This window comes from Streptomyces sp. NPDC101490, assembly GCF_044767145.1.
GTDB lineage: Bacteria > Actinomycetota > Actinomycetes > Streptomycetales > Streptomycetaceae > Streptomyces.
This window is the reverse complement of record NZ_JBIWNI010000008.1, coordinates 1-57,671: the sequence shown is the minus strand read 5'-3', so window position 1 is coordinate 57,671 and position 57,671 is coordinate 1. Positions and strand designations below refer to the sequence as shown.

General features: G+C 71.9%; 26 protein-coding genes. 10 read left to right on the top strand and 16 right to left on the bottom strand.

Translation table 11 applies throughout. From position 1 onward, the window contains the following. Positions 1-373 precede the first annotated feature (373 nt). The 14 genes from ACIRQY_RS17870 to ACIRQY_RS17805 all read right to left on the bottom strand — a co-directional run bounded on the left by ACIRQY_RS17870 (position 374) and on the right by ACIRQY_RS17805 (position 34,576). Positions 374-1,690: a S8 family serine peptidase gene (locus tag ACIRQY_RS17870; RefSeq protein ID WP_403926571.1), complete on the bottom strand. Its 1,317-nt coding sequence runs from the start codon at positions 1,688-1,690 to the stop codon at positions 374-376. After that, a complete protein-coding gene (locus ACIRQY_RS17865; RefSeq protein ID WP_403926568.1) occupies positions 1,687-5,115 on the bottom strand; it encodes a right-handed parallel beta-helix repeat-containing protein in 3,429 nt (1,142 codons plus the stop codon). Before ACIRQY_RS17865 ends, ACIRQY_RS17870 begins: the two co-directional genes overlap by 4 nt. 87 nt (positions 5,116-5,202) lie before the next feature. Beyond that, positions 5,203-6,753 (bottom strand): hypothetical protein, encoded by a 1,551-nt coding sequence (locus ACIRQY_RS17860; protein ID WP_403926565.1) that lies wholly within the window; start codon positions 6,751-6,753, stop codon positions 5,203-5,205. 81 nt (positions 6,754-6,834) lie between these two features. Next, entirely contained in the window at positions 6,835-7,269 is a 435-nt protein-coding gene (locus ACIRQY_RS17855) for a hypothetical protein (RefSeq protein ID WP_351793527.1), read from the bottom strand. 184 nt (positions 7,270-7,453) lie between these two features. Further along, the gene (locus tag ACIRQY_RS17850) at positions 7,454-26,221 is read right to left on the bottom strand and encodes a hypothetical protein (RefSeq protein ID WP_403926562.1); all 18,768 of its coding nucleotides are present in this window, start codon (positions 26,219-26,221) and stop codon (positions 7,454-7,456) included. Between the two features lie 346 nt (positions 26,222-26,567). Further along, positions 26,568-26,876: a hypothetical protein gene (locus ACIRQY_RS17845; RefSeq protein ID WP_351793521.1), complete on the bottom strand. Its 309-nt coding sequence runs from the start codon at positions 26,874-26,876 to the stop codon at positions 26,568-26,570. Beyond that, a complete protein-coding gene (locus ACIRQY_RS17840) occupies positions 26,869-27,432 on the bottom strand; it encodes a YbaB/EbfC family nucleoid-associated protein (RefSeq protein ID WP_351793518.1) in 564 nt (187 codons plus the stop codon). The genes ACIRQY_RS17845 and ACIRQY_RS17840 overlap by 8 nt, the downstream gene beginning before the upstream one ends. Before the next feature lie 47 nt (positions 27,433-27,479). Continuing rightward, on the bottom strand, positions 27,480-29,780 hold the full coding sequence (locus ACIRQY_RS17835) for a hypothetical protein (RefSeq protein ID WP_403926558.1): 2,301 nt from the start codon (positions 29,778-29,780) through the stop codon (positions 27,480-27,482). Positions 29,781-29,817: 37 nt separating this feature from the next. Next, the gene (locus ACIRQY_RS17830) at positions 29,818-30,267 is read right to left on the bottom strand and encodes a hypothetical protein (RefSeq protein ID WP_403926555.1); all 450 of its coding nucleotides are present in this window, start codon (positions 30,265-30,267) and stop codon (positions 29,818-29,820) included. Between the two features lie 142 nt (positions 30,268-30,409). Next, a complete protein-coding gene (locus ACIRQY_RS17825; RefSeq protein ID WP_403926553.1) occupies positions 30,410-30,706 on the bottom strand; it encodes a WXG100 family type VII secretion target in 297 nt (98 codons plus the stop codon). Between the two features lie 55 nt (positions 30,707-30,761). Continuing rightward, complete coding sequence (locus ACIRQY_RS17820; protein ID WP_384864145.1) at positions 30,762-31,100, bottom strand: hypothetical protein; 339 nt, start codon at positions 31,098-31,100, stop codon at positions 30,762-30,764. A gap of 55 nt (positions 31,101-31,155) precedes the next feature. Next, positions 31,156-32,676, bottom strand: a complete 1,521-nt coding sequence (gene eccB, locus ACIRQY_RS17815) for a type VII secretion protein EccB (protein ID WP_403926550.1) — start codon at positions 32,674-32,676, stop codon at positions 31,156-31,158. Between the two features lie 57 nt (positions 32,677-32,733). Further along, positions 32,734-34,113 (bottom strand): type VII secretion integral membrane protein EccD, encoded by a 1,380-nt coding sequence (gene eccD / locus ACIRQY_RS17810; RefSeq protein ID WP_403926547.1) that lies wholly within the window; start codon positions 34,111-34,113, stop codon positions 32,734-32,736. Positions 34,114-34,195: 82 nt separating this feature from the next. Further along, the gene (locus ACIRQY_RS17805; RefSeq protein ID WP_403926544.1) at positions 34,196-34,576 is read right to left on the bottom strand and encodes a hypothetical protein; all 381 of its coding nucleotides are present in this window, start codon (positions 34,574-34,576) and stop codon (positions 34,196-34,198) included. A 358-nt stretch (positions 34,577-34,934) separates the two neighbouring features. On the opposite strand from ACIRQY_RS17805, the gene eccCa reads away from it, so the two are divergent. From eccCa to ACIRQY_RS17760, 9 genes are all read left to right on the top strand, one after another. Continuing rightward, the gene (gene eccCa, locus ACIRQY_RS17800; RefSeq protein WP_403926936.1) at positions 34,935-38,990 is read left to right on the top strand and encodes a type VII secretion protein EccCa; all 4,056 of its coding nucleotides are present in this window, start codon (positions 34,935-34,937) and stop codon (positions 38,988-38,990) included. Continuing rightward, positions 38,987-41,749 (top strand): hypothetical protein, encoded by a 2,763-nt coding sequence (locus ACIRQY_RS17795; protein WP_403926541.1) that lies wholly within the window; start codon positions 38,987-38,989, stop codon positions 41,747-41,749. The genes eccCa and ACIRQY_RS17795 overlap by 4 nt, the downstream gene beginning before the upstream one ends. A 721-nt stretch (positions 41,750-42,470) precedes the next feature. After that, positions 42,471-42,698: a hypothetical protein gene (locus ACIRQY_RS17790; RefSeq protein WP_351793495.1), complete on the top strand. Its 228-nt coding sequence runs from the start codon at positions 42,471-42,473 to the stop codon at positions 42,696-42,698. Then, positions 42,695-43,594: a sigma-70 family RNA polymerase sigma factor gene (locus ACIRQY_RS17785; protein ID WP_351793492.1), complete on the top strand. Its 900-nt coding sequence runs from the start codon at positions 42,695-42,697 to the stop codon at positions 43,592-43,594. The genes ACIRQY_RS17790 and ACIRQY_RS17785 overlap by 4 nt, the downstream gene beginning before the upstream one ends. Then, a complete protein-coding gene (locus ACIRQY_RS17780) occupies positions 43,591-44,385 on the top strand; it encodes a hypothetical protein (protein WP_403926537.1) in 795 nt (264 codons plus the stop codon). Before ACIRQY_RS17785 ends, ACIRQY_RS17780 begins: the two co-directional genes overlap by 4 nt. Before the next feature lie 545 nt (positions 44,386-44,930). After that, positions 44,931-46,211: an FG-GAP-like repeat-containing protein gene (locus ACIRQY_RS17775; RefSeq protein ID WP_403926534.1), complete on the top strand. Its 1,281-nt coding sequence runs from the start codon at positions 44,931-44,933 to the stop codon at positions 46,209-46,211. 329 nt (positions 46,212-46,540) lie between these two features. Beyond that, the gene (locus ACIRQY_RS17770) at positions 46,541-47,386 is read left to right on the top strand and encodes a serine protease (protein ID WP_403926531.1); all 846 of its coding nucleotides are present in this window, start codon (positions 46,541-46,543) and stop codon (positions 47,384-47,386) included. 184 nt (positions 47,387-47,570) lie between these two features. Further along, a complete protein-coding gene (locus tag ACIRQY_RS17765; RefSeq protein ID WP_351793482.1) occupies positions 47,571-48,110 on the top strand; it encodes a carboxymuconolactone decarboxylase family protein in 540 nt (179 codons plus the stop codon). 16 nt (positions 48,111-48,126) lie between these two features. Next, a complete protein-coding gene (locus tag ACIRQY_RS17760) occupies positions 48,127-49,425 on the top strand; it encodes an MFS transporter (RefSeq protein ID WP_403926528.1) in 1,299 nt (432 codons plus the stop codon). 147 nt (positions 49,426-49,572) lie between these two features. Here the strand turns inward: ACIRQY_RS17760 and ACIRQY_RS17755 are convergent, their stop codons facing one another. Beyond that, a complete protein-coding gene (locus ACIRQY_RS17755; RefSeq protein ID WP_403926525.1) occupies positions 49,573-49,893 on the bottom strand; it encodes a hypothetical protein in 321 nt (106 codons plus the stop codon). A 206-nt stretch (positions 49,894-50,099) separates the two neighbouring features. Next, a complete protein-coding gene (locus tag ACIRQY_RS17750) occupies positions 50,100-56,264 on the bottom strand; it encodes a DNRLRE domain-containing protein (protein ID WP_403926522.1) in 6,165 nt (2,054 codons plus the stop codon). A gap of 691 nt (positions 56,265-56,955) precedes the next feature. Between ACIRQY_RS17750 and ACIRQY_RS17745 the strand changes: the two genes are divergently transcribed. Then, positions 56,956-57,671, top strand: a 716-nt coding sequence (locus ACIRQY_RS17745) for an MFS transporter (RefSeq protein WP_403926933.1), incomplete at its 3' end; no start/stop codon positions are given.

Below are 57,671 nucleotides of genomic sequence, written 5' to 3'. Positions count from 1 at the left end.
CGACGGCCCGAGGCACATCGGAGTGTTCGAGGACGACTGTGGCAACCTTGCCTAATGTTTTGCTAATGCCTGAGCGTGATCGAGGCCCGTCCGGTAACGAGTGGCTAAAAGTCGTTGCGGAAAGCTCGACGCGGGGCATTTCGCCTGTATGGGTGGAGTGTTGCGGACCGGGGGAGTGTGGGCGGAGAAGTCCACGGGTTCGAGCGGGAGCCGTTCTCCACCACGCGGCCTCCGCCAGCCCGTCTCCACCGCGCAGCCTCCACCACGCCCGTCTCCGCCAGGCCGTCACCCTCGTGCGCGCACCCCGCCGCCCGGTGACGGGAACGGCGGGCCGTCGGCCACACGGTCCCGTCCGGGGGCGTCCGCCCTCACGTCAGACCAGGTCCGGGTCCCTCCTCCTCGGCGCCGCCGGGGCACGGTAGTGGTCCGGCCGCCACTGGCGCCGACGGCCTCGCGGCACCACGGCGGCGGCCCCCGCCACCCCCGCCAGCATCGCGAGGGACCCGGCGGCCACCCACCACGCGGACCCGGCGGCCGACGCCCCCGACGCGGGCGGCATCGCCACCCCCGGCGCCACCGCCCGCCCGCCCGGGGCCCCTGCGCCGCGCCGCTCCTCGGGAAGCACCGCCGTGACGGCGGCGATCGGATCGACGGAGCCGTACCCCCGCACCGGGTCCGGCACCGGTCCGCCCGGGCCCGACGTGGTCGAACGGAGCCGGTGGACCACCGCCCGGGGGCTCAGCCCGGGACGGCGGTCCAGGACGAGGGCCGCCGTCCCGGCCACCAGCGCCGTCGCGTAACTCGGCCCGGAGGCCGTGAAACTGCCCCGGCCGCCAGGCCCGGGACCCGTCACCGCCTCTCCCGGAGCCGTCAGGTCCACCCGGCCCTCGGGAGTCTGCCCGGCAAGCCCCCCGGCCGGGCCGGTCGCCGCCACCGACACCACCTGCGGGTGGGCCGCCGGATACGCCACGTCCTTCGACCCGTCCGGCGCGACCGGGGCGATCACGACCGCGCCCCCGGCGAACGCCTCCCGCACGGCACTCCTCAGCGCCGGGCTGTCCGAACCCGTCACCGCCACCACGGCGATCACCCGGGCGCCCCCGCCGACCGCCGCCCGGATGCCCTTGGCGAGGAGGTCGGGAGTGGTGTTGCCCCGCCGGTCGGTGACCGGGACGTCGAGGATCCGCGCCCGGGGCGCGATGCCCGCGAAACCCGCCTCAGGGGTACGGGCCGCCGCGATCAGACCGGCCGTGAAGGTGCCGTGACCGGCGCAGTCCCTCGCCGGACCGGCCTCGAACAGACGCGGTGTCCGCTTCAGCCGGTCGCCCAGCAGCCCCGAGGTGTCGTCCACCCCCGAACCCACCACGGCCACCGTCACCCCGGCCCCCTCGGACAGCGGCCAGACCGTCTCGGGGCGCAGCAGGGCCTGGGGCCACGGCAGTCCGGTGACCTTGCGGTCCGACGCCTTGCGGCAGGCGTCGGACGAGAGCCGCTGCGTGACGGCGGGCAGCGAGGCGGGATCCGTGCCCGCCGCCCCGGTCGCCGCCCCGGCGCGGATCGCGGTCGCGGGGGAGCCGGTACCGCCGTCCGGGCCGGGCACGGCCGCCGCGCTCCCCGGCAGCAGCGTCAGAGTCCCGCACAGCAGTCCCGTCACGAGGACCGCCGACCCGCCCCGCGTACCCCGGCTCACGCGACACCGTCCGGCACCCGGTCCCAGGGCACGTCCTGCGGCAGCAGCAGGCTCAGCTCGGCCATGTCCTCGACGTCGTCGAGCTTGCTGAGGCGGCCGGCCTGCCGGGTGATCATCGTCTCCAGGACCTGGCGGGCGAAGCGGCCGTTGCCGAAGTTCCGGTCGCGCGGCACCGCCGCGAACAGCTCGGCCAGCGCCGACAGGGTCTCCGGCGGGCACACGTAACCGGCCTTGTCGGACAACGCCCGCACGATCCGCACCAGTTCCTCGTCGGTGTAGTGCTCGAAGACGACGGAGCGGGAGAAGCGCGAGGCCAGGCCCGGGTTGGAGTCCAGGAAGCCCCGCATTTCGTCGGCGTACCCGGCGACGATGACCACGACCTCGTCACGGTGGTCCTCCATCAGCTTCATGAGGGTGTCCACCGCCTCCTGCCCGAAGTCGTTGCCCGTGCCGCCGCGCGGTGTCAGCGTGTACGCCTCGTCGATGAACAGCACACCGCCGCGCGCCCGGTCGAAGGCGTCCTTCGTCAACTGCGCGGTGTGGCCCACGAACCGGCCGACCAGATCGGCCCGCGCGGTCTCCACCAGCTGGCCGCCCGGCAGCACACCCAGCTCGGCGAGCAGCTGCCCGTACAGCCGGGCCACCGTCGTCTTGCCGGTGCCGGGCGGGCCGGAGAACACCACGTGGTGGCTGATCGTGGCCGTCGGGAGCCCGGCCTCCTTGCGCCGGTTGACCTGCTTGATCAGATTGACCAGGTCCTCGACCTGCTCCTTGGCGGCGGGCAGGCCGATCATCGCCCGCAGTTCCTCGAGGAGTTCCGTCCTGCGCTCCACCGGCTGCCCGGACGCCGCGGCGGCCACCGCGGCCGCGGCCGTCGCCCCCACGTCCTCCGGCTTGAGCAGCGCCAGATCGGTGTTGCCGATCTCCGGCAGCGCGGCGAGCCGGGACGCCTGCCGGTCCACCATCTCCTCGAAGACCTTGCGCGCGGCCCGGCCGTTGCCGAAGTCGGTGCCCTTCGCCATGGTCTCGAAGTGCAGCGTCAGCGCCTCGCGGGTGCCTTCGGCGAGCTGGTAGCCGTGCGAGGCGGCGGACATCGTCACGATGGTGGTCAGCTCGTCGTCCGCGTAGTTCTCGAACTCCACCGTGCGGCTGAACCGGGACGCCAGACCCGGGTTGGAGTCCAGGAAGCCCCGCATCTCCTCCGAGTACCCCGCCACGATGACCACGACCTCGTCACGGTGGTCCTCCATCAGCTTCACCAGCGTGTCGATGGCCTCCCGGCCGAAGTCGGGCCCGCTGCCCCCGGTCCCCTGCGACAGCGTGTACGCCTCGTCGATGAAGAGCACACCGCCCAGCGCCTGCTGGAACACCTCCGTCGTCTTGATCGCCGTCCCGCCGATGATCGACGCCACCAGATCCGCCCGCGCCACCTCCACGAGGTGACCCGACGGCAGCACGTCCAGCTCCGCGAGGATCGAGCCGTACAGCCGTGCCACCGTCGTCTTGCCGGTGCCGGGCGGCCCCGCGAAGATCAGATGACGGCTCATCGGCAGCGCGGGCATCCCCGCCAGCTCCCGGCGCCTGGCCAGCTTGTTCAGATTGACCAGGGTGGCCACCTGCTCCTTCACCCCGTCCAGGCCGACCAGCGCGTTCAGCGACTCCAGCGGCCCGTCCGGCCTGCGCGACGCGGCGGACGCGCCCGCCTCCGAGCCCCCGCCGGAGGAACCGTCCGCAGGACCCTCCCGGTCCTCCTCCCCGCGCGGCCCGTCCGCCGCCGCCCCCGGTCCGCCGGACGCCGCCGTCATCTCCCCGTACGAGTCCGGCAGGTCGTTCTCCGCGCTCGTCAGGTTCTCCACCGCGAGCCGCGCCGACGGCTTCAGCTGGCGCAGCCCCGAGCCCCCGTTCCCGGAGACCGCGCAGTCGTGCACCCGTACCGCCTCCGCCGAGTCGACGCGGATGCCGTCGCCGGTGTTGTCGACCGCCTCGCACCGGTTCAGCGTGGCCCGCCCGCCCTCGGCGACCCGGAAGCCGTACCGTCGGCAGGACCGCGCCCGGGTGCGGGCCGCGGTCAGCTCCCCGCCGTCCTCGACGAGCACCCCCTCCTGCGGCGAGCCGGAGACCTCGCAGTCCCGCAGCGTGGCCACCCCGCCCCCGCCGACCGACACTCCGGCCGCGCCCGTCTCCCGGACCGTGGTGGTGCCGACGTACACGTCGCCGCCGTCGGCGATCCGCACCCCCGCCTGCCCGGTGGCGGAGATCTCCGAACCCTCCACGCGGCCCCGGCCGCCCCGGGTCACCTCCACCCCGGCCCCGGCCACGTCCGACACGCTCAGCCGCCGCAGCATCGGGTTCGCGCCCTCCAGCACCCGCACTCCCGCCGCCGCGCCGCCGCGCACCTCCAGCCGGTCGAAGTCCGGCGCGCTGTCCCCGGTCAGCTGGACCCCGGCCTCCCGCGCGTCCCGCACCGAGCACCGTTTGAACGAGGGACCCGAGGACTCCTCCACCCAGATGCCGGTGCCCTCGGCGGCGGTGACCTCGCACTCCTCGAAGGCGCCGCGCGAACGCCCCGTCACATGGATGCCGTTGCCCTTCGTCCGGGAGACCCGGCAGCGGCTCAGCAGCGGGTCGGTGCCCTCGGCGAGCGCGATGCCGTGGACCTTCGTCGCCGACACCGAGCAGTCCTCCAGGACCACCCGCTCCTTGGAACTGATGTACACGCCCAGCAGACAGTCCCGCACCGAGGTCCGCACCAGCCGGGTGGCGCTGTTCTGCTCCAGGGCGATGGCGGGCTTGTCGGTGGCCGAGATCTCGCAGTCCTCGACGAGCCCCCGGGCCTCGCCGTTGGCGCACACCCCGTTGCCCCGGGCGTCACGGAACACGCAGTTGCGGAAGGTCGGGTTGGCCCGCTCGCCGATGACCACCGCCGAGGTGCCCAGATGCTCCACCACACAGCCGTCGATCACACTGGTGCCGGTGGACGTCTCCACGATCCCCGCACCACCGGGGTTGGTCACCCGGCAGCCCCGCATCGCCAGCGAACCCTGCTGCCGGGTGAGCACGGCCGTCCAGGCGTTGCCCACCACCTCGCAGTCCTGGAGCGCCGCCTGCCCGCGCGGCACGTCCACGGCGGGCAGCTCGTCGTCCTGCCCCTGGAGAACCAGACCCGTCAGCTGCACCGCCTCGGCCACCACCTGCACCACCGTCCCCCGGGGCGGCACGATCCGCACGGTCCCGTGCGGGTCCTCGGCGGTGATCGTCACCATCTTGGTGATGACCAGGTTCTCCTCGTACCGGCCCGGACGCACCGAGATCACCGCACCGCTGCGCGCGGCCTCCAGGGCCGCCCCGATCGTGCGGTAGGGGCCGCCCGAGGGCGGGCGGTCGCTCTGCGCCTCGGCGCTCACGGTCAGCACATGGCGCGACATGCGTGGATGTTCCCTTCGTGGTGGCCCCCGGAGAGGGGCCTCAGGTGCGGGGGCCTCAGGAGCGGGCCGGTGCGGCCGGCCGCCCCGTCAGGCAGAGGTGCACTGGACGCGGGCGGCGTCGCCCGCGTGATGGGCGTAGGTCTTCTGCGACCCGGACCAGTCGATGCCCCGGTCGTGGAGCTTCACCGTCAGTACGCCGCCGGTGAGACGGACGCTGCCCGCGCTCACCCACTGGCCCCGCAGGGACTGCTGGTTGACATGGAAGGACCGCAGGATCGGATCGCTCCCCGTGGCACCCGCGTGCACCGTGTAGTACGACGGCTTGCCGCCGACCGCCTTGGAGTCGCTGTTGTTGGGGATGTGCACCGAGACCTGGCAGGTCCCGGAGGTGAAGGAACCGGTGCGGAAGGTCCAACGCAGCGCGTTCCCGGCGTCCGAGCCCGCCTTCCCGGACATCGGCAGCGAGAGGAAGCCGCCGTTGCAGCCGCCGCCCGCGTAGCCGCCGGAGCCGTACCTCTGCCAGCCCTCCTTGCCGTCCGTGTACCAGCCGCTGTACGTGAAACTCGCGCCCGTACTCGCACAGTTCGGCCCCGCCACGGCCGAGTACTGCTTCTTCGCCGGAGGGGGCGGCGGTGCCTGGGTGGCGGGCTTCTGCGGGGTGCCCGCGGTCTCCCGGGGCTTGGCGGGGGCCTTGGTGGGCGTGGTGCCGCCCTTGGCGGGGGAGGTCGGGGCCGGAGTCTTCCCGGGGCCGCCGCCGGGGGTCCGGTCGGCGCCGGGGGCCTGGGAGGAGGTGGGTGCCGGACCGGCGGGGGCACCCGCGCCCAGCCCGGCGCCGATGCCGGTGACGCCCGTGGACAGGGGGCCCTTTCCGGCGACCGTGGAGCCGTTGCCCGAGCGGGGCGTGGCCCCCGGCGCGGCGGCGCCTGGCAGCGAGGAACCCTTCTCCGGCGCGTCGGCCCTGGGCACGAAGCCGCCGGGACCGCCGTCCGCCTGGTTGTAACCGGTGGGGCGCGGCGGGAGGGGACCCGGCCCGGAACCGCCCCCGCCGAGCTGCGAGAGCAGCAGCGGCACGCCCATGAGGACCACGCCCGAGGTGGCCGCCGCCGCGATCATCGGCTTCGAGAGCCGCCGTCCGGGCCGGGACTCGGCCCGGACCCCGGGCGCCGCGGCCGCCTCCGCCGCGAGACCGTCCGCGTCGGAGGCCGCCTGGGTACCGCCCCCGGGAGCACCTTCGGGTGCGTCCTCGCCGTCGGACCCGGCGTCGGACCCGGCGTGGGCCCCCGCGTCGCGCCCGGCTTCGGCACCCGCTTCGGCCCCGGTGTCGATCCCGGCCCCGGCGCCGGTCCCGCCGTCGGCGGAGGGCACGGCCGGAGCGGCGCCGGAAGGTACGACCGAGGGCGCGGCCGGGGACTCCGGCCCGGCGGCGGTCTCCGCGACCGGCTCCGGCGCCACGGCCCCTCCGACCGGCTCGCCCGCGGACTCCCCTCGGGGCTTCCCCTCAGGAGCGCTCTCCGGCTTCCCGTCCGGGTTCCCCTCCGGCTCCTCGCCGGCCTGCTGCCAGGCGACCGCGGGCAGGCTGATGGCAGCCGCCTGCCCGGTCGCGCTCCCGGCCCGCACCTCGTTGTCGTCCACCGTCATTCCCCTCGGTCCCCTCGCTCGTCGCGAACCCTCCGCGCACGTACGAACGGACCGGCGGCGCCCCGTGGTTCACCGGCCCGGTCAGCCCAGCGGATGGATCTCCGTGCCCTCCGGCGCCGGGGTCAGGACGAAGGCGGCGGCCCGCTCGACGACGTCCTGCCCGAGGGGGCCGGGGGCCGGGTACGAGGGATCGCTCAGGTGCGCCAGCAGCTCGGGATCCGGGGCGAGCGCGTAGTGCTCCAGGTAGTACGTGACCGTGTCCGTCCACACCCACCGCCCGTCCGTACGGAAGGTGAGCGGCACCTCGGCGACCCGGGAGGGGTCCAGCACGTCGTCCATCAGCACCGGCGTCGCGAGCACGGGCGTTCCGGCGGCCAGCCGCTTCAGGAGCAGGGTGTGCAGCTCGGGGTTCTCGACCACCGGGTGGTCCGCGGCGAAGCCCGGTCCCGTCACCGGGTCCGCGTGGTCGAAGACGGAGGCGAGCCGGAACTCCGGCTGGGGCTCGGGGTCGGTCATGACGGGTTCCTGTCCTGGATTCGGGGCGGGCCGGGGCGGCCCGGCGGCCGTACGCTCCCGGGAGAACGTACGGAACGCCGGACACGGTTCACTCCCGTCGCGGATCCCCCGGGGCGTGTTCCGAAAGGCCCGCCTGCCGGGCGGCCCGCCCTCCGGTCAGACGGTGCTCCTTCCGCATCACGTTCTAGAACACCGACCAGTCCGAGGCCGACAGCTCGACGGGAGCGGTCGGCTCGGCCAGACGCACCTGCCAGTCGTCCTCCGGGGACCCGTACTCGTCACCGACGGTGTCCCTGAAGGCCCGTACGGCCTCCGCCTCGGCCCACGCCAGGGCGGCGGGTCCCGCTCCTTCCTCTCGCGTCCGGTGCAGATCGGCCAGGGCACGCGCCAGCACCGTGCGGGGATCCGTCCGCCCAGGATCCGCCCGCTCCAGTGTCTCCGCGAGCGCATGCAGCTCCGGCCCGTAGTGGTCGAGGTTCGCGTCCACGGCGCGCCGCATGTCGGCGTCCCGCAGCTCGGGCCGGACGTCACCCTGGAGCGTGACGTGGCGGCTCCCGGCATCACCCGCGAGCACCAGGGGAACCGTCCCGGGGTCCCCGCCCCGCACGGTGACCCGGTGCAGGGTGTGCTCCACACCGTCCAGAGTGAAGCGGACGGACGACTCCGGATCCACCTCCAGCCGCGTCCCGGCGGCGGGGAGCAGCCGGGTCCGCGCCGCCGCGACGGCGTCCGCCGTGGCGTAGAACTCCCGGGCCCCGCCCGGCTGGTCCGGCACCGCGAACCGGCGGTCGTCGGACAACTGGAGCGCGGGCTGTGCCTCGGCCGTCCCCACCGGCCGCACGGGCCGGTACGCGGGGAAGGAACCGGCGTCCTTCGGCGCGCCGGTGAGGGCGAGCGCGATCGGATCGGCGCCCTCCGCGAACAGCTCCACCCGCGCCTCCCCGGTCCGGCGGGCCCCCGGCGCCGTCCCCACCGTCTCGTACGCGGTGATCCGCAGGCCGGGGGCGGGCCCTCCGTCGCCGCCGAAGGACGTGACATCGTCCCCGCCCGCCTCGTTCCACAGGCCGCCGAGCATGTCGTCGTCCGTGTCCGTCGACTGCTCGCCGCCGTCTCCGTCCTCCTCCCCCCACAGGCCACCGAACACGTCGTCGTCCGCGTCCGTGCTCGTCGACGGTCCGCCGCCGTTCCCGGGCGGCGACGCCGGGGTCACCACCTGCGCGTTGGCCGTGTCGCCGAGCGACCGGGCCTGGGTGCGCATCCGTTCTCCGCCGATGCGCTCGAAGGAGGTCACGACGCTGTCGTGGTCCTTGAAGAGGGCCGCGAGGACGTCGTACTTCGCCTGGTAGTCCCGGTGATCGGTGAAGGCGAACCGCAGCGAGGGCCTGCCTCCCACGGAGGGAGTCGAGACCACCTCGGGGCCGGTGCCGTACGGGTTCCCCGATGCCGAGGCCCCCTCGTCGCCGACGGGGAGGAAGTACTGGTCGAACGTCTTCCTGCCGTTCTTCCTCTCGGGGGCGGAGCCGGGTACGACCCCGGACACGTTCGGGTCCTCCCCGCTCAGGATCGCCCGGCGCCTGCGCTCCGGGTCCCCGTAGTCGTGGTAGCTGCTGTGGACCGTGTAGGAGGAGAAGTCCGCCTGGTAGTACTGGTGGAACTCGTGGAACAGCCGCCGGATGCCGTCGGTGTCGGCGGTGTCCAGTACGGCCAGTGCGCGCGTGGTGCCGTCGGACGTCATCAGGCGCCTGCCCCGGAGGTCCAGGTACATCGAGACGACCCAGTGGAACGTCGCGTCGAGGTTCTTGGCCTTGTCGTCGGAGTGGCCGTCCCGGTAGTAGAACCCGAAGGGGTCGGAGTCGACCATCCGGACGGCCGCCGCGTACGCGCCCGCGTGCTCCTCGTTCCCGTCCACGTCGCCCCACAGGTACCGGTACCGGCTCATGACGTCGACGGCCCCGATGTGCTCGGACTCGTGATCGTGCTGCTCGGGCTTCTTCGCGACCTTCTTCTGTTCCGGCTCCTGGTCCTGCTCCTCGTCCGGATCCTTCTTGCCCCCGTACATCTCCTTCGAGTTCGCCTTCTCGATGTCGTGGAAGAGGATCGCCTTGACGATCGAGTCCACGAGCACCACGCGCCGGGGGTCGTCCCGGTCGGGGTGGGCGAGCTTGAGGTACTGGCCCAGGACCATCTGCGCGTGATGGAAGAAGGTGTACTTCTCGGTCGGTGCGCAGATCTCCGCGTACAGGTAGGAGAGTTCGGGGTAGTCCCGGATCAGGCGGTTCAGCAGCTGGTACGTCGGCTCGCCCGCCTTCCACATCCGGGTGAGGTCCTCGCCCACCTGGATCTGGAGCCGGACGTCCTCCTTGTGCCGCAGCCGCATCTCGTCGAAGTCGTGCGCCAGCGGCGCGTCGGTGAGGTTCCGGTCGGCCTTCACCTCCTTGTGCTGGAGCGCGAGCAGATAGCCGATCTCGGCGTGGGAGGCCCAGTTCAGGACGGTCTTCCGCATGAAGTCGTCGAGGTCCTCCTTGGCCTTCCGCTCGTCGGGGGGCATGTCGTCGGAGTCGGGCCGGTCGAGGAGGGCCTCAGCGGCGACCAGTCGGTTGACCGTTTCGGGCAGGACACGCTCGTGTTCCTTGAGGAACTTCTCAAGGTTCTTGAGACGGACCTGGTACGGCATCACGGCCGTGTCGTGGTCCAGGAGCAGGCTCGGCATCCGGTCGGCCCGCCGCTGGCGGGAGTGCTGCCACGTCGTGTGGTGCTGCCGCAGAGCGGTGGAGATCGACCGCAGCTTCTCGGGGCTGTTGACGTGCTTCCGGTTCTGGACCCACGGGTTGTACGAGGAGTTCAACGCCGGGTCCCCGACGCCGGGAATGCCCAGACGCCCGCGCAACTCGTCGACGTGGACCGCGTCGCCGTTCTTGCGGTACGTCGGCTCCGGAGACTCTGGGGACTGCGACGGGTCCGGGGACTCCGGACTGAGGTGGGACTCGTCCTCGTAGTACGTGACCAGGGAGCCGGGCACGATGCTCGCGCGCAGCAGCTCGAGGTGCTCGCCCCGGATGCCGAACTGGTTGCGTTCGCCGGGCTGGTCCGTGTTGACGGTCCGGTCCGACAGCGGCTCGGGTCCGGGGATCGGCGCGGGGGCGGAACCCTTCTCCTGGGCCTCCCACCTCCTCCGATAGGCGTCCTCCCCTTCGTTCATGTTCTCGGGGGAGACCAACGGGTCGACGGGATCGCGCAGTTTCCGGGGGTCGAGCGAGTCGCTGCCCCGGTAGGGGTCGCCGAGCGCGTGGGCGTCGCCCTCCGGCACGGAGGTCGTGGTGATCCGCTGGTAGACGCTCAGCGGAACCAGGTACGAGCGGATGAGCGGTCTGTGCTGTTCGGGCACGTCCTTCTCCGCCTTGTACTTCATGGACCAGGCGATGGCCCGCGCGGGGGTGCCGATGCCCGTCCACATCGTGCCCTCCATGGTCGGACCGGTGGCCAGGAGGACCTTGCCGGTGACCGGGTCCTGCTGGATGTCCTTGAACTGGTCCGACGAGACCGTCCCCGCGGCCCGGTCGATCCTCAGGTCCGTCTGGTTGGTGACCACCGTGTAGAAGCGGACGTGCGGCCCCTCCCGCGTCATCTCCACCTCCACCTCTCCTCGGTGGATGTAGAGCGGCCTGCGGAACTTGTAGTGGCCCGTGTTCTGGACCGCCTGCTCACCCTCGCCCTGCTTGTCGCCCGCCTCCTCGCTCTCGTCCTTCCTGCCCTTGCCCTTGTTCTTCGCAGGGGAGTTGTCCTTCTCTCCCTTGTCGTGGGTCAGCGTGGAGTCGAAGGGACGGTTGGGCCCCGGGTAGCTGACGTCGGGGATGCCGATGACCGGCTCCCGAGGCCTCTCGTGCGGCCCCTGCGTGTCGTGGGGGCCCACCTCGCGCAGGGACACCAGGTAGCGGCCGGAGTCCATCCGGTCGAACGAGACCACGCGGACCTGCGTGCCGAGCGGGAAGCTCACCAGGTTCTCGTGCAGCGGCCGCTGGGTGCCCGTGTCGTGCTCCGGAGACTCCACGCGGAAGACCAGGTTGTGGTCCTCCGGCATGTCCGGTGTGTCCTTCCGGTAGATCCGCGAACCGGTCAGATCGTCGAGGGACAGCGGAGCGCGGTAGGTGTTCCCGGGGTCCGCCAGGCGCCGGAACAGGTCCACCACGGCGGAGTGCGTGCGCAGGGACCGTATGACGGGCTGCGCGTCGGGCGTGCCGGGGTTCTGGATCGACGAGGAGACCGTGGCCCGGCGGCGCAGGTCCGACTTGTGCGTGTCGTGCGCCGTGTCCAGTCCCGAGGTGTCACGGCCGCGTGAGACGGGGGTGAACAGCGCCATGGCGTTCGCGTCCGGCAGCCCCAGGCCGAACGCCAGCTTCCTGATCTCGGTCGCCAGCGCGCCCGACACGGCCAGGGCACGCTCCTCCCCGACCGCCTTCGCGGCTCCGGGCAGCAGGTTGTTGCCGCCCGCGCTGACATGGATCCGCAGCTCGCCCAGCGAAGGGTCGTCGGCACGACGTGCCAGTTCGGGGAAGAGCTCCATCGCGAGGTCCTGGAGCGCCCTTCGGCCCTCCTCGGTGAGGGTCTTCTCCCCCTTGCGGAACTCGACGGTCCGTTGCGCGGGGACCGTCAGACCGTCCACCGTCATGCTGATCGAGGCCGCTTCGTCACCGCTGTCCTCGTCGCCGAACCGGACCGCGTCCTCGTACGCGGGGTCGTCGCCGCGCGTGGTCCGCACGGCGTCGGCGGGCGCCCCGTCGTCCCCGACGGGGACGCTCTCGGCGGTGTGGTCGGGCGCCCCGGTGTCGCTGTAGCGGTGCCAGTCGGCGCCGTCGCCGAAGACGGTGACCTTTCCGTCGGCGGTCACACCCACCCGTCGGGCCGTGAACAGCCCGTCGCCCCCGGGCACGTGCCAGACGGGGGCGTCGGCGGCGAGCGCGGTGAGGGGACCCGTGTCCGTGCCGGTCTCGGCACGGTGCTTCCACAGGCCGCTCATGACGGTCCTGACGGTGTTCTCGTGGAGCGGGGTGGCCAGGTCGCAGCCGGTGAAGCGGATCTCGGTGATCCCGGTGAGCCTGCCCTGGTCATGGGCGTCGGTGAGGGCCTTGAGGAGGACGCTGGGGTCGTGCGGGGTGTCCGGGTCGGTGTGCGTGCCGACGACGAAGACGCCGGGGCTCGGCGGCAGGGAACCGAGCACCCTGGACTGGGCCGCGCTCATGGGGCCGACGGCGATGCCGGTGGGGGTCTGCCGCACCGGGTGGAGCCGGGTGAAGTCGCCGATGGCCGCCTCCAGCTTCCGTACCAGCGAAGGGGCGTCGTTCGGCCAGAAGTCCGGGGAACCGACGTCCGTACCCCACAGCGCGGGCGGATAGCCCTGGTCCACCAGGAGCCGCTGGGCCACCACCCCGAGGGCGGCGGAGACGTCCGCGCCCTCCGCCGGAAGGTTCCCGCCCTCCCGGAGCTTCAGGAGCAGACCGGCCAGGGCTGTCAGGCGGGTGCCGTCACCCGGGTCACCGGCCAGGGCGGTGTAGTAGGCGTCGAAGGAGGAGTTCAGGTTCTGCCGCAGGGGGTCGGGCTCCGGGATGTCCGGGTCCATGCCGTACCAGCGCTCCATGATGGAGTCGAGTTCGTCCCACACGCCCCTCTGCGGTTCGCCGGGTGCGTCGTCCGGCCGGGTGGCGCGCTCGTGCAGGTCCAGGAAGGAGTCGGCGTCGAACCGCCGCCAGTCGCGGCTGGTGTGCGAGCCGTCGCCGAGCGCCTCCCGCAGCAGCCCGGCCGTACGGAGGGTCAGACCGGGTGTCCCGTCCAGGAGCGCCTTCAGCTCGGGGTCGGGGAGGGCACGGAGGTTGCGCCGGTCCGATGACAGGGAGGAAAGGGCGTGGGGTGTCCGCTCGTCCGCTTCGAGCCCCAGGGCGACCTCGTCGGGGAATCTGCCGCCGGGCATGGCCTGCCGCAGCGCGTCCTCGGTCAGCGGTGCGAGCGAGCGGAACCTGCCCCAGTCGTCGGTGTACGACAGGACGTCGGCGTACGGCGGAGTGCCTGCGGACTGCGGCTGCCTGGCGGCCAGCACGTTCTGTTCGAACGCCTCGGACGCCGTCATGACCTCGTGGAAGGTGTGGTGGCCGATCGGGAGCATGTCCGCCATCAGCGCGAGCCGCACCAGCTGGTAGTCGACGGGGACCTTCCACTTCTGGGCCATGGCGTGGACGACCGTCAGCGCGAAGTACGTCGTGTTGGACGTGCCCGCGCTCATCAGACCACCGGTCGCCTCGGCCGTCACCTGACTCTTGGTGCGCAGCGCGATCTGCCGGTGCCGTTCGCCCGGCTCCCACGTCAGCCGTCCGTCCTCCAAGGCGTGTGCCCGCTCGCGCGCACTGAGCGGCGGAACGGCGTCCTCGGGACGCAGCTCGGTGCGCCTGTGGCGTTCCGCCGCGCGCACCAGCGCCTCCAGGCCGGGGTTGGCCGCCTCGTCCTTCCGCAACCGTTCCTGTTCCCGCCTGATGTCCCGGACGACGTCGGTGTCCTGCTGGATCCGCTGGTCCTCGGGCGTGCCCTGTGCGCTCCGCTCGCGCGTGAGGATCTCCGGTTCGGGCTTCTTCAGCCCCAGCCGCTTCATGAGGGGACCGTGGACTCCGCTGACGAGCAGGTGCATCTGCTCGCGGATGTTCCCGTCGTTGACGACCGCCTTCAGTGTCGTGAGGTCGTTGCCGACGGATCCGCTGCCGGAGTTCCTCTTGGAGCCGAGCTCAAGCCGTTCGACGTCCGACAGGTTGTCCCAGGCGGCCTTCACGAGTGCCCGTACTTGGTTCTGGACGTCTGCTCGTTGGGTGAGGTGTTCGCCGAGGGCCCGTTCGGCGTCGCGTGATGCCTCCGCGTAGGCCACGCGGACGGCGGTCCGGACGGTGGTGTGGTGCTCGTCGTGGTCGGGGTTGACGTGGAGGGCCTGTCCGACGCGGCTGAGTACGGCGAGCGGGAGGGGCTGTTCCGAACTGCCCGGGGGCCGTAGTCCCTGTTCCAGGGCTTGGATGGAGTTGATCGCATCGGCCGGTCCGGTGAGCGTCGCCGTTGCCATCCGGTCCTTGCCGACCAGGATGCGTCCGTCACCGGTGTCGGTGCCGTGCCCGGCGGGGACCCGTACGGCCAGCCAGTGTCCGGTGTCGGACGGAAGGTCCTTGGTGAGAGTGGTGTACGGCCGGTCGTCCGTGCGAAGGAGCCGGTCCGCCCGGCCCACCAGCCCGACCGGGGACTCCGGGAGCACCAGATAAGCCGTGCTCTCCTCCTTCGTACGGGTACCGAGGGCGTTCAGCTCCTCCCGCCAGTCCCTCGGCTCGGGAGCACCGTCCCCGGCGGGCGCGGCCCCGTCCTGGTGCGCGGGGGCGCCCGGGGCGGCCGACGCGTCGGGGGTGTCGCCACCGGCCGTCGGATCGCCCGACGACGTGACGTCGGGTGTGCTGACGTCAGCGGGGGCGGAGGTGAGCGGGCGGGACCAGGAGGGGTGGGCGTTCATGATGCTGTCGGCGACGGAGGTCGCGAAGTTCAGGACGCGGGTGTTCCGCATCCGGGGCATCTTGGGCGTCTGCCAGGCGGCCTTGGCGTGGAGCTTGTCGGGCAGGGGCACGGGTGTGATGCCGAGGTCCAGGAGCATCCGGGGGACCAGGAACCGGGAGTGGGCGGTGAGCGCGTTCTCCGGTGACCCCGGGACGCCGGCGGTCGCGTGCAGCGACAGGACGGCCTCGGCGACGGCCTTCAGCTGATCGACACGGGTAGTGGCCTTCTCCAGGCTCGCCCTGTACGTGTTGAGGACCTGGTCGAGGGTGTCCCGCACCTCCTTGCCGGGCTCGTCGGGCGGGCCGCCCTCGACCCGGGTGCGCAGGGCGAGGTACGTCGTGGCGTCCAGGGTGTGCCAGGAACTCTCCGGGCGGTGCGCGCCGTCCAGCAGCTCCCGGAGCAGAGTCTTTTGGCCGCCGTCCGGGTCCTGGAGCAGCTCCGACAGGGACTGGTCGGACACCGGCGTCGCCACCGGAGCGACGGAGATCTCCCCGGTGAGGGAGGCGCTTCCGCCCTCTGTGGCGTCGGCGATGCCGAGGGTCAGCTCGGCCGCGAGGAATCCGGGCTCGTTCTTCGTCCAGAACGTGGTGGTGCGGGCGGCGTCGGGCAGTCGGGCGGGGGGGAAGCCCTGGTCCTGGAGCAGGCGTTGCAGCAGGATCTGGGCGTCTGGTGTCAGCGGCCCGTCGTCGGCGTCGGCGTGGAGGTCCCGTACCAGGCTCACGACGGCTTCCAGGCGGGTGGCGGCGTCGTCGGCGGGGTCGGGCGAGTAGGACGAGAAGGCTTCCTCGACGGTGTCGGCCGAGGGGCCGTCGGTCTCCACCCCGAGCTTCTTCCGCAGTTCCCCGTATGTCGTCGCGTCCATGGTGTGCCAGGGGTCGCCGGGGGAGCGCCGGGTCGCCGTCACCTCTGTGAGCAGTTCCCCCGTTGTCGCGGGGTCGGACAGCAGGGCCGCCCATCGCTCGCGCGGTACGTGCCGGGTCAGTGGTTCCGGGAGGCCGTTGTCGGGGCCGAACTTGACCGCGTCGGGGTGTTCCGCGTCGATCGCGGGTGTACGGAAGAGGAAGCGGACCGCGTCGTCGGGAAGGGCGTCGGCGTCGGGGGTCGTACGGACGGGTGTGTGGTCGGAGCCGCCGGTGTCTCCGTAGACGTGCCAGGTGCCTTGGCCGACGACGGCGATCTTGCCGTCGGGGGTGAGTCCGATGTGCTGGGCGGTGAGGAGGTGGCCGTCCGCAGGGTTGCCACTGGTGGTGGGTATGTACCAGACGGGGGCGTCGGCGGCGCGGGCGGTGAGCGGGTCGGGGGTGGTCGAGATGCCCGAATCCGAGCGGTGTTTCCACAGGCCGCTCATGACGGTCTTGACGGTGTTCTCGTGGACGGGTGAGGCGAGGCCGCAGGCGGTGAACTGTATCTCGGTGATGCCGTCGAGTCGGCCGTCGTCGTGGGCTTCGGTGAGGGCCTTGAGGACGGCGTCCGGGTCGTGCGGAGTGTTCGGGTCGGTGTGCATACCGACGACGAACACACCCGGGCTCGGCGGGAACGCCCGGAGCGCGGAGGTCTGCGCGGGGGAGAGGACGCCGACGGCGATCCCGGCCGGGATGTCCCGTACGGGAACGGACTCCGGTGCGCTCCACGTACCGGGACCGAGGTTGTCGTGGAGGACGGGGCCGGACTCCGTGACGTCTTCGACGGCCTCCAGATAGCGCCGGGGCAGGGTGCCGTCGGGCAGCGTGGCCGTCGCCATGACCCCGGACGCGTCGGCCCGGTCGGGAGTGTGCCGGAACAGTGTCTCGGCGTCGTGGTAGCGGTCGGGAAGGCCCGCGTAGTGCAGCACCTCGTGCAGCAGCATGGCGTCGTCGCGGCCCCTGACGCCCGGATCCGTGTCGTCGGAGTGCAGCCGGAAGTGCAGTTGGTCGGACCTGTTCCCGGGGCCGGCGTCCCGGCTCACGGTGATCCAGTCCTCGCCCGGGGTGCCGTCCAGGGGCACGGGCCGGGGATCGAGCACCACCTCCATATGGAGCTGGTCACCGCCACGGGGCAGCCGGAAGCCCAGGTTCACACGGCTGTCGAGGAGCCCCTGGAGTCGTTCTCCCAGCGCGGTGACGTCGGCCGCCGACCAGGAACCGTCGACCGCCACCGGAAGGGTGACGCGCACCAGACGCACGGTGCCGCCCGGTGCGCCGTCCCCGCCCGGAGGCACGACGAAACGCTGGACGTCCGCGCTGATGCGGGTGCGGTGGCCCGCGAGCGTCCCGTCCTCGTTCCGCCGGTCCGCCGTGCCCGGGAACGGGCCCGTGACGTCCGGGTCGGCCGCCGGGTCGAAGCGTTCGGTACGGATCCGGGCGGGCGGCGGCACGTCCTGGCGGCCCGGCGTCCACTGCCACGCCGACCACCGGTCCGCCGTGACCGGCAGGTCCGCCGGGGAGACCTCCTCGGGCCGCAACTGTCCCGGCAAGGAGTGGGGGGAGTCCTCGGGGACGTGGGGAGAGCTGTCGTCGCGCCGGGACGTGCCCTTCCCGAGGACGTCACCGCCGTGGGAGGTTCCTTCGTCGTCGCTGTCGTCGCTGTCGTCCTCCGTGCCGTCGCTGTCCGTTTCGTAACTCTCGTCGCTGGCGGTGTCCGTCTCGTAGCTCACGTCGCTGCCGCTGTCGCTGTCCGTGTCCTCGGTGGCCTGCGGGTCCGGCCCGCGCCGTTCCTCCAGTTCCCGCCGGAGGTTCTCGGCGTGCTCGTGGGGGAAGAGGCCGTCGCGCGCAACCTCTCTGCGCAGATGGTCCGGGGACAGCGGCGGAAGGACGCTGTAGCGGTCCCACGCAGGAGTGGGATCACCGACCGGCTGGAGGAGGGCCTGGACGTCCGGCCGTGGGGGCTGGCCCTCCTGCCGGGGAACGGCCGCCAGGTACTCCTCGGCGAACAGGGAGGAAGCCGCCAGCACCTCGGGCAGGGTGTGGTGCCCCTCGCTGACGAAGGCGGCGATGACCGCGAGCCGTAGATCCCTGTGGTCGATCCGGATGTTCAGCCGTCCCGCCAGCATCTCGGCGTAACGGTGGAAATAGAAGCCCGAGCCCGAGGTGCCCGACCTGACCAGTCGGCCCGCCTGTTCGGCGGCCTGCTGGTACATCTGATCCATCCGGATCCGCAGGCTGGCTCCGCCGGGGTTCCAGATCATCCGGCCCCGGCTGTTCACGGCCCTGCGCTCCTCGGTCGCGCTCAGGGGCGGGTGGACCTCGACGGCCCGGAAGGGCCGCAGGACGGAGTCCAGGGCGCGCCACCTCTCGTTGGCCCGCGCGTGTTCGGGGGAGTTCCACCGGGTGGGACCCAGCTGCTGGCGGAACGCGTCCAGGGTTTTGTACTCCTCGGAGTCGGGGTTGTTCTCCCGTTGCAGACGCTCTTGGTGCAGGGAGCGCGGGTAGTCGGCGGGGAATCCGACGAGGGTGGGGAGGGCCGTGGACGCGATGGCCTGGAAGAACAGCGTCATGCGCTCCCGCGCGTTGCCGGACGCCGCGACCCGCTCCCACTCGCTGGACCTGGTTCCCACGGCGCCGGGTACGGATCTGCTGGGCTGGCTCAGATGCTCGTAGAACGGTGTGCCGCGGAAGGTGCCCACGACCGCACGGGCCAGGAAGGCCGCCATCTCCTGGACCGGCGCCAGGTCGAACAGGTGGTCGGCGAGACGCCTTTCGAACGCCTCCGACTCCTGCATGTACCGGATCCGGACCAGGTCCTCGATGCGGGCGTCCCGGGCCGTGGCGAGCGGACTGTCGCCGGGAGCGGTCTGGACCGGAGTCTGCTCCGGCGTCTGGTGCGGGTGGGGGACCGCGCCGGTGTTGGATCCCTCGGCGTTGTCGGGCGGCGACTGCTCCGGCGCCTGGTGGGGCTGGGAACGCGCACTGCTGCTGGACCCCTCGCCGTTGTCGGGCGGTGATTGTCCGAACCGGCCGAACTTGACGGCGTCGGGGTGTTCCGCGTCGTTCTCGGGCGTGCGGGAGGGGAAGCGGACCGTGTTCTCGGGGAGGGTGTCGGCGTCGGGGGTGGTGCGGACGGGGGTGTGGTCGGGGTTGCCGCTGTCTCCGTAGACGTGCCAGGTGCCTTGGCCGACGACGGCGATCTTTCCGTCGGGGGTGAGTCCGATGTGCTGGGCGGTGAGCAGGCGGCCGTCCGCCGGGTTGCCACTGGTGGTGGGTACGTACCAGACGGGGGCGTCGGCGGCGCGGGCGGTGAGCGGGTCGGGAGTGGTGGTGCCCGTCGTGGCGCGGTGCTTCCACAGCCCGCTCATGACGGTCTTCACCGTCGCGTCGTGGAGGGGTGTGGCGAGGTCGCAGCCGGTGAAGCGGATCTCGGTGATCCCGGTGAGCCTGCCCTGGTCGTGGGCGTCGGTGAGGGCCTTGAGGAGGACGTCCGGGTCGTGCGGGGCGCCCGGGTCGGTGTGCGTGCCCACGGTGAAGACGCCGGGGCTCGGCGGCAGGGAGTTGAGCGCCCTGGACTGGGCGGGGTTCATGGGACCGACGGCGATGCCCGAAGGGGTCTGCCGCACCCGCTGGGCGCGGGTGAAGTCGCCGATGGCCGTCTCCAGCTTCTGTACCAGCCCGGGCGTGTCGCCCGGCCAGAAGTCCGGGGAACCGATGTCCGTACCCCACAGCGCGGGCGGATAGCCCTGGTCCACGAGGAGCCGCTGGGTCACCACCCCGAGGGCGGCGGAGACATCGGGGTCCGACGCCTGGAGGCTCTCGGTCTTCCGGATATCCACGAGGAGGTCGGCCAGGGCCGTCAGACGGCTCCGGTCACCCGGGTCACCTGCCAGGGCGGTGTAGTAGGCGTCGAAGGCGGAGTCGAGGGGGTCGGGTTCCGGGGCGACCGGGACATCTGGGGGCTGCGAGGGGTCCGCGTACCAGCGTTCCATGAGGGAGTCGAGCTCGTCCCACACGCCCGTCTGCGGGTCCTGGACGGCGTCGTCCGGCCGGGTGAACCGTTGACGCAGGTCCAGGAAGGAGTCCGCGTCGAACCGCCGCCAGTCGCGGCTGGTGTTCGAGCCGTCGCCGAGCGCCTCCCGCAGCAGTCCGGCCGTACGGTCGGTGAGACCGGGCGTCCTGTCCAGGAGCGCCTTCAGGTCGTCGCCGGGCAGCGCGCGGAGAGTGCGCCGCATCCGCGAGGGAGAGCCGGTCGCGTCCGGTGAGGGAGGGGAAGGCGTGTTCGTGGTCCGTTCGTGGGCTTCGAGTCCGAGGGCGGTCTCGTCGGGGAACCGGCCGCCGGGCATGGCTTCGCGCAGGGTGTTCTCGGTGAGCGGTGCGAGGGAGCGGAAGCGTCCCCAGTCGTCGGTGTACGACAGGACGTCGGTGTACGGCGGGGCACCGGCGGGCTGTTTCTGCCTGGCCAGTACGTCCTTCTCGAACGCCTCGGAGGCCGTCATGACCTCGTGGAAGGTGTGGTGCCCGATCGGGAGCATGTCCGCCATGAGGGCGAGCCGTACGAGCTGGAAGTCGACGGGGATCTTCCACTTCTGGGCCATGGCGTGGACGACGGTGAGGGTGAAGTACGTCGTGTTGGAGGTGCCCGCGCTCATCAGACCGCCGGTCGCCTCGGCCGTCACCTGGCTCTCGGTGCGCAGCGCGATCTGCCGGTGCCGCTCGCCCGGCTCCCACGTCAGGCGTCCGTCCTCCAGGACGTGTGCCCGCTCGCGCTCACTGAGCGGCGGAACGGTGTCCTCGGGACGCAGCTCGGTGCGCCTGTGGCGTTCCGCCGCGCGCACCAGCGCCTCCAGGTCGGGGTTGGCCGCCTCGTCCTTCCGCAACCGTTCCTGTTCCCGCCTGATGTCCCGGACGACGTCGGTTGCCTGCTGGATCGTCTGGTGCTCCGGTGTGCCCTGTGCGCTCCGCTCACGCGTGAGGATCCGAGGCTCGGGCTTTCTCGGCATCAACTGCTTCCCGAGCGGACCGTGGACCCCGGTCACGAGCAGGTGCATCTGCTCGCGGATGTTCCCGTTCTCGACCACGTCCCGCAGTGTTCCGAGGTCGTTGCCGACGGACCCGCTGCCACCGTTCTCCGCGCTGCCGAGCTTGCGGCGTTCTTCGTCCGACAGCCTGTCCCAGGCTGCCGTGACCAGCGCCTGGACCTGCTTCTGGACATCCTCCCGGCGGGTGAGGTACTCGCCGAGGGCCCGCTCGGCGTCGCGTGACGCCTCCGCGTACGCCGTACGGACGGCGGTCCGTACAGCGGTGTGGTGCTCGTCGTCGCCGGGGTTGACGTGCAGCGCCTGCCCGACACGGCTCAGTACGGAGAGCGGAAGGGCGTCTTCGGGACTGTTCGGCGGTCGTAGCCCCTTTTCGAGAGCCCGGACGGAGCCGATCGCCTCGTCCGGGCCGGTGAGCGTCACGGTCGCCGTCCGGTCCTTGCCGACCAGGATGCGTCCGTCTCCGGTGTCGATGCCGTGCCCGGCGGGGACCCGTACGGTCAGCCAGTGTTCCGCACCGGTGGGGAGGTCCTTGGTGAGGGTGGTGTACGGACGGTCGTCGGTGCGCAGGAGCCGGTCCGCCCGGCCCACCAGCCCGAGCGGCGGCTCCGGGAGCACCAGATACGCGGCGGTCTCCTCCTTCGTACGGGTGCCGAGGGCGTCCAGCTCCTCCCGCCAGTCCTTCGGCTCGGGAGCCTCGTTCCCGTCGGGAGCGGAGCCGTCCTGTGGAGTGGGGGCGGCGGGCGCGTCGGAGGCAGAGGGGAGGCCGGTGTCGGTCGTCCGGCCGTCCGACGGTGGGATGCCGGGTGTGGTGCCGACCTCAGGGGTCGAGGTGAGGGGGCGGGACCAGGAGGGGTGGGCGTCCATGACGGAGCCGGCGACCGAGGTCGCGAAGGTCATGATCCGAGCGGCCCTCATCGGAGGCCTCTTGGGTGGCTGCCACGAGGTCTCGGCGTGGAGCTTGTCCGGCAGAGGGGCGGGTGTGATGCCGAGGTCCAGGAGCATCCGGGGTACCAGGAACCGGGAGTGGGCGGTCAGCGCGGCCTCCGGCGTCCCGGCGAGGCCGGCGGTCGCGTGCAGCTTCAGGACCGTGTCGGCCACGGCCCTCAGCTGATCCACGCGGGTGGTGGCCGCGCGCACGGCCTCCCCGTACTCGCGCAGGACGCGGTCGAGGCTCTGCCGCACCTCCGGGCTGGGATCCTCGGGTGAGCCTCCCTCGACCCGGGACCGCAGGGCGAGGTACGTTCCGGCGTCCAGGGTGTGCCAGGGACTCTCTGGGTGGTGTGCGCCGTCCAGCAGCTCCCGGAGCAGGGCCTTCTGGTTCCCGTCCGGGTCCTGGAGCAGTCCTGACAGGGCGTCGTCGGACGGCGTCGGCGCCGGGGAGACCGTCAGTTCGCCGGTGAGCAGGGTGTTCCCGGTGTTCGTGGCGTCGGCCATGCCGAGGGTCAGCTCGGCCGTCAGGAAGCCCGGCTTGTTCTTCGTCCAGAACGTGGTGGTGCGGGCGGCGTCGGGCAGTCGGGCAGGGGGGAAGCCCTGGTCCTGGAGCAGGCGTTGCAGCAGGATCTGGACGTCCGGTGTCAGCGGCCCCTCGTCGGCGTCGGCGTGGAGGTCCCGTACCAGGGTCACGACGGCTTCCAGGCGGGTGGCGGCGTCGTCGGCGGGGTCGGGCGAGTAGGACGAGAAGGCTTCCTCGACGGCGTCGGCCGAGGGGCCGTCCCCCTCCTTCACACCGAGCCGCTTTCGCAGCTCCTGGTACGCCTCCGCGTCCATCGTGTGCCAGGGGCCGTCCGGGGAGCGTGGGGTGTCCGTCACCTCGGCGAGCAGATCCGCCGTCGTCGTGGGATCGGACAGCAGGGCCGCCCATCGCTCGCGTGGCAGGTGCCGGGTCAGTGGGTCCGGGAGGCCGTTGTCGGGGCCGAACTTGACCGCGTCGGGGTGTTCCGCGTCGATCGCGGGCGTACGGAAGAGGAAGCGGACCGCGTCGTCGGGAAGGGCGTCGGCTTCGGGGGTGGTGCGGACGGGTGTGTGGTCCGGGCCGCCGCTGTCGCCGTAGACGTGCCAGGTGCCTTCGTCGACGACGGCGATCTTGCCGTCGGGGGTGAGTCCGATGTGCTGGGCGGTGAGGAGGTGGCCGCCGGTCGTGTCGCCGCCGGTGGTGGGCACGTACCAGACGGGGGCGTCGGCGGCGCGGGCGGTGAGCGGGTCGGGGGTGGTGGGGCCCGTCGTGGCGCGGTGCTTCCACAGGCCGCTCATGACGGTCTTGACGGTGTTCTCGTGGACGGGTGAGGCGAGGCCGCAGGCGGTGAACTGGATCTCGGTGATGCCGTCGAGTCGGCCGTCGTCGTGGGCTTCGGTGAGGGCCTTGAGGACGGCGTCCGGGTCGTGCGGGGTGTTCGGGTCGGTGTGCATACCGACGACGAAGACGCCGGGGCGCTGGGGGATCGACTGGAGGGCGGTGGTCTGGGCGGGGGAGAGGACGCCTACGGCGATCCCGGCCGGGATGTCCCGGACCGGTGCGTCGGGCGGCGGAGTGGTGCCGTCGTCGCCCCCCTGATCACCGTCGGTGTGGTGGCTGCCGCCGTCGTCACCGACCGTGGTCGTGGAGTCGGTGGACATGGTGGAGTCGGTGGTGTGGACGGGCGCTGTGGTGTTGTCGGGGACCGCGGTGTCGTCGTCGGCGCCGTCGTAGGGGATGAGGTAGTCGAGCCCCTCGGCGGCGGCCCTGTCCATCTCGGCCTGAAGCGGGTGGGGCCTGGGGACCGTCGTCGCCTCGGCCTGCGCCTCCGTACGCGCCGGGGAACCGTTCTCCTGCTGTACGGGCGTGGTGAACCGGTCGCCGTCGCTCTGGGTCACGGGGCGGGCCGTGGCCCGGTCCTGGTCCGTCAGGTTCGGGGCCGGGCCGTCCGTGTCGCTGCCCAGCAGGGAGGGCAGGTCCGACGAGACGGTGGCCTGCGAGGGCGCGCCGGGGGTGTCCGAACCCTCCTCGCTCTCCTTCCTTCCGCCGTCGTCCGTGGAGGTGTCACCGTCCGACTCGGTCCGGAACAGCGGGTCCTTGGCGATCTCGTCGCCGAACGAGGGGCCCAGATCCAGGTCGAGCGGAGCGAAGGCGCCGTCACCGTCGCTCTCGACCGTGACGTCCGGCCGCTGGGGCAGGTCGGCGAAGAAGGGCGTGCCGGTGATGGGGTTGGAGAAGACCCACTTCACCATGTCCTTCATGTCACGGGTGAAGCTCGGGTCCTGTTGCGCCTCGGACGTGGGGCGGGGGACCGGCCAGGGTGCCGGGTTGCCCGTCATGTTCGCCACGAACGAGGCGATGTTGATGGGGTGCAGCAGCCCGAAGTACTTGCTGTCGTGCGGGTTCTCGGCGTGCTGGTGGCTGAGGACCCAGTTCTGGTACCTGACCATGATCGGCTCGAACGCCCGGTGCAGGCCGTGGCTCAGCGCGCCCATGGCCACGCCCGCCGCGAACGGGCCGCCGCTGACCGTGAACGTGCCGTCCCCGAAGATCAGGTTGTAGAAGCCCTCGCTCAGCATTTCGTTCGTGCCCTCGTTGAGGAGGGACGCGACGGCGCCGCCGAGCTGGTACATCGGGCTGCCCTGGAGCGGGTTCTCCTGCTTGAAGACACGGGCCAGCGCGTTGCTGTGCTCGGAGCGGTTGAACAGGTTCGGCATCGAGTCGGCGAGGTTCTTGAGCGGCGCGAGCTGGCCGAAGTCCCCCATCGCCTTGGTGAGGAGTTCGGGCAGCTCGGTGTGGTCCGCGCCGAGACGGACCCACTTGCGGGTCAGCATCTCGCCGAACGCCTCGCCCGCCTCCCTGGCGCCCTCCTTCCCGAGGTGCTCGGAGAAGACGTCGCCCATCTTCTTGGAGAACGACTCCGCGATGGTGCCCTCGCCGAGCCGCATGAACCCGGTCTCCAGGTTGCGGCTGACACCACCGAGGAGTTCGCCGACGTCCTTGGCGAAGGCCGATCGCGCCTCCTTGGTGGCGAGGAGGTCGTCCAGTGGTGTCCCGGCGTCGCCCGCCGCCCGGCCGGCCGTCGAGGCGTCAGGGGTCTTGCCGGACGTCCCCGCCGTCGGCGCGTCCCCGGCGGCGGCCTTGCCCGCGCCGGGTGCCTCGTTGCCGCCGACGGTCTCCGTCTTGTTCGCGGCCGGAACATCGGGCTTGTCGGTGGAGGGCGTGTCCGTCTTTCCGGTGGCGGGGACATCGCCCTTGCCGGTGGTGGGTACGTCACCCTTGCCCGTGGCCGGAACGTCGGGCTTGCCGGTGGCGGGGACATCCCCCTTCCCTGTGGTGGGTACGTCGCCCTTGCCCGTAGCCGGAACGTCGCCCTTGCCCGTGGTGGGTACGTCGCCCTTCCCCTTGGTGGGGATGTCTCCCTTGCCCGTGGCGGGAGCCCCCGGCGTTCCCGTGGCGGGCGTGTTCGGCTTGTCCTTGGCCGGGGCGCCGCCCGGAGTCTCCGCCTTCGGCTTGCCGGTGGCGGGCGGGGGCACGATGCCGTCGCCGACGGTCTTCGGCGGGACCGGGGGAGGCGTCACGTCGGGCGCCTTGTTGGGCGGGATCGGCGGCAGGTCCTTGTCCGTCTTGGACGCGAGGTCGTCCAGCTTCGACTTCGCGCCCGCGCCGCCCGCCGCCCCCGTCGGGACGTCGGGCTTCGGGTTCGGCGTGATGTCGTCCAGCTTGTCGTCGATCTTGTTCAGTACGTCGTCGACCCGCTTGCTGATGATCGAGCCGGGGGTCTTGCCGCCGAGGAGCCGGCCGAGCAGGTTGCCGCCGTAGTGCGAGAGGATCTCCAGCGGACCGGCGACCAGACCGCTCAGCGCGCCCTGCTTGATGGAGTCGATCAGCGACTCCGTGTTCCAGGTCGTGATGTGGCCCGCGTTGAGCTGGTAGAGCTGGATCACCGTGTCCTGGAAGATGCCGCCCATGATGCCGATGAAGGTCTGGCTGAGGATCGTCTGGAGCAGCCAGCGGAAGAGCTGATGGAGGCCCTCGCGGGTCGCCGCGAACAGCGCCGACACGGGCCCCCAGACCGCGCCGAAGGTGAAGGCGGAGAAGAGGGTGGCGAACAGGATCTCGGCCAGCAGCTGTACGAGCTGGAGGATCGCCATGATCTTCGAGTACTCGACCTGGTTGGCGACCTTCAGCGCCACCTCGGACAACTGGCGGGACAGCTCCGCCGTCTGCTCCAGCTGGTTCGCGCCCGCCGTCTGGCCCGTCAGGTCCCTCATCGCGACCAGGAACGAGTCGGCGGCCTCGCCGTCGAAGTCGTTCTTGACGATCGGGATGAGCTCGATCACGTACCCGGACAGCGTCTCCAGGTCCCGCGCGATGGAGCCGTAGTGCTCCGACACCCGCCGCATGAGGTCCTCGTCGGCCTCGGGCCACTCCATGCCCGACACGAAGGCGAGGAAGTCGGCGATCCCTTCAGGCGGGTTGATGGCCATGACGTGGAGGTCCTCTGATCGGCGGACGGCTGTGCCCGGAAGAACGGGGACAGCCGTCCGCACGGTTCAGCGGAAGGCCCACCCGCCGTCCCCCGCCCCGACCGGCCCAAGGAGCCGCCCCCCTGGGGCCCGTCTGACCATTCCCGCCTGCCTCACGACGCCATGCACGCACTCTCGCCGCACCGGCCCCAGACCCACGTACGGTCCCGTACGAGGGCCAGGGGTCGGCACGCCGAGAGCACGCACCTGACGCCGCGCGGCCGCCCTGCGGGCGACGACGGGAAGGGTCGGACAGGCCCTGGGGCCCGTCCCGCCTCGGGCGCGGCCCCCGGCGGGCCGACCGGCCTCAGAAGCCGTCCGCCTGGGAGCCGGCCTCCTCGTCCGACTTCGCCATCGTGTCGGACGTCTCCTTCCCGGCGTCCGTCACCGCGCCCAGCCGTTTGCTGATGTACGCGAGCGTCTCCGTCAGGTTCTCGGTGGGCTTGTCGACCTGCTGGTGGTACGTCGTGCCGATCTCGTCCTGGCCCGCGGACTCCTTGTTGATCCGGTTGATCTCCACGATCGCCCGGCTGAGATCCGTGAGACAGCGCTGGTAGTCCTCGTAGTGGGCGAACTTGCTCTTGAGGTCGCTCAGGACCTTCAGGTCGTCAGCCACTGAACTCCTCCTGCTTCCCGGTGGGGATACGGCTCTCGGACTCGGTGGCGAAGTCGTCCTGCTTCGACTGCTGTTCGGAGGGGCGGCGAGACGCCGGTTCCTCGGCCGCGAACTCCTCCTGCCGGGCCGCCTTCGCCTCCTCCAGGGACTCCTCCAGACCGAAGGACGGGGCCATCGACCGCAGCGGCTTGAGCAGTTCGTCCATCTCGACGGGCGTGCCGACGAGCCCGGTCACACTGCGCAGGTGTCCGCTGAAGTCCTCGAAGCCCTTGATGCGTTCGATGACCTGGCTGCCCATCCTGGCCCGTGCCTCGTTGAGGACGGTGACGAGGACGGCGGCCAGCTCGGCCGGTGCCATCGACTGGTACGCCTTGGTGTGGAAGGTCATCGAGATCACCTGGCCCTGGGGGCCGACCGTCACCGACACCATGTGGTTCTTGGAGGTGGCGGACGCGGTCGCCGCGTCCAGTTCGCTCTTGGCCGCGAGCATCTTGTCCCGCTGGTCGTGCAGGGCCGACATCGCGTCCTTGAGGATGCTCTCGAAGTCGATGGCCATGGGGCCGCCTTTCGTGAAGGGGAGTGGGAGGGGCGTCGTGGGCGGTGTCAGCGGCCGATGACCCCGCTGACGGATCCGGTGTCGGTGCCCCAGGTGTCCTCGTCCTCGGTGAGCCACGTGGTGCGCTGCCGGTCCTGGCCCTGATTGGGCTGACCGCCGCCCGCAGCGCCGGGGCTCATCGGCGGCATCATCGGGGGCTGTGAGGTCCCCGGGCCGCCACCCGTGCCCGTACCGCCTCCCGTACCGCCTCCTGCGCCGCCTCCCGCACCGGTGCCGGTGCCCCCGCCCGTACCGCCGCCCGACTGCCGGCCGTCGGAGGACACGGACGCGGTGGCCGGTGGGCCGTCCCCGCCGCCGAGCATCCGGGCGACCCGCTCGCCGATCCCGCCCGTGCCGCCGACCACCGAGGTCACGCTCTTCGGCCCGCCGCCGCCACCGTGACCGGCACCGTTCGAACCGAGGTTGTTCAGATCGAACTTGCGGCCGCCGCCGCTGCCGCCGGAACCGGCCCCGAGCCCGTCCCCGCCCTTCCCGCCGCCGATGGTGGGGTTCTTCTGCTCGGGACGGGTGGAGAGGGCGTGCTCGGCGTTGGTGAGCAGCTGGTGGCTGCGGCTGATCGGGTTGCCGCTCGCGTCGACGACGACGCCGTCCTTGAGGACGGCCCCCTTGGGCAGCACATAGGGGTTGCCGTTGGAGTCGAGCAGCGGCTTGCCCTTGGCGTCGACGATGCTGCCGTCGGCGAGGATCTTCGCCCCCTCGGGCAGCCGGATCCGGTCGTATCCGGCGCCCGGCGTTCCACCGGTCTGGGTGTCGTCGCGGCCCGGCTGCTGGGGCGTCCCCACCTTTCCGCCGGGCGGGGCGACGATCTGCTTGCCGCCCGTGCCCAGGACCGGATTGCCCTTGGAGTCGTAGACCTTGCCGTCCTTGCCGATGCGGGAACCCGGCGGCACCATGACCGGCCTGCCGTCCGCGCCGATGACGGGCTTGCCGTTCTTGTCGAGCAGCGGGACGTTGCCGCCGCCCGTGCCCGTGCCCGGTCCCTTCCCCTCCGAGCCGGTCGAGCTGCCGGGGAACGTGATCGGGGGATTGGGGCCGCCCGGGAGACCGCCGGGACCCTTGCCGCCCGTGCCGCCCTCCTTGCCGCCGGTCACGTCCGGGACCTTGATCCCGCCTCCGGGACCGCCCCCCGCGCTGCCCCCGGGACCGCCCTCGCCGCTCCCGCCGATGCCGTCCGGAGGGCCGTCGATGCCGGGACCGCCCCCGGGGCCGCCGCCGCCGGGACCGCCGGTCCCGGGCCCCCCGGGGCCGCCGCCCGCACCGGTCGGCAGGGTGAAGTTCGGCTGGTAGACGCCCTCCTCAAGGGCGGACGCGAGGGGGAGGTAGGCGTTGTCCAGAGCGCTGAGGTGGGTCGTCGCGACGGTGTCGAGACTGTCGAGCGACTTCAGCCAGTTGTCCTTCGCCGTCCGCTCGACCGCCCGGACCCACTCCGGGGGACTGACGTCCTTCCCGGTGTTGTCGGTGATGTGCTTGAAGGCCGCGCTGTAACTGGTCGTGTAGCCGTTCGCGTACGAGGCCGTGATCGACGTCCACTCGACCTCCAGCTGCGAGCCCCGCATCAGGGCGTTGAACGCCTCGCGCAGCAGCAGCACCCCGTTGACGGTCGTCGTGGTCTCCGGCCCGCCGCCCTTTCCCTGCCGCCAGGCCTCGAACCCCCTGTACATCCCCCAGGAGGAGGCGTCGAGCGTGGTCTTGGCCGTGTCCAGCAGGGTGACGATGTTGTTCGGTGTGGTGATGTCCAGCCTGACCTTGTTCATCTCCATGTGGATGACGTCGACGAACTTCTTGAACGAGCCCGCGGCGCTGCCCCGCCACTCGCTCCCCTCGGAGTCCAGGTCGTCGCCCCAGTCCTTGATGAGCGGGATCCACTCCTCCAGCCACTTGACGACACCGTCCAGCTGGGTCTTCGCGTTCTCGAACGTGAAGTAGTTGACGATGTCCGTCTTCGCGGTCGAGTTCCCCCGCACCAAGGGCCCCAGCCCCTTGTACGGCTCGTTGAGGAAGAGGTTGTACGGAGACTTGGGCTCGTCGAAGTAGCCCTTCCAGTTGGCGCTGAACCCCACCACGAACCGGGAGCTGCTGGTGCCGTAGGTGGTGGTGAAGTCCCAGTAGAAGTCGAAGATCGTGTCGTAGTTCTTGGACAGGGGGACGTTCTTCTCGATGCGGAAGGTACCGAAGTCGGACCAGTCCTGAGAGCCCCCTCCGGCCACCGCCTCCCGGGTCGTCAGGGCCCCGGTGGTGTCCATGAAGACCTTGAGGCCGTTCTCCCAGGTCCACTTCTTGTCCGCCATGGTCGCGCCGAACTCCTCTGTCAGATGATGGACGGAACTACTTCGCGGGCGCGGAACCGGCGCCGCTGGACTGCTGGCCGTCGCGCTGGATCATGCCGAGGATCTCCCACATCTCGGTCACGTCGACGGAGTCCCCGGCGGCGTCGCCGAGGATCTCCTTCACGCTCCGCAGATTGAGGCTGCCGCTCTTGGCGATGGCCTGGAGCTTGTCGAGCGAGCCCTCCAGCTGCGCGCTCAGCGCGGCGAACCCGGCCTGGACGCGGGCGGCGCTGTTCAGCTCCTTCGTGTTGCCCGGCAGGATCAGGCCGTAGTCGCCGTTGGACTGCTTCGCCGTCCAGTCGGGCAGCGACAGCAGGACCGTGTCGGTGGTCAGCTCCGTCAGCAGTGCTTCGAACTGCTTCGCCTTGGCGAGCAGGACGTCCTCCGTGACCGTGGTGGAACTGCCGTCGTCCTCTGTGTCGTCGGAGTTCGAGTTGTTGGGCGCCATGGGGCCTCTCCTGTCCTGAGCCGTGCCGAACGCGGTCCGGCACGGAGAACGGAAGCCCCGCGCCCCGGGGTTCAGACCGGCCCGGGAACGCCGGAACCCGGCACACCGAGCGGGGCGGCGGGCCGGGTTCCGGGGCGGACGGTCAGCGCTGGAACAGGTAGGCGCTCTTGCGGTCGCCGTTGCGGATGATGCCGTGGGCGTCCGACAGCAGGTCCGCGCCCTTGTTGAACTGCTGCGACAGGCTGGAGTCGAGGCTGTTCACGGCCTGCTTGAACTCCGCGAACTCCTTGGCCGCCTCACCGGTGAACTCCGACCGGATGGCGTCGAGGCGCTGCACGATGGTCTCCAGGGCCGAGTTCATCGTGGCGGCGACCTGCTTCATCTGGGCGTTGGCGTCCTCGAGCGCGCCGTGCTTGATGTCCATGTCCATTTCGCTCATGCGCGTTCCTTAGGGAGGAGAGGAAGAAGAGGAAGGAGGGGGAGGAGGGGAGGCGTCACTTGCTGAGGATGTCGTAGACGTCGCCGCTCCACAGGTCCATGTTGGCCTCCGCCTCACCTGCGGTGTCCGCCATGACCTTGCTCGTGGTGCCGACCGCGTCCAGCAGGTCCTTGTACTCGGCCATCACCGAGCGGTAGCCCCGCTGCCAGTTCTCGATCTTCGCGATGAACTTGGTTCCGGCGGTGGACCTCATGCTCTGCGCGACCTGCTGCGCGATGTCCTCGGACTGGGTGTAGGCCCGCTCCATCGTCTGGAGGTGCCCCTCCAGCTCGTTGAGGGTCTGGGTGAGTACCTCGGACGACACCTTGAGGTTGTCGTTGGGAATGTCGGTCACCTGATCTCCTTCGATCGTACGGTCGGTGGGGTCCCCGGCAGGGGGAACGGGCCGTTCACGGCGCGGGGTTCACCGGCTTCGCGGCCTCGGCGGCCACACCCTTCACCTGCTCCGAGGCGCGCCGTTCCACCCCGGGACAGACTGGCGCGGGCACGCCCGCACTCGCGTCGACCACCCCCGCCGCCGCCAGCGCCGACGGATCCAGGGCCGGTCCCGTCGGCAGCATGGTCAGCAGGATCGCGGGCACCCCCACCGCCGCCGAGCCCGCGTAGCCGAGGGTCTTCGCCGACTCCGCCGTCGGCAGGGGGTACTTCACACCGTTGTCCGCGACCAGATACGTCGTCCCGGCCGCTCCCGCCCCCGACAGGGCCCGCACCAGCGCGCCGCCCCCCGGCCGTACGGAGACCAGATCCGCCGCGCCGCACGCCGCCGTCACACCCGGCTGGGGCGTCACCGGCCTTCCCGCGACCGCCATCGCGTCGGCCACCGTCACCAGAGTGGCAGGCCCGCCCGACGCCGAAGGCCGCACCGCCGTGCACACCCCCTGCCCGACACCCGGCTCCACCAGCTCCGGCGGCGCCGCCGGAAGGCCCGCGTCCGGCAGGGTCCCGGGCGGCGCCGGGTGGGCGGCCAGATCGGCGGCGCCCACCGCCACGGCGACCGCCGGGGCCCCCGCGTACGCCTCCCGCTGCGTACGGGGATCGCCGCGCAGCAGCTCGAACCGGGTGCGGTCGAGCGCCGCGAGACCCTTCCGGGTCAGCACGTACGGATCACCGGCCGGGTCCGTGAAAAGCTGGCCGATCCGGGTCTCCCGCCCGGCCAGCGCGGGACCGGGCGTGCCCCGCCCCGCGATCTCCGGCAGGGCCAGATCAGGCCCGGCGGGAAGGGAGTTGAGATAGGACGACGCCACCGGGAACGGGGTCGCCGTGCCGTAGCCGAGCGCCGTCCCCGCACCCGCGCCGAGCCGCAGCCGCCTCCCCTGCCACAGCACGTGCCCGGTGCCGTCCGAGTCCGTCACCAGGATCCCCTGCCCGGGACCCAGCGCCCGGCCCGCGTCCGCCGAACCGACCGCCACCGAGACCACCGGGCCGGGCCTCCCGGTCGCCGTGGCCTCCGTCAGACCGCACACCAGCCAGTCGCCCCGGGCCAGCGCGGACGCGGCCGGGAGCCCGTCCGGCGCGCCCACGATCCCCAGCGGTCCGCCGCGCGGCACCGCCCCCAGCGAGTTCAGACCGACCTGCGAGACGGTCATCTTCGGCCCGGCCACCAGCCGGGCACTGGCCTGGTTGAGCACCGGCCGCAGCTCCCCGCCGACGAACAGGTACCGGGCGCCCGTCTCCTTGACCACCACCAGGGTCCCCGGCTTGGCCCAGCCCTTCGCACCGCCCGGCTTGATCGCCCCGTACAGGCCCATCACCAGCGCGATGATCACGGCGATGAACAGTCCGGTACGCACCCCACGGGTGGTCCGCCGGGTCGGGAGGTCCAGCGAGTCGGGCTCGCCCCGCAGCATCCCGGCCCCGAGTCTGCTCATCACGAACAGGTGGGCCTGCACCTGGTCGCGTCTGGACTGCATGTGAACTCCTGGAGGGGAAGGGTACGTCGGTGGTCGGGGGTGGTTCGGGGGCGCCGCTCAGCCGGTGAGCCCGCGCACCCACGTGAACACCCCGGCCTCGGTCAGCGCCAGCGGGATCAGGCTCAGCGCCAGCGCACTGTGCAGCAGGTCGGCGGCCCGCCCCCAGTACGGCAGCAGCCGCCGCCCCGGCACCGTCCACGAGAAGATCGCGAGCGCGGCGGCGGTCGCCAGCAGACCCGCCAGCAGACCCGCACGGCCCGCCGGGCCCAGGGACAGCGCCCACCCGGTGGTGAGCAGCGCGAGCCCGTACACGCCCGGCAGGATCAGGGCCAGCCGCTGCCACCGGGAGCCGACCTCCCGGACGTGCAGGATCAGCAGCAGCGACAGCACGGCCGCCAGCGTCACCGGGGCCCAGCCGGGCGCGGGCGCCATCAGCGTGAGACAGGCGGCGCACAGCACGCCCGTCACCACGTGGAAGGCGGTCAGATAGCCGTCGGCCACGGCACTGCGGTCCACGACCTCCTGCGCCGGATACGACTCGATGTCCTCCTGCAGCTCCTCCGCCCGGCGCGGCAGCGCGGGCAGCTTCAGCCCCGAGAGCCGGAAGGCGAAGCCGGGCAGGAACGCCCCGAACACCACCACGACCACGGCCAGCGCGCCCGCCGTCTCCGCCACCGAGAGCCCCGCGAGGACGAGCGCCCCCGCCACCGAAGTGGTGACCGAGGTGATGAGCAGCCCGAGGAACAGGGGAGCGGAGCAGGCCACGGACGCCAGCGCCAGGACCGAGGCGCCCGCCGCCGTCGAACCGCCCGCGAGCAGCCGGGCGGCCGTCAGATCGCTCTCCCCGGCCGGAAGCAGCGCCCCGGCCAGCGCCAGATACGGCACCGCCGCCGCGCCGAGCGCGGTACCGGCCCCCGCGTCGCCCACCGCCCGCGCGGCGCTGCCCGCACTGAGGAGCAGCAGGACCCCGGTCCCGGCCGCCGCGACCACCCGCAGCGGACCCAGGCCGCCGGAGAGCGCCAGGAGGACGAAACCGCCGGCCAGCGCGAGCAGTGCGACGCCGAGCGCCAAGTGATGGGTGAGGGCGGGATGCCAGCCGTCGCCGCGCCGTTCGAGACCGGCCGCGACACCGTCGACGATGTCGTCGAAGTGCACCTCCGGCAGCGCCTCGCGGCGCATCCGCAGATGGAGGCGCTCGCCGTCGCGCAGCCCCAGGGCCTCCGCCGTCCGCTCCTCGTCCAGCGGCTCCTCACCGAGCCGCTGGAGCACCCAGCCGCCCGCTTCGACGGCTCTCTCGTCCAGGTCGTCCCCGGAGTAGCCGACGATGGTCGGCAACAGGTCCGCCAGGGGGACGTCGGCCGGTACGGAGAGCTCGACCACCTTGTGCGGCCCGTGGAACCTCAACCGGCACAGCCCCGCCACCGCGCTACCGCTCACTGCCCGCGTGTCCTTCCCGCTGTCCAGCCGAGGCCGGAACGCCCTCGGCGGACAGGGGAACGCAAGCACCCCCGCGGCGGGTTCAGTCACCCCCGCGCGGCTCGCCCCGCAACTCCCGCACGAGCGCCTCGACGCCCTCCTCGCCGTACCGTGCCACGAGCACGGCGGCCAACTCGGCCACCGACCGCCGCTCGGCCTGGCTCCAGCCGCCCGCCGACGGATGCTCGTCCACCACGAAGACGCGCGCGATCAACAGGGCCTCCCGCTCCGGCGGGCCGTCCGGGGGAGCGGGCCCCAGCAGCCGGGTGAGCGCCTCCACCACCTCGGACGCGCTGGCCTCCGGCACGTCCAGGCCGGTCACGGACCCGGCGAGCGGATCCCCGTCCTCCGGGCGGACGCCCGGCAGCCATGTGCGCAGGAGCGCCCGCACCTCGGGCGCCCCGCTGTCCTCGTCCTCGTCCACCGCTCTCCTTCCGGCACCGCCCCGACGGGCGTGGGCACACCGCCTCGCCCAGCCCGGCGACGGGCCGGACCGGCCGGACCGGCGACCCTGCGGGCATCCGTACGCGCGCACACCTCTCCTCCGTTCCCGCGCTCCCTCCTTGCCGCAGTGGTCAACGCGCCTCCCCGCCGTCGGGGTTCATCCGGCTCCGTCCGAAGCCGTCGTACGCGGGGGTTGAACCGTCCCGCACCGTCCGTCCGTTCCCGACTGACGAGGAAACCGCACGGAATCGGCCGCCGGACGCGAGTCATGGCGTGAGGAGCGTTGTTCGTTGAGCGTGGTGCAAGTCAACCGCCCGCCGCGGCGGCCCGGTCCCGAGATGCCGGACGGCGAGATCCAGCTCCAGGAACCCCCTGGTCTGCCCGAGAAGCAGAACGGCATCGGCAGCATCATCACGATGGTGCCGATGGCGCTGTCCTCGCTCTCCATGGTCTTCATCTTCCTGCGCCCCAACGGCGGCATGATGACCTACATCGCCATGGGCACCATGGCCGTGTCCGCGATCGGCATGATCGTCACCCAGATCATGCGGGGCAACGCCGACCGCAAGCAGGAACTGACCGACGAGCGCCGTGACTACCTGCGCTATCTGACACAGATGCGGCGCCAGGTGCGCAAGGAGGTCCTCCGTCAGCAGGAGGCCCTGGCCTGGCGCCATCCCGACCCGGCCGAACTGCCCTTCCTGGTGCGGACCTCGCGCCTGTGGGAACGGCGCTCCTCCCACCCCGACTTCAGCGACGTGCGGATCGCGCTGGGCTCCCAGCGCCTCGCCGTACGCCTGGCCCCGCTCGCGACCAAGCCGGTCGAGGACCTCGAACCGCTCAGCGCCCACGCGCTGCGCCGCTTCATCCACGCGTACGGTTCCGTCGCCGACCAGCCCGTCGCCATCCACCTGCGGGGCTTCGCGCACGTCCTGATCCGTACCGAGGCCGACGCCGGAACGGACCCCGGCAACACCCCCACCGGCGTCACGGGGGCCCCGGGTGCCACCGGGTCCCCGGGCGGGGCCGGGGCGGGTGCCGAGGGGACGGAACCCGACGACGACCGGGCCCGCGCCCTGGTCCGCGCGGTCCTCGCGCAGATGGCCACCTTCCACGCCCCCGACGAACTGCGGATCGCGGTGGTGGCCGCGCCGGACCGGCGGGCCCACTGGGAGTGGACCAAGTGGCTTCCGCACGCCCTGCACCCCCACGAGACCGACGGGGCGGGGCCGCTGCGGCTCGTCGCGGGAACCATCGGTGAACTGGAGCAGCTGCTCGGCGAGGAGTTCGGCGCCAGGCCGCCCTACGAGCCCGACGCCTCCCCCAGCCGTGACGAGCCCTACACCGTCGTCGTGCTCGACGGGGCCGTCTTCACCTCCCCCCACCGGGCCGCGCTCGGCGGCTACCGCAACGCCGTCGTCGTCGACGTCGGCTCCACCCTGGAGTGGAAGCACGGCCGTCTCACCCTGCGGCTGCGGATCACCGGGACCCCCGAAGGCCCCGACTCCCTGGAGATGGTCGGCGCCGACCGCAACCGCAAGGACCAGAGCACCCCGCTCGGCGTCCCCGACGCCCTGACTCCCGTCGCCGCCGTCCGGCTGGCCGCCGCCATGGCCCCGTACCGCCTCGGCGACAGCTTCGACGCGGGTGAACCCCTGGAGACCGACTTCGACCTGGCCGGTCTGCTCGGCATCCCCGACCTGCACCGCTTCGACGTCAAGGAGCAGTGGGCGCGCCGCAACCAGTCCAACAAGCTCCGGGTCCCCCTCGGCCTCGGCCCCGACGGCACCCCCATCGACCTCGACATCAAGGAATCCGCCCAGGGCGGCATGGGCCCGCACGGCATGCTGATCGGCGCCACCGGCTCCGGCAAGTCCGAACTGCTGCGCACCCTCGTGCTCGCCCTGGCCCTGACCCATTCCTCGGAGATCCTCAACTTCGTCCTCGTCGACTTCAAGGGCGGGGCCACCTTCCTCGGTCTGGACGGTCTGCCCCACACCTCCGCCGTCATCACCAACCTCGCCGACGAGGCCGATCTGGTGGACCGGATGCGGGACGCGCTGCACGGCGAGATGATCCGCCGCCAGGAACTCCTGCGCGCCGCGGGGAACTACGCCTCCCTGCTGGAGTACGAGACCGCCCGCGCGGCCGGCACCCCGCTGGACCCACTGCCCACCCTCTTCGTCGTCGTCGACGAGTTCTCCGAACTTCTCGCCGCCCACCGCGACTTCATGGATCTCTTCGTCATGATCGGCCGCCTCGGCCGCTCCCTGGGCGTGCATCTGCTGCTCGCCTCCCAGCGCCTGGACGAGGGACGCGTGCACCAGCTGGAGTCCCATCTTTCGTACCGGATCGGTCTGCGGACGTTCTCCGCGATGGAGTCCCGGGGCGTCCTGGGCGTCCCCGACGCCTACCAGCTCCCCTCACAGCCGGGCAACGGCTATCTGCGCAGCGACATCTCCACCCTGACGCGCTTCAAGGCGGCCTACGTCTCGGGCACGTACCGGCCCAAGCGGCGGCCGGCGGGCCGCCGTTCGGTCATCGAGGGCCAGGTCGTCGCGCTGGGCACCGAGTACGTGGCCCCCCGCGTGCTGCCCGCCACCCCCGCCCCGGAGGAGGAGACGGCCGTCGAGGAGACCGGGACGCTGCTGGACATCGCCGCCGAACGGCTCGTCGACGCGGGTCCCCCCGCCTACCAGGTGTGGCTGCCGCCCCTCGACGTGCCGCCGACCCTGGACGAACTGCTGCCCCCGATCGGACCCGACCCCGAGCACGGCTTCACCGCCGAGGGCGAGACGCGCGGCACGCTGAAGGTTCCCGTCGGCGTCGTCGACAGGCCCTTCCAGCAGGTGAGGGACCTGCTGACGGCCGACCTGGGCGGCGCCGACGGCCACATCGGCATCGCCGGTGCCCCGCAGTCCGGGAAGTCCACCCTCATCCGCACCCTGATGACGGCGCTCGCCCTCACCCACAGCCCGGCCGAAGTGCAGTTCTACTGCCTGGACTTCGGCGGCGGCGCCCTGTCGAGCCTGCGCGGTCTGCCGCACGTCGGTGGTGTCACCGGCCGTCATGACCCCGACCGGGTCGTGCGGACCATCGCCGAGGTCAACGCGGTCATCACCCGCCGTGAGAAGTACTTCGCCGAGCTGGGCGTCGACTCCGTCGCCGCCTTCCGACGCAAGAAGGCGGCCGGAGAGCTTCCCGACGACCCGCACGGCGATGTGTTCCTCGTCGTCGACGGCTGGAACACCCTGCGCCAGGAGTTCATGGACCTGGTCCAGCCCCTCACCCTCATCTCCCAGCGCGGTCTGAACTACGGTGTCCACCTCGTCGTCGGCACCACCCGCTGGGGCGAGATCACCGGGGCCCTGCGCGACCAGCTCCAGACCCGTTTCGAACTGCGTCTGGGCGACACGGTCGACTCGGTCATCAACATGCGGGCGGCGGCCAAGGTCCCCAAGATCCCCGGCCGTGGACTCACCGCCGACCAGATGCACTTCCTGTGCGCGCTGCCCCGCATGGACGGCATCGGCACCGCCCACGACCTCTCCGAGGGCGTCGCCGACCTGGTCGACGTCGTCGCCGACCACTGGACCGGGCCGCGTGCCCCCGAGGTCCGGATGCTGCCCCTCGTCCTGGACGCCGCCGACCTGCCCGAACCGCACGGCTCCCTGCGGATCCCGCTCGGCCTGGAGGAGAACGACGTCCAGCCGCTGTGGCACGACTTCTCCCAGGACCCGCACCTGATCGTCGTCGGTGACAGCGAGACCGGCAAGACCAACCTGCTCCGGCACATCGCCACCCAGATCATGCGCGCCTACACCCCCGAACAGGGGCGTCTGATGCTGGTCGACTTCCGCCGCGAGATGTACGAGACCGTGCCGGAGGAGTACCGCCTCGGCTACGCGGTGTCCGCGGACCCGCTGCGCCAGATGATCACCGGGGCGGGCAAGGCGATCGCCAACCGGATCCCGGCCGCCGACATCACCCCGGACCGGCTGCGGCGCCGCGACTGGTGGAGCGGCCCGGAACTCTTCGTACTGGTCGACGACTACGACCTGGTCAACGGTTCGATGTCGGCGCATCCCTTCGCCGCCGTCCTCGACAACCTCGCCCAGGGCGCGGAGATCGGCCTGCACATCATCGTCGCCCGTTCCGCCAACGGCGCCGGCCGTGGACTGTCCGATCCGCTCCTGCGCAAGCTCCAGGACGTCAACACTCCGGCCGTCCTGCTGTCGTGCCCGCCGACGGAGGGCTACCTCTTCGGCGGTACGAAGCCGAAGGTGCTGCCCACCGGCCGCGCGCTGCACATCACCCGCCGCCGCACGGTCCAGCTCCAGACCCCGCTGCTCGACCCCGACGGCGTGACCCCGCAGAACGGACACTCCGGATGACCGCCCCCGCTCCTGCTCCTGACCCCGCCCCTGCTCCCGGCCCCACCCCCGGTCCCGCTTCCGTCTCCGGGTCGGGTACGCACCCCGTCGGCCCCCACCTGGTGATCGCCTCCGAGGAGACGGCCGCCGCTCTGGCGTCCGTCCTGACCGGGCTGCCCGCGCTGCCCGGGGCGCTGCTGGTCCTCGCGGCCGCTCCGGACGCGGCACTGGTGCTCCGCCGCGCCCTGCCGGAGCTGGTGGCTCTGGCGGGGGAGCGTGGTGCGGACCGTCTGGTCCTGGCCGCGTCGGGTCTCGCCGCACGGGGGCCGGGCGGTGGCCGCCCGGTGGCGGCAGTCGCCTCGGCGGCGGGTTTCACGGTGGTCGCTCCGGACGGTGTGGTGAGCGTGGAACCGGACGGCACGCTGCGGCTCGCCGAACCGGGCGGCTGGTGGCTGGCGGCACCGGGGGAGGAACCGTACGAACTGGGCCCGGGGTGGCCGCCGGAGGATCCGCGAGGTGCGGAGGATCCGGAAGGACCGGGCGAGGAGGGGGCGGGGCCGGAGGAGGAGAGGGAACCGGAGGCTGAGGAACCCGAGCCGCTCCCGCCTCCGGCGCCGCCGGTGCCCGTCGTGGCGGAGTCCCAGGGAGGCGCGCACGGATTCGGGGCGGTACCCAGGGTGTCGCCGGGGGGAGAGCCGACGGAGGAGCGGGAGGAACCGGACGGCACGTCCGGGGCGATGCCGTCGGGGACGCCGGAGGGGGAGCCCGGGGTGACTCCGGCGGGGATGCCGGGCGAGGGCCCCGCTGAGTCGCCGAGGGCGGACAGCCGTACCGTGCCGGGAGGTGTGTGGCTCGGAGGGTTGCCCGAAGCGGTCGAGCCGCTGATCGGGGTGGGCCCGGAGACCTTCCTCCTGGGTGTGGGATCACCGGCCCGCCCCGCACTGCCCGCCGCTGAGCTCCTGGCCCGGGTGCCGAGGGACGCGGCGGACGCACGGCACCTCCTGCTGTCCGCGCCCTGGGCCGATCCGGCCGACCTCGTCGCCATGGCGACGGCCCTCGCGGACCGTTTCGGCCGTACGGTACGGGCGGCGGTCGGCCTCCCCGTACGCACGGCCGACGACCACGCGACCACGTACCTGGACGGGCGGGGCGCGCCCACCTGGCAGCCCCTCCTGCTCGAACTCGCCGCCTCTCCCGCGCACCGCCGGGTGGTGCCGTCGGCGTGGCTGGGGCTGTCCGGCCAGGAGGCGGCGGCCCCTGCGCTGTACGGGTGCGCCGACGCGGCGGGCTGGGCCGTCGAACTGGTCCCGGCCGGAGTGTGGCTGCGCCCGGCGGACCGGGTGGCGGACTCCCGCCCCCGCACGGTGCGTCCCGACCCGTCCGGTCCGGTTCTGCTGGTGGGCGACGGGGGACGGGCCGTCGGCACGGAGGTCCGTGGGGCCTTGCCCGGGGTGCTGGCCGGGCTGCCGGACGTGGGCGCGAGGGAACCGTACGGACTCCTGTTCCACGGTGACGCGGCCGACGAGGAGGGACCCCGTTCCTGGGCGGGGGAGCTGGACCTGCGCTGGCTGGGCTCCACGGGATCCCGCCCGGTGCCGGAGCCCGGACCCGTCCCCGGCCCCCGTGGCGAACCGGTCTCGACCCCGCCCGGGAACGGGCTGTCCTGGGCGTCCGGGGCGGCTCCGGGTGAAGGTTCGCCCGCACCGAGGGGTGAGGCGGCGGGTGCGGTCCCCCCGTCGGTTCCGCCTCCGACCGGCTGCGAGCGGAGCGGAGGCGCTCCGGCGCCGGAACCGCCTCCCGCCGGGTCCGGTCCGACCGGAGCGGCCCCGTCCCTGGAACCGGGTCGGCCCGCGACCGGGAGCCCGCCGACGGGACCGGGCCGGGTCCCGGCCGTGCCTCCGGTGTCGCCCTCGGCCGCTCCTGAGCCGGGGCAGCCGGTGGGGGAGGCGCCCGTAGCCCCGCCGGTGGCGCCCGCCCCGCCGGTGTCCGGCTCTCCGAGGGCGTCCGTGTCTCCGCCGGTGGCCGGTGGCCGCAGCGGTCCGGACGACCGGGCGGCTCTGCGGGAGCTGCTGGGGGAGAAGTACCACATCCTGGCGAGCAAGGCGGAGTTGCTGGCCTCCCGGCTGCCGTCGTTGCGCTCTCTGGCCCAGGAGGGTCTGAAGGCGGACATGGTCGCGATCGCGCTGTACCAGGCCGACGCTCCTGGTCCGGGGTCCCGTGCGGGGCTGGCCGAGGCGGCGAGGACGGACGAGCCCGGTCCCTTCACTCCGCTGCTGCGTTGTCTGGAGTCGGGCCTGCGGCGGCTGCCGGGGCACTACGGGGCGGTCATGCTCGCGGCGCCGCTGGAGCGGGTGCCGCTGGACCGGTACGTGCCGGGCACGGTCCTGGTCGAGCCCGCGGCGGTGGCGAGCGTCCCGGCGTGCGACGCGGAACTGGAGGGCGCGGTGGAGTTCGGGATCTGGTCGTCCACCGGCCGCCGCACGTCGGTCTTCCTGGGGACGGACGACGAACCGGAGGTGGTGTTCCCGCCGGGCACGTCCTTCTCCGTCCTGGCCCTCGACCTGCCGGAGGACGACACGGCCCCGGTCCGAGTCCTGCTCCGTGAGATCTCCGCGGTGGAGAGCGACGGAGCGGACGGCCGGGTGCGCCGACGCGACGAGCAGGCGCGTACCCGGCTGACCGAATGGTTCGAGCGCAGGGACATGCTGGAATCCCACGACCGCCGCCCCCTCCCGGACGCGGCCCGTTTCCACGTGGCCCCGGGGGCGGCCCCGCACTGAACGCGTGGCCGCCCCGGGTGCGGCCGGAGCGCCTCCGCCAGGGTCCGGTCCGGCCGTTCACGTAGCGGTCCCGCCCGCCGGTGCCGGGGGACCGGGGTGTCCGTGCCGGAGACCGAGGGCAACGGTGGACCGGGGAGGCCCGCTCGACAGGAATCGTGGGCGCACGGGCCCCCGGCACCGGGAGCCGAGCCCCGAACCGGACTGCCGCGGGCACGGAAGGCTGCCGTGGCCCTCCGGCGGCTGAACCGTCATGGCCGTGGGCGGGGGCGTTGTCGGCGCGCTGCGCTACCGTCGTCTTCCCCTTGAGGGGTGCCCTGTTCCCGCCCGGCCTCTATCTCAGGCCGGGCGGGAACAGACCGGCACGTCCCCCTCATTCTTCGGCACGAGGGCCGGGCCCTTCCGGATGGAAGTGCGACACCAAGGTGTCCTGACTCCATATGAAGGGGTCCCCGGTCGGATTGCAAGGAAAACCGGGAACTTCGCCCGCAAGGCTTACCCGGTGTGCTGGTGCGTGGACGGAACGGTCGTATCCGGGCGGTCCGTTGACCGTTCCTGGATCCTAATGTTCCGTAATTCCTTGATCACTTGGTGTGATCTTCCTTCGCTGGTTCATGCTGATGCTTCTTCAACGGCGGCTCGGCACCCGTTCGTTGAAGGGGCCGCCGGAGTGCGGCCTTCCGGGTTCGGCAGCGCACGACACTGAAGGAACTGAAGGAATCGCATGGACAAAAAGAGGATAGCGACAGCAACGGCGCTGACGCTGACCACACTGATGGTGTTCGCGTGGAGCGTGCCCATGGCGGCGACGGGCTACGAAGCCCTGGCCGCCGTCGTGGCCCTGCTGCTGGGCCTGACCGTGACCCGGGCTCCGCACGTCGTCCGCCCGCGAACCCCGGCCTGCGGACATCGCGTGGCAGCGGTGCCCGACAAGGGGGACGACGCCCCGTGACGACGTCGTTCACCACTCCGGGCCCGGACGATCCGGCCCCGCTCCGCCCCGGCCGCAAGCTGGGCCCCATCGCGGCCGATGTCGGCAGCTCCCACCGGGCCTGGCTGGACCCCACCCGCGCCCGCTACCTGGCCAGCGGCCGTACGCTCAACGACCTCAGCGTCCGTGTTCCGCTGGCCAAGTCCAAGCTCTCGGAGCTGTTGAGGGGAGTGGGCCACTACCCGCGCTGGGAAGTCATCCACCGGCTGGCCGAGGAACTCGGCATCCCCAACTGGCCACTCCAGCGACTGTGGAAACAGGCCGCCCTGGACGCCGGAAAGACCCGGGACTGGATCGACCGGTCCACCGACAACCCCGTCACCACGGCCCCCCACGGGCCGCCCCTGGAACACGACGCGCTCCGCGCGATCGTCATCGACGGCTACCGCCGCTACTCCGGGGTCTTCCTGCCCGACGCGTCGGCCCGTGAAGCGGCCGTCGAAGACGCCTTCGCGATCCTCTGGCTCTCCTTCGCCGCCGCGCTCGCCAGTCCCGACACCCGCCACTACGCCTGGGGCATCCTGCGGGCCACCGTCAAGGCCAGGGCCGACCACCGTGACCACCGGCCCGTGCTGGCCGAGGCAGCCTTCGACACCGTCGCGCTGCGCGAGCAGACCTCGCCCGAGGACGAGATGGCGCAGCTGGCCGAGACCCTTGAACTGTTCACGGCGATGAGCCGTCTGCCCGACGCCCAGCTCGACGTCATGGTCCTGCGGCGCCTGTGTGGGTTCACCGTCGAGCAGATCTCCGCGCTCCTCGGGATCCCCCTGGCCGCCGTCCGCTCCACCGAGCGCCACGCCGAACGATTCCTGGAAGCCACCATCGAGCTGCCCGACACCGGAGGAACCACCCCATGACCAAGCTCGACGCCATCCTCGCCAGAGCGCTGCTCACGCACGACCGGACCGCACCCCGCGACACCGTCCCGCCCAACGACACCGAACCCGCCGTCCGGCCCTCCGCCGCCCCCGGCAGGCCCCCCGCCTCCTCGACGGCCGCCGCCGAGGACCTGCGTGCCCTGTGCGAGGCACTCGTCCGCCACACCCCGGCCACCGCCGTCTCCGGCTTCGTCACCGACCAGATCCCCGAACCCCGCAGCGCACTGGTCCTGGCATGCGTCCTGCAACTGACGGACACCGGTGACGGCGCCCGGTTCTGGTGGCAGTACGCCGCCGGTGCCGGACAGCCCGCCGCCGCCTACTGCCTCTACCTGCACCATCTCGCCCTCGGCGAGACCCACACCGCCCGCTGGTGGCACACCCAGAGCAAGGAGGACAAGCCCGGTGGGCCCGTGTGGACCACGATCCTGTGGGACAACACCCCCCTGGTCCTGCGCCACGAGGACGCGACGTCCACCGCCACCATCGTGCGGGTCCTGCGCAACCTGGCCCAGCACGTCTCCCGGCCGCGTTCCGCCGTCGTCACCGAGCTGATGCGGTACATGCCCACCGCCGTCGCCGTCGGCTATCTCCGCGAACCCGAAAGCGAACTCCCCCTGCCCGGCCCCTCCTTCTCCCGCAAGATCCGCGCCCTGCTGGAGGTGGCGGCAGACAAGCCCCCTCGCGCCCGCTGCGCCCCGTCCCTCCGCAGAAGCGCGGACCACCGGGTGCCCGCCACCCGGGAGACCGGCGAAGCCGCCACCTGCTGAACGCGGGCGCGGCCCGTCGCTGCACCGAAGACACCGAAGACGAGGAGCGGGCGGGGCCACAGAGGCGGCACAAGGCACCGGTTCCGGGCCGGTCGCGTGGCTGAGAGGGGTACGCGGCCGGTCAGTCGGACGGGCCGCTCCCCAGCCGCCGGGGGCGACTCCCGGCAGGGGCGGGTGCCCGCCGGACCCGGGGCCGACGGACAGTCAGCCGCTCCCGGCTCCGGCCAGAAGTCGGGTGTCCGCTCCGGTCCGCACGAATGCCTGGTCGACCACGGCACCGCACCCGTCCGGATCCCGCCCGTCGCCCGAGCCCGGGCCGATGAGGTTCCACGACCGCCTGTCGTACGAGGAGTCTCCCCCGGGTGCGGGAAGCGGACCTCTGTCCCGCGCGGGGGAGGCGGACCGTGCCGTCGGCGAGGCCGGTCACGAACACCCCGCCCTCCGGTTCCGTCACCCCCGCGCGATATCTTCCCTCCCACGGCGTGTCGAGGGGGAAGCCTCAAGGAGGCTCCACTCCACGCCGCATCTCGGAGGGGAAAGCACGTATGACTCCGCTGTCTCGTACGACGGCAACCACCGGCTCGTTCCACGGCGCGCCCAGGTCCACCGCGCTCGCTCTCGCGGTCCTGACGGTACTCACCACGTTCACCGCCCTCGGTCCCGCCGCCGCTCCCGCCCAGGCCGAGCCGGAGGACTGTCCGCGCGGCTATCTGTGCGTGTGGAAGACCGACCACGCCACCGGTTCCATGCTCAAGATCACGACGAACAAGCCGACGCTCGGTACCTGGGACAACCGGATCAGCGCCGTGTCCAACCGCACCGACCGCTACGCCTGCGGCTACAACGAGTCCCAGTACCGGACCTCCGGCGGCTGGGTCGTCGGTTCCCGGGACCCTGACCCGGGCGGCACCGAGTGGGGCTACTTCGGCGCCCCGTCCATCAGCTCGATCAAGCTCGTTCCCACGCGGCGCGAATGCTACGGCCCCGGCTACCCCGACTGGTCCGTGGGCTGGAATTCCCTCAGCCGTGGCTCCTTCGCCAATCTCGACGGCGACCACCGCTCCGACCTCCTCACCCGCGACAAGGCCGGCCGGCTCTGGTTCCTCCCCGGCAACAGCACCGGCAAGCTCGTCGGCTCCGGCTGGAACGCCATGAACGCCCTGACCCGGCACGGCGACTTCACGGGCGACGCCCGCGAGGACCTCATCGCGCGAGAGGCCGCCACGGGGAAGCTGTGGCTCTACCCCGGCACCGGCACGGGCGCCTTCAGCGCCCGCAGGCTCATCGGCGCCGGTGGCTGGAACTCCATGACCCGCATCACCGCCTTCGGTGATCTCACGGGCGACAGCCGTGCGGACCTCCTCGCCGTCGAGAAGTCCACCGGCAAGCTGTGGCTCTACCCCGGCACCGGCGCGGGCACCTTCAGTGCGCGCAAGCTCATCGGCGCCGGTGGCTGGAACAGCATGGACGCCCTCACTGCTCCCGGAGACGTGACCGGCGACGGCAAGGCCGATCTCATCGCGCGCGAGCCCTCCACCGGCAAGCTGTGGCGGTACAACGGCAAGGCCGGCGCACTCGCCCCCCGCGTCCCGCTCGGCGGCGGCTGGAACGCCCTGGCCACCCTCATCGGCGTCGGTGACGCCGAACACAGCGACGGTCGCAACGACCTCTACGGGATCACCAACAGCCGCGCCACCGAGTCCCTCACCAACGGTTCCTGCCTCGGCTCCGACTGTCTGGTCTCCTACCCGGGCAAGGGCAACGGCACCTTCCACCGGGCCGGCTGGGACGGCAGCCTCTGGTACGACATGACGGCCGTCCTCTGACACCACCTGAGCATCCCGAGCGGGCCGACGACGAAGGTGAACCGAGCGGTCGGCCGCGAGAACGGCCCGGCGACCATCCCGCGTGCAGACCTCCCGCACGCGGGTGAAGCGCCGGGCCGCAGACGATCACCCCCTGTCCGCGTGCGGTCTCGCCGACAGCCCTCGGCGAGACCTTCGGCGGGCCGGACGGGCGGGATGCCGTGCGCGAGCGGACGGTGCGGTCCGGGAGGCCCTCTTGCCAGCCGTAGAAGATATTTCGAAAATGAGCATGACAAAAAGAGGATCTCTCGTCGCGCCTTCGTCAGAGAGAACAAGAGGGGACCCCCCACATGAAGAAGCCTTTCGTCGGCATCCTGCTCGGACTGTCCCTGGCGGGAATGTCCGCCGCACCGGCCCTGGCCTCCGCACCCCAGGCCGCGCCCGCCGAGGTCGTGGCGCCCGCCGCCGTCGACTTCGCCGGCACGGTCGCGCTCAGCAACTGTTCAGGATCCGTCGTCCGCGCGCCCAGCTCCCTGCCGACCGACCCCGCACTCGTCCTCTCCAACGGGCACTGCCTGGAGACCGGCATGCCCACCGCCGGTCAGGTCATCAAGGACCGCGCGTCCAGCCGCACCTTCTCCCTGCTCAACTCGGCCGCCACGAAGGTCGGCACGCTCCAGGCCAACCGCATCGCGTACGCCACGATGACCGACACCGACATATCGATCTACCGGCTGACCAAGACCTACCAGCAGATCCAGAGCCAGTACGGGATCGGCGCGCTCACCCTCAACGACGTCCGCCCGGCACAGGGTTCGGCGATCACGGTGGTCTCCGGATACTGGAAGCGCACCTACAGCTGCAACGTCGACGGGTTCGCCTACCGCCTCAAGGAGGGTGAGTGGACCTGGAAGGACTCGGTCCGCTACACCTCGTCCTGCAACACCATCGGCGGCACCTCCGGCTCGCCGGTGATCGACAACACCACCGGCAAGGTGGTCGCCGTCAACAACACGGGGAACGAGAGCGGTGGCAGCTGCACCCTGAACAACCCGTGCGAGGTCGACCAGAACGGTGCCGTCACCGTCCGCCAGGGCATCAACTACGCCCAGCACACCTACACGATCGTCCCGTGCATCGCCCCCGGGAACGTCATCGACCTGAACCGCGCGGGCTGCGCACTGCCCAAGCCGTAACCCTTCCGTTCCCTCCGGTGCCACGGCCGGGGTCCCGCACGGGACCCCGGCCGCTTCGTCCGCCGTGCCCGCCCCGCACCGCCTCCATGGTGGCCGACGCAGTTGCGCACGCGGGGAGTTGGCTGCCGTCTCGTGGGATGCCAACAATGAGGAAAGGCAACTCTCCCGACCGAAGGGACGACCAGTGCCGCACATCCGGATCGCCAACGACCAGCCCGGCATCAGGGGTCTGATGACCCACCGCCCCGACACGGCCGTCCCGCTGAACGCCCTCGCCGACGCCCTGCTGCGCGGCGACTCGCCGCTGCCCCGGGGCGAACGCGAACTGATCGCCGCGTACGTGTCGGAACTGAACGCCACCCGTTTCTGCGCCGACACCCACGGCGCGGCGGCCGCGGCTCAACTCGACGGCGGCGCCGACCTGGTCAAGGCGGTCCAGCACGACGCCGTCACCGCGCCCGTCACCCCCCTGCTGCGTTCCCTCCTGCGGATCGCCGCCGAGGTCCAGGCGCTGGCCGCCCCCGTCCGTGACGAAACCGTCGCCGCCGCCCGCGCCGAGGGCGCCACCGACACCCACATCCACGACACCGTCCTCATCGCGGCCGCCTTCTCCATGTACAACCGCTACGTCAGCTGCCTGGCCACCGCACTGCCCACCGAGCCCGCCTACTACGAGGAGGCGGGCCGGCGGATCACCGCCCACGGCTACACGGCCACCCTGTGAGGGGGAGGTGGCCACGATGCCCGCGCACTCCCCGGAGAAGGCCCACCGAAGAGCGGTCACCGCCACCGTCGTCGGCAACTTCATCGAGTCCTTCGACTGGCTCGCCTACGCGCTCTTCGCCCCCCTGTTCGCCGCCCAGTTCTTCCCCTCCCACGATTCCCTCACCTCGCTCCTCGGTGTCCTCGCCGTCCTGGGCGCCGGTGTCCTCATGCGCCCCCTCGGCGGCATCCTCCTGGGCCGCTACGCCGACCGGCGCGGACGCCGTCCCGCCCTCCTGCTGGCCGTCTGCCTCATGGCGGGCGGGTCCCTCCTGATCGGTGTCACCCCCGGCCACGCGCACATCGGACTGCTCGCTCCCGTCCTCCTGCTCCTGGCACGCATGGCCCAGGGCATCTCCCACGGCGGGGAATGGCCCGCCGCGACCACCTATCTGATGGAAGTCGCCCCCGAGAAGCGCAGAGCCACCTACGGCAGCCTGTTCTCCCTCACCACCTGCGCCGGTGCCTTCACCGCCTCGCTGCTCGGCGGCGGTCTGACCGCCGCCCTCGGCCCCACCGCGATGAACGCCTGGGGCTGGCGCGTGCCGTTCCTGATCGGAGGTGTCCTCGGCCTGGTCCTGCTGGTCCTGCGCACCCGCCTGGCCGAGACCGAGGTCTTCCGGCGGGAGGTCAGCGCCCGCCGCGACCGCGGCTCCCTGCGACAGATCATCGGCGCCCACCGGCGCGGCGTCCTGCTGGCCGTCCTGTTCGTCGCGGGCAGCGCCGCCGTCGGCGGCACCTGGACCTCCGTCGTCCCCGCGCTGGGAACCCGGCTCGCCCCGCCCGGCACCATGTTCTGGGCGGTGATGACCGCCACCGCCACCATGCTGCTGCTCAACGTGCCGATCGGTCTGCTCGCCGACCGGATCGGAGCCGTCCGCCTGCTGCTCGCGGCCGGTGCTCTCTTCGCCGTCACCGGATCCGTCTCGTACCTCACGATGACCGGCGGCTTCGCGAGCCTGCTGTTCACCTACGGCTCCGGCGTCGTCTACCTCGTCTGCGCCACGACCGTCCTGCCCGGCCTGCTCACGGGCATCTTCCCGCCGGAGGTACGCGCCCTCGGCGTGGGCCTTTCCCACGCGGTCACCGGAGCCGTGCTGGGCGGCGCGGGCCCCGCCCTCGCCGCCTTCGCGGCCGAGCACGACGCCGACGGCTGGTTCGTCGTCGGGGTGATGACCGCGGTCCTCCTGAGCTGGCCCGCGGCGTTCCTCAGCGCGCGATCCCTGCGCCCCGACACAGCGGCACCCGACCGCCCCGCCCTGACTCTCCTCCGTTGACCGACTCCGGCAGGACCACCGACTCCGGCAGGACCACCGACTCCGTCCGCCGGGGCAACGGACAGGAAACGGGCGGGGACGGCCCGTTCGGCGGTCTCCGCGGTTCCCTCCCCCTGGCGGAGGCCAGGACGGCTCCGCCACCACCGGTCACAGACCTGTGGCTTCCCTGGTCTTCTTCACCGCCGAGTCGATGGTGTTCACCAGGGTGTCGCGCCGCCTCTCGCGCGCGGCCCGGTCCGCCGGCACCAGGCGTGCCGCGACCTCCACGGCGTAGCTGTCCGGGTCGCCGAAAGCGGTCCGGGGGTCCTCTCCCGTCATCGCGCAGTGCCCCGCCGTCTCCTTGACCGCCCGGAGCACGACTGCCCTGTCCACGCCCGGCTGCATGGCCAGCCGCACCTGGAAACGAGCCATCCACCTGTCACGGTCCCGGTCCTCCACTCGGTCCGTCCCCTGCTCCTTCTTCGCCATGCGCTCTCCTCTGTTGATCCACGGCCCTCTGGCCGTGTGGCAGGACACCAAGGTACCGAGGCGGGTCGCGGGCCCTGTCGGCCGGCGGGCGAATCCATCAGCTCCCCGGACGGGAACGGCCCCCCGGCCGGCGAGGTCGCCGGCCGGGGGGCCTTGGGGTGTCTGTCCCGTCCCGGGTGTCGATCGGGTGCGTGACGCCGGTGGGTTCAGGAGTAGCGGCCGCCGCCCCCGAAGCTCTGGCCGACGCTCCAGGCGTAGCCCCGCCCGTAGCGCCAGGCGGTGCCGTAGGCGGAGAACATCACGGTGTCGCCCGCGTCGAGACGGCACTGCCACCAGCCGCACTTGAACCAGCCGCGGCCCTTGCTGTTGTTGTTCGAGTACCAGCCGCCGTGGAAGGTGTAGCTGCCGAACTCTCCGTGGCTGTAGGTACCGGACTTCACATAGGTGTTGCTGATGTGGATGTACCACTTGAAGCCCGCGTTGATCCAGGAGTTCGCCCAGGACTTGCGGAAGTGGAAGTCCCAGTTCAGCGAGCAGCGGCCGGTGTCGCTCTCGCAGATGCGACGGATGCGGACGCACACGTCCTGGCGGCAGTTCGACTGCACCCGCTCACGCAGGTACGTGCCGTCGATGTCGTACTTGTTCTGCGGGTCGGCGCAGGCGTAGTCGTACGCGTTGCAGCTGCCGCCGTTCATCGGGTCGACCGACAGGAAGCGCCCGACCCGCGGGTCGTAGAGGCGCACGCCCATGAGGGTGATGCCGGTGAGGGTTTCGGCGGAGCGCAGGCTCGCGCCCAGCCAGCCGTAGCGGCCGGTGGCGCTGCCGGGACGCGCGTTGCCGTACTCGTCCGCGTCCAGGGCGAGCGGGGCGACGGCGGTGTCCAGGGGAAGCCGCAGCGCGACGTCTCCGTGGACGTTGGAGAACTGCAGGACGACCTCGCCGGTCGCGGAGGTGGTCGCGGTGAGACCGGCGGACGCGGAGCCGACGTTGCGCGTCAGTGCGCCGCTCGCGGTGTCCTCGGTGATCCAGCGCGGGCTGTCGCCGTCGGCGCCGTAGTGGTTCACCTTGGACCGGGTGGTGGACCAGATGCCGGCGTTGTCCTTCTCCACGGTCCAGGACCGCAGCCGCCGGGAGGCGTCGAGCGTGAACGTCTGCCGCTGGCCGCCCGCGGTCTGCTGGTGGACCAGGTCGTTGGCGTAGTAGCCGAAGGTCCCGCTGCCGGGGACCGAGGTGGTGCGTCCGAGGGCGTCGTAGGCGTAGCCCGCGTCGACGAGGCGGTCACCGCTGTCGTAGGTGTGGGTGGTGGTGGTGCCTCCGGAGGTCGGGCAGGCCGCGCCGGGCCTGCCCGCCGCGGTGGTCAGGGACGTGCGGTTGCTGCGCTTGTCGAAGGTGTAGGCGCGCGCGGTGCAGACGGTGTCGGCCGTGTCCTCGACCGCCGTGAGGCGGCCCGCCGCGTCGTAGCGGTAGGCCTGGTCGGACCAGCCCGAGTGCGTGGTGGTCTGGCCGTGGGCGGACTTGTTGACCGCGTCGGTGAAGACCGACGCGCCGTCGCTGTCGCGGGTGTACGAACGGCCGGTGACGTTTCCGGCGGTGTCCGTGGTCTGCCGCAGGGTGTAGCCGCCGGGCAGCTTCTCGGTGGCGACGGCACCGTCCACGCCGTAGGTGGCGCTGAACGTGCCCGCGACGGAGTCCGTCATGGAGGTGGCCATGCCGCGCGGTTCGGCTGCCGCGTCATAGGCGTACGTGACGGTCGAGGGCGCCGAGTCGGCGACCTTGACGGGCCGTCCGAGCAGGTCGTACTGGGTGGTGGTGGTGCCCGCGTCGGCGTCGGTGTACGAGATCGGACGGCCGAGGCGGTCGTAGGACCGGGTGATGGTGCCCCCGGTGGCGGAGGTGGTCCTGGCCACCTTGCCGGTCGCGGGGTCGTACGCGGTCGTCGCCTCGGGAACCGCCTGGCCGAGTCCGCCGGTGACGGTGTCCTTGATCCGGCGGCCGGCGCCGTCGTAGGTGACGGCCGTCGTACGGGCGACGCCGTTGGCCGTCTCGACGGCCTTGGCCGGGTTGCCCCACCAGTCGTACTCGGAGCTGGTGTCGATCAGATCGGAGGGCTGGGACCCGCCGCCGGTGACAGCGCCCGCGGGGCCGCTCCAGCAGACCAGGCCGGCCCATTCGGGGCGGCCCTTGCACCAGCCGGTGCCGTCCGCCGTCCAGTACGCGGTGACCTTGCTGGCCGCGTCGTCGCCGGTGCCGCCGGGCAGGACCGAGGAGATGACCCGGCCCTGCGCGTCGTAGCCCCAGCTGCTGGTCAGGTTGAGGCCGCCGGGGTCCTTGATGGACAGGGTCGGCTGACCCTTCACCCAGTCGTACTGGGATTCCTTGACCCGCTTCTCTCCCATGAGGGAGTCGTGGCCGCGGACCCGGGTGCCGCTGATCTCCAGCGTGGCCCGGTCCCGGATGGAGGCGCTGCCGTCGGTGGGACGGCCTCCGTCGTACTCCTTCACGACCCAGTCCTGCGCCGGTACGGAGGTACCGGCGGCGATCAGGGTGGTGGCACCCTGCTTGAAGTCCTGGGTGAGGTCGATCCGGTGGAGCGGGCCGAAGGTCTCCAGCTCGCGGACACCGTTGTCGCTGTACAGCGTGCGGCTGGACAACAGCTCGGCGCGCTCCGCGGAGCCGAGCGCGCCGATGCCGAGGTCGGCCTGGAGAGCGCGGTCGGCGGCCGTCAGGCCGAGGGCGACGGCGCGGTTGGCGGCCGAGAGTTCACGGACGATGTTGCCGAAGCGGTCGTACTCGGTGGTGGTGAGGTGACCGCCGGGAGCGGCGGCGTTGCTCTCCTGGCCGGACACGCCCAGGTAGCGGATGTCGGCGCGGCCGTAGGATCCGGCCGTCAGGGCCGCTCCGTCGTGGCCGGCCGGTACCGCGTCGGCGGGGAAGACCGCCGCGGCGTCGGTGGGTGCCTGCGCCTGGCCCCAGGTGCGCGTCTGCGCGGCGCCCATCTGGTACGGGGCCTTGGCGCCGGTCACCGGGACGTCGTAGACGACGCCGATGGTGGCGGTCCCCTCGGCGGTGTCGGCGGTGCCCTGCTTCAGTCCGGCGCGCGACACCTTCAGCAGCATGCCGTCACCGGCGGTCGCGGCGTTTCCGGCACGGCCGTACGTGAAGCTCCACGGCAGCTCGCCGGGCGGCGTGAGCGTGGTGACGCGGCCCGCGGCGTCGTACGCGTACTCGGTCTTGAGCGCGGGCGTGATCAGCGGGTTCCACGCCTGGCGCAGCCGCCCGCTGTTGTCGTACGCGTACGTGTGCACCGTCCTGGCCGTGGCCGTGGCGGCACCGGGCTCGGTGGCCCAGACGCGGATCTCCTTGACCTGGCCCGTGTAGTCGCCGAAGGCGAGCGGGGTGGCCGTGGTCGAGCCGGCGTAGACGTACTCCAGGCTGCGGCAGCCCTTGGTGGAGGGGGTCGCCGTGCAGGTGGCGCCGTTGGCGGCAGGAGTGGCCCCGTTGACGCGCACGGGGCGGACCAGCTTCTTGCCGTTCACCGTCACGGTCTCGGTGACCACGGTGTTCGTGGAGTTCGCCAGGCCGTCCTGGAGGGTCGTGGAGACCTGCCAGGTGGTGAGCGCCGGGTCGGGCTTGGTGAAGGTGGTCACCGTGCCGTCGGTCTCGGTGAGGGTGAAGGAGCCCGTGACCGCGCCGGAGAGCGTCAGCGACTCGGCGCCGGGCTCGGGGATCCAGGCGGTCTTCGCCGCGTTCGCGGTGAAGTGGGTCTCGGAGCCGTCGTTGTTCACGACGGCGACGGCCGTGTCGGAGGCCTTGCGCAGATACGCGTAGACGGAGGCCGTCTCGGCGACGGCCCCGGCCGCCCACTCCTTGCCGAAGATGGCCGCCTGGCCCTCCTGCTCGGCGCCCTGTACGGGGCGCCGGGAGGAGGCCGATCGCTTGATCGTGAGGTCGAAGACCGAGGTGTCGGTGGCGGACAGGCCGTAGTCGCCGGTGAGGAGGTTCACCGAGCCGGGCCCGATCTGCTCCTCCGCCGCCCCGCTCGCGTCGCGGTCGACGACGACGGGCAGCGGGTCGGTGCTGCCCGCGGCGCTGTTCGCGCCGGTGAAGGAGGCCTTGATCTGGATGCTGCCGTCGGGGTCGACGGTGTCGGTGGCGTTCCAGACCAGCGGGGCGTTCCTGCCGCCCACGAGGGGGACCGGCCAGGCGGTCAGCGCGGTGCCGCCGGAGGTGACGTGACCGGCGGGTATCTGCGTCCAGGCGTCGGCCTCGGAGCGGCGCCAGAAGAACGACACCTTGTCGTACTTACCGGACTCGGCTTCGGCGACGAGCGGCAGACGTCGGGCGGTGCGCTCGCCGTCGGTCGGCTGCACGAAGCCGCCCGGGCCCGCGTGGAAGACGTAGTCGACCTGCTCGGACTTGTTGTCGGCCTTGTCCACGGTGCGCACCTGGAGGGTGTGCGTGCCGTCCTGGGGCGGGGTGATGGTGAGGGCCTTCGTACCCGCGGCGCCGTTGGTGGCGACCTTGGTCCAGGTGGTGCCGTCCAGCGACCACTCGATCCAGTGGTGGTCGGCGGCGGGCGGGGTCACGTGGAAGACACCCGCCTGGCCCGCGCCCTTGACCCACGCGCTCGACGGGTAGTCCGTCGAGGTGACGGCCGTCGGGGCGGAGGGTGCGGTGGAGTCGACCGTGAAGGTCTTCCAGGCCGACCAGCCCAGGTTGTAGTGGCCGCCGTCGTACGGATTCGTGCGGAACCGGTACGTCCTGCCGTTGGTGAGGACACCCGCGGGGACGGTCACCGAGGCGACCTGACCCGAGGGTACGTACGGCGAGACCAGGACGTTGCCGACCTGGGTGTCGGTGGCGGCGTCGAAGATCTGGAAGGTGCCGTTGACCTTGTCGCCGTTGGCGTCGACGAAGGTGTCGCGCAGGGTGGGAGTGGGCGAGTCGACCACGTAGGCGCCGTCGTAGGAGAAGAACGGGGCGCCCGCCTCCTGCTTGGTGCCGGTACGCGGACGGTAGTTGTAGGTGACCGTCAGCTTGGGCGGGTTGGCGGCGGCGTTGGCGGAGTTGACCCGCTTCCACTGCTTGATGTTGTTCTCGTCGGTGGCCCGCAGGCCCATGCCCGAGGTCGCCCACTTGTTGTTGGACCAGTGCTGCACCAGGCTCGTGGCGTCGGCGTCGATCCAGCCGTCGGGCTGGGAGGCGCAGCCGGGATTGCCCTTGGTCCCCGTGGACGTGGCCGTCTTCGTGGTCATCGACGGCTGGTTCGTCCAGCGGGAGGCGGTGGAGGCGGTGTTCGCCGTCCACAGTTCCCAGGGCTGCGCGGTGCAGTCGGTGTTGCCCGAGTGGAAGTTCCACAGGGAGAGGGTCGCGGAGGAGATCAGCGCGTCGGCGATCGGGGCGGTGTTCCACGTGAGGAAGGACCGCGCGGTGCGCCAGGTGCCGTCGGCGTTCTTCGTGCCCGGATTGCCGAAGTCGAGTTCGGTGTCGTTCGACCAGTCGACCGTCTCGCCCTGCTGCACGTACGTGTCGAACAGGTTGCCCAGTGCGGACGTCGACGGGTCGACGGTCACGGGGTACTTCGTCGCCGGGTCGGCGAGGAAGCCCGCGTCCGGGGTGATGACGAGATCGACACCGCCCCTCGCCTTGACGACCTCCATGCCCACCGCGGCCCGGCGGGTGTGCTCACCGGAGGCCTCGTCGACGCTCGCGTCCCACATCACGGGGGCGGGCATGACGGCGGTCTTCCTGGACTTCCTGTCCGTGAACAGGACACTGCCGTCCGCCTGCCGCGTGACCTTCAGACCCTTGGTGCGCAGCGGCAGCGTGTACGAGAACCCGGCCGCGGGCCTCGTCTTCACCTCGACGAACTGCTCGAAACCGGTACGGGTGGCCTCCACGACCACGTCCGCGCCCGGTACGGCGTTCTCGTAGGTGGCGTGGGTGCCGTCCAGCACCGGCTTCGGCAGACCGCCGCGCCACTGGAGGGTGATCGCCTGGTCGCCCTCGCCGAGCGTGACCAGATCGGTGGCCGGAGCGGCCTGGGCCGCCTTGAGCGAAGGGGCCTTCCGGCCCGTCCTCCCGGCGAGCCTGAGCCCGCGCGGGTGCGCCTTCGAGGTCACGGAGCCGTCGGCCGACTCGGTGAGCGCGATGTCCACGTTCCGCCACTCACCGGTGGCCGGGTCGCGGAAGCGGATCGGTCCCGCGGACAGTTCGGAGGTGAGCGAGCCGTCCTTGCCGACCCAGGTCGTCGAGGTCTCCGTACGCTCGGACAGAGCCTCGACGCGCGTGCCCGAAAGCAGGGCCGCGACCCGGGCGGAGGGTATGTCGGCCGCTGCGGCAGGGGCCTTCCGCTGCTGGTCCTGCCGCACCGGAGACGCCTCGTAAGCGGCCGGGGCGGCTGTCGCCGCTTCGGCGCCGAACAGCGACGACGCCGCCGTGAGAAGGGCCAGGCCGGTCGCGGTGGCACGCAGCCCACCCGGGCCGCCGGCCAGTGAGCGGGCACGCCGAGATGGCCTGCCCGAAAAACGGGATGGCAAAGTCCCCCCAAGGAGTAAGTGGTCTTCCTGCCGATCGCTTGCGCATGACAAGTGATCAAGGGGAATCTACGGCGCGCCTACAACGAACATTCCGGGCGAATGCCCATCGACGGCGCGACCTCCGGCAATCCGTTATTGGATCTTCATCCGACTGCTTGAGCGGGGGCGTCGCGCGGGGCGGCGGTGTGCCGACCCGGCGTCATATCGCGTGCCGCGTGCCGCAGGAGGCAGGACGTGGGCGCCGTGGTGGCCATCGGGTCCGGCCGCGGAGCCAAGGCCGGGTCGGGCCGCTTCCACCGGCGGACATCCGAGACCAGGAGACGGGACCCCGTGGGAACGATGTCCGTTGTGGAAGGCGCGGGGTTGTGGGTGGGGGGTGTTCACGTGGGTTTCAAGGTGGTTGCACGTGGGTGGGGTGATACTGCGTCTGATTCCCTGGTAGCTATTTCTGATAGCTATTCCTTCGCGTGCAAGGAGAAATTCTGTGTCCACACTGCAATCCTCGAGCAGCGGCACGGACCGCATGAGCGGGCGCGCGTGGGGCGTGCTGTTCGTGCTGTGTGGCGCGATCTTCCTCGAGGGCATCGACGTGGCCATGTTGAATGTGGCGTTGCCTTCGATCCGTGAGGATCTGGGTCTGTCGACCGGCATGCTCCAGTGGGTGATGAGTGCCTATGTGCTGGGGTATGGCGGTTTCATGCTCCTCGGTGGTCGTGCTGCTGATCTGTTCGGTCGGCGTCAGATGTTTGTGTTCTGGCTTGTCGTGTTTCTTCTGTTCTCCGGTCTGGGGGGGTTCGCGACGGAGGGGTGGATGCTGGTCGTGGCTCGTTTCGTGACGGGTGTGGCGGCGGCGTTCATGACTCCGGCGGGTCTGTCGATCATCACGACGGGTTTCGCTGAGGGTCCGCAGCGGAACAAGGCGCTGCTGGTGTATTCGGGTACGGCGGCGGGTGGTTTCTCGGTCGGTCTGGTCGTGGGTGGTCTGCTGGCCGCGATCAACTGGCGTTGGGTGTTCTTCGCGCCGGTCATCCTGAGTCTTCTGATCCTGATCGCGGCGGTGGTGCTGATCCCGAAGTCGGCGCGTCCGGTGCGTACGGGGCAGGGTGTGGACCTGGCGGGTGCGGTGACGGTGACCGGCGGTATCCTCCTGCTGGTCTTCGGTGTGGAGCGGGCCACGCATGTCTCGGCGGCGTGGACGGTGGGCACGATCGGGGCGAGTGTGCTGCTGTTCCTGGTGTT

Coding starts and splice junctions, on each gene's coding strand:
- ACIRQY_RS17865 (WP_403926568.1), bottom strand. CDS start 5,115: ATGTCGCGCCATGTGCTGACCGTGAGCGCCGAGGCGCAGAGCGACCGC.
- ACIRQY_RS17860 (WP_403926565.1), bottom strand. CDS start 6,753: ATGACGGTGGACGACAACGAGGTGCGGGCCGGGAGCGCGACCGGGCAG.
- ACIRQY_RS17855 (WP_351793527.1), bottom strand. CDS start 7,269: ATGACCGACCCCGAGCCCCAGCCGGAGTTCCGGCTCGCCTCCGTCTTC.
- ACIRQY_RS17850 (WP_403926562.1), bottom strand. CDS start 26,221: ATGGCCATCAACCCGCCTGAAGGGATCGCCGACTTCCTCGCCTTCGTG.
- ACIRQY_RS17840 (WP_351793518.1), bottom strand. CDS start 27,432: ATGGCCATCGACTTCGAGAGCATCCTCAAGGACGCGATGTCGGCCCTG.
- ACIRQY_RS17835 (WP_403926558.1), bottom strand. CDS start 29,780: ATGGCGGACAAGAAGTGGACCTGGGAGAACGGCCTCAAGGTCTTCATG.
- ACIRQY_RS17830 (WP_403926555.1), bottom strand. CDS start 30,267: ATGGCGCCCAACAACTCGAACTCCGACGACACAGAGGACGACGGCAGT.
- ACIRQY_RS17825 (WP_403926553.1), bottom strand. CDS start 30,706: ATGAGCGAAATGGACATGGACATCAAGCACGGCGCGCTCGAGGACGCC.
- eccB (WP_403926550.1), bottom strand. CDS start 32,676: ATGCAGTCCAGACGCGACCAGGTGCAGGCCCACCTGTTCGTGATGAGC.
- eccCa (WP_403926936.1), top strand. CDS start 34,935: ATGCCGGACGGCGAGATCCAGCTCCAGGAACCCCCTGGTCTGCCCGAG.
- ACIRQY_RS17795 (WP_403926541.1), top strand. CDS start 38,987: ATGACCGCCCCCGCTCCTGCTCCTGACCCCGCCCCTGCTCCCGGCCCC.
- ACIRQY_RS17790 (WP_351793495.1), top strand. CDS start 42,471: ATGGACAAAAAGAGGATAGCGACAGCAACGGCGCTGACGCTGACCACA.
- ACIRQY_RS17780 (WP_403926537.1), top strand. CDS start 43,591: ATGACCAAGCTCGACGCCATCCTCGCCAGAGCGCTGCTCACGCACGAC.
- ACIRQY_RS17775 (WP_403926534.1), top strand. CDS start 44,931: ATGACTCCGCTGTCTCGTACGACGGCAACCACCGGCTCGTTCCACGGC.
- ACIRQY_RS17770 (WP_403926531.1), top strand. CDS start 46,541: ATGAAGAAGCCTTTCGTCGGCATCCTGCTCGGACTGTCCCTGGCGGGA.
- ACIRQY_RS17760 (WP_403926528.1), top strand. CDS start 48,127: ATGCCCGCGCACTCCCCGGAGAAGGCCCACCGAAGAGCGGTCACCGCC.
- ACIRQY_RS17755 (WP_403926525.1), bottom strand. CDS start 49,893: ATGGCGAAGAAGGAGCAGGGGACGGACCGAGTGGAGGACCGGGACCGT.